51 protein-coding genes, 4 tRNA genes, 1 pseudogene and 1 riboswitch (2 of these 57 only partly in view) are annotated in these 57,047 nt (G+C 67.7%); of the genes and pseudogenes, 27 read left to right on the top strand and 29 right to left on the bottom strand.

Features of this window, described 5'->3' with window-relative positions; all coding sequences use genetic code 11:
• The 3 genes from ettA to ABIB25_RS06080 form a co-directional block, all read right to left on the bottom strand.
• On the bottom strand, positions 1 to 1,496 hold the 5' portion of the coding sequence (gene ettA / locus ABIB25_RS06090; RefSeq protein WP_354527511.1) for an energy-dependent translational throttle protein EttA. It extends 184 nt beyond the left edge of the window; 1,496 of the gene's 1,680 nt are visible here — the first part of the coding sequence; it begins with the start codon at positions 1,494 to 1,496; its stop codon lies off the left edge, out of view.
• Between the two features lie 169 nt (positions 1,497 to 1,665).
• The gene (locus ABIB25_RS06085) at positions 1,666 to 2,193 is read right to left on the bottom strand and encodes a single-stranded DNA-binding protein (protein ID WP_354527510.1); all 528 of its coding nucleotides are present in this window, start codon (positions 2,191 to 2,193) and stop codon (positions 1,666 to 1,668) included.
• Between the two features lie 179 nt (positions 2,194 to 2,372).
• A complete protein-coding gene (locus ABIB25_RS06080) occupies positions 2,373 to 4,571 on the bottom strand; it encodes a bifunctional copper resistance protein CopD/cytochrome c oxidase assembly protein (protein ID WP_354527509.1) in 2,199 nt (732 codons plus the stop codon).
• Positions 4,572 to 4,682: 111 nt separating this feature from the next.
• Between ABIB25_RS06080 and ABIB25_RS06075 the strand changes: the two genes are divergently transcribed.
• The 4 genes from ABIB25_RS06075 (at position 4,683) to panB (ending at position 7,762) form a co-directional block, all read left to right on the top strand.
• Positions 4,683 to 4,756: transfer RNA gene (locus ABIB25_RS06075), tRNA-Arg, on the top strand.
• Positions 4,757 to 4,790: 34 nt separating this feature from the next.
• Positions 4,791 to 5,039, top strand: coding sequence for a hypothetical protein (locus ABIB25_RS06070; protein WP_354527508.1), 249 nt, complete (start codon positions 4,791 to 4,793; stop codon positions 5,037 to 5,039).
• Positions 5,040 to 5,113: 74 nt separating this feature from the next.
• Positions 5,114 to 6,820: a pantoate--beta-alanine ligase gene (gene panC, locus ABIB25_RS06065; protein ID WP_354527507.1), complete on the top strand. Its 1,707-nt coding sequence runs from the start codon at positions 5,114 to 5,116 to the stop codon at positions 6,818 to 6,820.
• Positions 6,821 to 6,871: 51 nt separating this feature from the next.
• Positions 6,872 to 7,762, top strand: coding sequence for a 3-methyl-2-oxobutanoate hydroxymethyltransferase (panB, locus tag ABIB25_RS06060; protein ID WP_354527506.1), 891 nt, complete (start codon positions 6,872 to 6,874; stop codon positions 7,760 to 7,762).
• 119 nt (positions 7,763 to 7,881) lie between these two features.
• Here panB and ABIB25_RS06055 read toward each other — a convergent pair whose 3' ends face one another.
• Both ABIB25_RS06055 and ABIB25_RS06050 read right to left on the bottom strand, forming a co-directional pair.
• Positions 7,882 to 8,517 carry a hypothetical protein gene (locus tag ABIB25_RS06055; protein WP_354527505.1) on the bottom strand — a complete coding sequence of 212 codons (636 nt, stop codon included), beginning with the start codon at positions 8,515 to 8,517 and terminating at the stop codon, positions 7,882 to 7,884.
• 365 nt (positions 8,518 to 8,882) lie between these two features.
• Positions 8,883 to 9,530: a phosphatase PAP2 family protein gene (locus ABIB25_RS06050; RefSeq protein ID WP_354527504.1), complete on the bottom strand. Its 648-nt coding sequence runs from the start codon at positions 9,528 to 9,530 to the stop codon at positions 8,883 to 8,885.
• A gap of 132 nt (positions 9,531 to 9,662) precedes the next feature.
• Between ABIB25_RS06050 and ABIB25_RS06045 the strand changes: the two genes are divergently transcribed.
• Both ABIB25_RS06045 and ABIB25_RS06040 read left to right on the top strand, forming a co-directional pair.
• The gene (locus ABIB25_RS06045) at positions 9,663 to 9,947 is read left to right on the top strand and encodes a hypothetical protein (protein WP_354527503.1); all 285 of its coding nucleotides are present in this window, start codon (positions 9,663 to 9,665) and stop codon (positions 9,945 to 9,947) included.
• Between the two features lie 397 nt (positions 9,948 to 10,344).
• On the top strand, positions 10,345 to 11,538 hold the full coding sequence (locus tag ABIB25_RS06040) for a sensor domain-containing phosphodiesterase (RefSeq protein WP_502919750.1): 1,194 nt from the start codon (positions 10,345 to 10,347) through the stop codon (positions 11,536 to 11,538).
• Between the two features lie 71 nt (positions 11,539 to 11,609).
• Here the strand turns inward: ABIB25_RS06040 and ABIB25_RS06035 are convergent, their stop codons facing one another.
• Together ABIB25_RS06035 and ABIB25_RS06030 are read right to left on the bottom strand one after the other, a co-directional pair.
• The gene (locus ABIB25_RS06035; protein ID WP_354527502.1) at positions 11,610 to 12,053 is read right to left on the bottom strand and encodes a DUF6918 family protein; all 444 of its coding nucleotides are present in this window, start codon (positions 12,051 to 12,053) and stop codon (positions 11,610 to 11,612) included.
• Between the two features lie 514 nt (positions 12,054 to 12,567).
• A complete protein-coding gene (locus ABIB25_RS06030; RefSeq protein WP_354527501.1) occupies positions 12,568 to 13,944 on the bottom strand; it encodes an aminotransferase class I/II-fold pyridoxal phosphate-dependent enzyme in 1,377 nt (458 codons plus the stop codon).
• A gap of 427 nt (positions 13,945 to 14,371) precedes the next feature.
• On the opposite strand from ABIB25_RS06030, the pseudogene helR reads away from it, so the two are divergent.
• Positions 14,372 to 16,532, top strand: a pseudogene (gene helR, locus ABIB25_RS06025) (RNA polymerase recycling motor ATPase HelR).
• 370 nt (positions 16,533 to 16,902) lie between these two features.
• Positions 16,903 to 21,102 carry a bifunctional nitrate reductase/sulfite reductase flavoprotein subunit alpha gene (locus ABIB25_RS06020; protein ID WP_354527500.1) on the top strand — a complete coding sequence of 1,400 codons (4,200 nt, stop codon included), beginning with the start codon at positions 16,903 to 16,905 and terminating at the stop codon, positions 21,100 to 21,102.
• A 26-nt stretch (positions 21,103 to 21,128) separates the two neighbouring features.
• Here ABIB25_RS06020 and ABIB25_RS06015 read toward each other — a convergent pair whose 3' ends face one another.
• Positions 21,129 to 21,671: a TetR/AcrR family transcriptional regulator gene (locus ABIB25_RS06015; RefSeq protein WP_354527499.1), complete on the bottom strand. Its 543-nt coding sequence runs from the start codon at positions 21,669 to 21,671 to the stop codon at positions 21,129 to 21,131.
• A gap of 89 nt (positions 21,672 to 21,760) precedes the next feature.
• Between ABIB25_RS06015 and ABIB25_RS06010 the strand changes: the two genes are divergently transcribed.
• Positions 21,761 to 22,513 (top strand): potassium channel family protein, encoded by a 753-nt coding sequence (locus ABIB25_RS06010; protein WP_354527498.1) that lies wholly within the window; start codon positions 21,761 to 21,763, stop codon positions 22,511 to 22,513.
• Between the two features lie 6 nt (positions 22,514 to 22,519).
• Here ABIB25_RS06010 and ABIB25_RS06005 read toward each other — a convergent pair whose 3' ends face one another.
• Positions 22,520 to 24,013, bottom strand: a complete 1,494-nt coding sequence (locus ABIB25_RS06005; protein WP_354527497.1) for an MFS transporter — start codon at positions 24,011 to 24,013, stop codon at positions 22,520 to 22,522.
• A 61-nt stretch (positions 24,014 to 24,074) separates the two neighbouring features.
• Here ABIB25_RS06005 and ABIB25_RS06000 point away from each other — a divergent pair, with 61 nt between their 5' ends.
• From ABIB25_RS06000 to ABIB25_RS05985, 4 genes are all read left to right on the top strand, one after another.
• Complete coding sequence (locus ABIB25_RS06000; RefSeq protein WP_354527496.1) at positions 24,075 to 25,076, top strand: helix-turn-helix transcriptional regulator; 1,002 nt, start codon at positions 24,075 to 24,077, stop codon at positions 25,074 to 25,076.
• Between the two features lie 35 nt (positions 25,077 to 25,111).
• Positions 25,112 to 25,248, top strand: a riboswitch (cobalamin riboswitch).
• A gap of 88 nt (positions 25,249 to 25,336) precedes the next feature.
• Positions 25,337 to 26,440: an ABC transporter substrate-binding protein gene (locus ABIB25_RS05995; protein ID WP_354527495.1), complete on the top strand. Its 1,104-nt coding sequence runs from the start codon at positions 25,337 to 25,339 to the stop codon at positions 26,438 to 26,440.
• A 77-nt stretch (positions 26,441 to 26,517) separates the two neighbouring features.
• A complete protein-coding gene (locus ABIB25_RS05990; RefSeq protein ID WP_354527561.1) occupies positions 26,518 to 27,501 on the top strand; it encodes a FecCD family ABC transporter permease in 984 nt (327 codons plus the stop codon).
• Between the two features lie 14 nt (positions 27,502 to 27,515).
• Entirely contained in the window at positions 27,516 to 28,283 is a 768-nt protein-coding gene (locus tag ABIB25_RS05985; protein ID WP_354527494.1) for an ABC transporter ATP-binding protein, read from the top strand.
• A gap of 24 nt (positions 28,284 to 28,307) precedes the next feature.
• On the opposite strand, the gene ABIB25_RS05980 is transcribed toward ABIB25_RS05985, so the two are convergent.
• Positions 28,308 to 28,865, bottom strand: a complete 558-nt coding sequence (locus tag ABIB25_RS05980) for an adenylate kinase (protein ID WP_354527493.1) — start codon at positions 28,863 to 28,865, stop codon at positions 28,308 to 28,310.
• 319 nt (positions 28,866 to 29,184) lie between these two features.
• On the opposite strand from ABIB25_RS05980, the gene ABIB25_RS05975 reads away from it, so the two are divergent.
• Complete coding sequence (locus ABIB25_RS05975; RefSeq protein ID WP_354527492.1) at positions 29,185 to 29,883, top strand: FadR/GntR family transcriptional regulator; 699 nt, start codon at positions 29,185 to 29,187, stop codon at positions 29,881 to 29,883.
• A gap of 45 nt (positions 29,884 to 29,928) precedes the next feature.
• On the opposite strand, the gene ABIB25_RS05970 is transcribed toward ABIB25_RS05975, so the two are convergent.
• The 5 genes from ABIB25_RS05970 to ABIB25_RS05950 all read right to left on the bottom strand — a co-directional run bounded on the left by ABIB25_RS05970 (position 29,929) and on the right by ABIB25_RS05950 (position 36,065).
• Complete coding sequence (locus ABIB25_RS05970; RefSeq protein WP_354527491.1) at positions 29,929 to 30,960, bottom strand: ABC transporter permease; 1,032 nt, start codon at positions 30,958 to 30,960, stop codon at positions 29,929 to 29,931.
• Complete coding sequence (locus tag ABIB25_RS05965) at positions 30,957 to 32,489, bottom strand: sugar ABC transporter ATP-binding protein (protein WP_354527490.1); 1,533 nt, start codon at positions 32,487 to 32,489, stop codon at positions 30,957 to 30,959. Before ABIB25_RS05965 ends, ABIB25_RS05970 begins: the two co-directional genes overlap by 4 nt.
• A 44-nt stretch (positions 32,490 to 32,533) precedes the next feature.
• Positions 32,534 to 33,760 carry a sugar ABC transporter substrate-binding protein gene (locus ABIB25_RS05960; protein ID WP_354527489.1) on the bottom strand — a complete coding sequence of 409 codons (1,227 nt, stop codon included), beginning with the start codon at positions 33,758 to 33,760 and terminating at the stop codon, positions 32,534 to 32,536.
• Between the two features lie 128 nt (positions 33,761 to 33,888).
• Complete coding sequence (locus ABIB25_RS05955; RefSeq protein WP_354527488.1) at positions 33,889 to 34,659, bottom strand: SDR family NAD(P)-dependent oxidoreductase; 771 nt, start codon at positions 34,657 to 34,659, stop codon at positions 33,889 to 33,891.
• On the bottom strand, positions 34,656 to 36,065 hold the full coding sequence (locus ABIB25_RS05950; RefSeq protein WP_354527487.1) for an L-fuconate dehydratase: 1,410 nt from the start codon (positions 36,063 to 36,065) through the stop codon (positions 34,656 to 34,658). Before ABIB25_RS05950 ends, ABIB25_RS05955 begins: the two co-directional genes overlap by 4 nt.
• Positions 36,066 to 36,313: 248 nt before the next feature.
• Between ABIB25_RS05950 and ABIB25_RS05945 the strand changes: the two genes are divergently transcribed.
• Positions 36,314 to 36,943: an MBL fold metallo-hydrolase gene (locus ABIB25_RS05945; RefSeq protein WP_354527486.1), complete on the top strand. Its 630-nt coding sequence runs from the start codon at positions 36,314 to 36,316 to the stop codon at positions 36,941 to 36,943.
• Between the two features lie 13 nt (positions 36,944 to 36,956).
• Here ABIB25_RS05945 and ABIB25_RS05940 read toward each other — a convergent pair whose 3' ends face one another.
• Both ABIB25_RS05940 and ABIB25_RS05935 read right to left on the bottom strand, forming a co-directional pair.
• Positions 36,957 to 37,442 (bottom strand): ribosomal protein L7/L12, encoded by a 486-nt coding sequence (locus tag ABIB25_RS05940; protein WP_354527485.1) that lies wholly within the window; start codon positions 37,440 to 37,442, stop codon positions 36,957 to 36,959.
• 63 nt (positions 37,443 to 37,505) lie between these two features.
• Positions 37,506 to 38,663, bottom strand: coding sequence for a low temperature requirement protein A (locus ABIB25_RS05935; RefSeq protein ID WP_354527484.1), 1,158 nt, complete (start codon positions 38,661 to 38,663; stop codon positions 37,506 to 37,508).
• 197 nt (positions 38,664 to 38,860) lie between these two features.
• Between ABIB25_RS05935 and ABIB25_RS05930 the strand changes: the two genes are divergently transcribed.
• Positions 38,861 to 39,628: an SDR family NAD(P)-dependent oxidoreductase gene (locus tag ABIB25_RS05930; protein WP_354527483.1), complete on the top strand. Its 768-nt coding sequence runs from the start codon at positions 38,861 to 38,863 to the stop codon at positions 39,626 to 39,628.
• Between the two features lie 40 nt (positions 39,629 to 39,668).
• Positions 39,669 to 40,406 (top strand): SDR family oxidoreductase, encoded by a 738-nt coding sequence (locus ABIB25_RS05925; protein ID WP_354527482.1) that lies wholly within the window; start codon positions 39,669 to 39,671, stop codon positions 40,404 to 40,406.
• A gap of 26 nt (positions 40,407 to 40,432) precedes the next feature.
• Here ABIB25_RS05925 and ABIB25_RS05920 read toward each other — a convergent pair whose 3' ends face one another.
• Positions 40,433 to 42,145: a helicase HerA-like domain-containing protein gene (locus tag ABIB25_RS05920; protein WP_502919749.1), complete on the bottom strand. Its 1,713-nt coding sequence runs from the start codon at positions 42,143 to 42,145 to the stop codon at positions 40,433 to 40,435.
• A 154-nt stretch (positions 42,146 to 42,299) separates the two neighbouring features.
• Between ABIB25_RS05920 and orn the strand changes: the two genes are divergently transcribed.
• Positions 42,300 to 42,902, top strand: coding sequence for an oligoribonuclease (gene orn, locus ABIB25_RS05915; protein ID WP_354527481.1), 603 nt, complete (start codon positions 42,300 to 42,302; stop codon positions 42,900 to 42,902).
• A 10-nt stretch (positions 42,903 to 42,912) separates the two neighbouring features.
• Here the strand turns inward: orn and ABIB25_RS05910 are convergent, their stop codons facing one another.
• Together ABIB25_RS05910 and ABIB25_RS05905 are read right to left on the bottom strand one after the other, a co-directional pair.
• Positions 42,913 to 43,845 (bottom strand): LCP family protein, encoded by a 933-nt coding sequence (locus tag ABIB25_RS05910; protein ID WP_354527480.1) that lies wholly within the window; start codon positions 43,843 to 43,845, stop codon positions 42,913 to 42,915.
• Positions 43,846 to 43,919: 74 nt separating this feature from the next.
• Positions 43,920 to 44,891, bottom strand: coding sequence for a hypothetical protein (locus ABIB25_RS05905; protein ID WP_354527479.1), 972 nt, complete (start codon positions 44,889 to 44,891; stop codon positions 43,920 to 43,922).
• A gap of 257 nt (positions 44,892 to 45,148) precedes the next feature.
• On the opposite strand from ABIB25_RS05905, the gene ABIB25_RS05900 reads away from it, so the two are divergent.
• Positions 45,149 to 45,224 (top strand) — tRNA-His (locus ABIB25_RS05900).
• 626 nt (positions 45,225 to 45,850) lie between these two features.
• On the opposite strand, the gene trpS is transcribed toward ABIB25_RS05900, so the two are convergent.
• Entirely contained in the window at positions 45,851 to 46,948 is a 1,098-nt protein-coding gene (trpS, locus tag ABIB25_RS05895) for a tryptophan--tRNA ligase (protein WP_354527478.1), read from the bottom strand.
• A gap of 415 nt (positions 46,949 to 47,363) precedes the next feature.
• Here trpS and ABIB25_RS05890 point away from each other — a divergent pair.
• Positions 47,364 to 47,436: transfer RNA gene (locus ABIB25_RS05890), tRNA-Lys, on the top strand.
• Positions 47,437 to 47,613: 177 nt separating this feature from the next.
• Positions 47,614 to 48,456, top strand: a complete 843-nt coding sequence (locus ABIB25_RS05885; RefSeq protein WP_354527477.1) for a DUF1206 domain-containing protein — start codon at positions 47,614 to 47,616, stop codon at positions 48,454 to 48,456.
• A 12-nt stretch (positions 48,457 to 48,468) separates the two neighbouring features.
• Here the strand turns inward: ABIB25_RS05885 and ABIB25_RS05880 are convergent, their stop codons facing one another.
• Both ABIB25_RS05880 and ABIB25_RS05875 read right to left on the bottom strand, forming a co-directional pair.
• Positions 48,469 to 49,785 (bottom strand): amidohydrolase, encoded by a 1,317-nt coding sequence (locus tag ABIB25_RS05880; protein WP_354527476.1) that lies wholly within the window; start codon positions 49,783 to 49,785, stop codon positions 48,469 to 48,471.
• 12 nt (positions 49,786 to 49,797) lie between these two features.
• Positions 49,798 to 50,895, bottom strand: coding sequence for a L,D-transpeptidase (locus ABIB25_RS05875; RefSeq protein WP_354527475.1), 1,098 nt, complete (start codon positions 50,893 to 50,895; stop codon positions 49,798 to 49,800).
• Here ABIB25_RS05875 and ABIB25_RS05870 point away from each other — a divergent pair.
• Entirely contained in the window at positions 50,882 to 51,316 is a 435-nt protein-coding gene (locus ABIB25_RS05870) for a hypothetical protein (protein ID WP_354527474.1), read from the top strand. The two genes, ABIB25_RS05875 and ABIB25_RS05870, sit on opposite strands and share 14 nt — an antisense overlap.
• A 124-nt stretch (positions 51,317 to 51,440) precedes the next feature.
• Here ABIB25_RS05870 and ABIB25_RS05865 read toward each other — a convergent pair whose 3' ends face one another.
• Positions 51,441 to 51,662: a DUF3618 domain-containing protein gene (locus ABIB25_RS05865; protein ID WP_354527473.1), complete on the bottom strand. Its 222-nt coding sequence runs from the start codon at positions 51,660 to 51,662 to the stop codon at positions 51,441 to 51,443.
• A 60-nt stretch (positions 51,663 to 51,722) separates the two neighbouring features.
• Here ABIB25_RS05865 and bcp point away from each other — a divergent pair, with 60 nt between their 5' ends.
• The 4 genes from bcp (at position 51,723) to ABIB25_RS05845 (ending at position 53,047) form a co-directional block, all read left to right on the top strand.
• Positions 51,723 to 52,199, top strand: a complete 477-nt coding sequence (gene bcp, locus ABIB25_RS05860; RefSeq protein WP_354527472.1) for a thioredoxin-dependent thiol peroxidase — start codon at positions 51,723 to 51,725, stop codon at positions 52,197 to 52,199.
• Between the two features lie 34 nt (positions 52,200 to 52,233).
• A tRNA-Leu gene (locus tag ABIB25_RS05855) sits at positions 52,234 to 52,307 on the top strand.
• A 37-nt stretch (positions 52,308 to 52,344) separates the two neighbouring features.
• Entirely contained in the window at positions 52,345 to 52,473 is a 129-nt protein-coding gene (locus ABIB25_RS05850; RefSeq protein WP_502919748.1) for an excalibur calcium-binding domain-containing protein, read from the top strand.
• Positions 52,474 to 52,582: 109 nt separating this feature from the next.
• On the top strand, positions 52,583 to 53,047 hold the full coding sequence (locus tag ABIB25_RS05845) for an NUDIX domain-containing protein (protein ID WP_354527471.1): 465 nt from the start codon (positions 52,583 to 52,585) through the stop codon (positions 53,045 to 53,047).
• An 87-nt stretch (positions 53,048 to 53,134) separates the two neighbouring features.
• On the opposite strand, the gene ABIB25_RS05840 is transcribed toward ABIB25_RS05845, so the two are convergent.
• On the bottom strand, positions 53,135 to 53,503 hold the full coding sequence (locus ABIB25_RS05840; RefSeq protein WP_354527470.1) for a hypothetical protein: 369 nt from the start codon (positions 53,501 to 53,503) through the stop codon (positions 53,135 to 53,137).
• A 59-nt stretch (positions 53,504 to 53,562) separates the two neighbouring features.
• Positions 53,563 to 54,537, bottom strand: a complete 975-nt coding sequence (locus ABIB25_RS05835) for a ribose-phosphate diphosphokinase (protein ID WP_354527469.1) — start codon at positions 54,535 to 54,537, stop codon at positions 53,563 to 53,565.
• Positions 54,538 to 54,673: 136 nt separating this feature from the next.
• On the opposite strand from ABIB25_RS05835, the gene ABIB25_RS05830 reads away from it, so the two are divergent.
• Complete coding sequence (locus tag ABIB25_RS05830; protein ID WP_354527468.1) at positions 54,674 to 55,549, top strand: hypothetical protein; 876 nt, start codon at positions 54,674 to 54,676, stop codon at positions 55,547 to 55,549.
• A gap of 23 nt (positions 55,550 to 55,572) precedes the next feature.
• On the opposite strand, the gene ABIB25_RS05825 is transcribed toward ABIB25_RS05830, so the two are convergent.
• The 3 genes from ABIB25_RS05825 to murI form a co-directional block, all read right to left on the bottom strand.
• Entirely contained in the window at positions 55,573 to 56,187 is a 615-nt protein-coding gene (locus tag ABIB25_RS05825; protein WP_354527467.1) for a non-canonical purine NTP pyrophosphatase, read from the bottom strand.
• Complete coding sequence (gene rph / locus ABIB25_RS05820) at positions 56,184 to 56,936, bottom strand: ribonuclease PH (RefSeq protein WP_354527466.1); 753 nt, start codon at positions 56,934 to 56,936, stop codon at positions 56,184 to 56,186. Before rph ends, ABIB25_RS05825 begins: the two co-directional genes overlap by 4 nt.
• 71 nt (positions 56,937 to 57,007) lie before the next feature.
• Positions 57,008 to 57,047, bottom strand: the final stretch of a protein-coding gene (gene murI / locus ABIB25_RS05815) for a glutamate racemase (protein ID WP_354527465.1). The gene runs 767 nt beyond the window's last position; 40 of the gene's 807 nt are visible here — the last part of the coding sequence; the start codon falls outside the window, past its right edge; the stop codon is at positions 57,008 to 57,010.

The raw sequence follows: 57,047 nt of genomic DNA, 5'->3' as shown, positions 1-57,047 counted from the left end.
CGATCGTGCGAGATCACCACCGCGCAGCCCGGGAAGTTCTCCAGGGCGTTCTCCAGCGAGCTGAGCGTCTCGACGTCGAGGTCGTTGGTCGGTTCGTCGAGCAGGATCAGGTTGCCGCCCTCTTTCAGGGTCAGCGCCAGGTTGAGCCGGTTGCGCTCTCCACCGGACAGCACCCCCGCCGCCTTCTGCTGATCCGGCCCCTTGAAGCCGAACGCGGAAACGTAAGCCCGCGAGGGCATCTCGGTGTGGCCGACCTTGATGTAGTCGTTGCCCTCCGAGACCGTCTCCCAGACGTTCTTCTTCGGGTCGAGCCCGCCGCGGTTCTGATCGACGTAGGACAGCTTGACCGTCTCGCCGACCTTGACGTTCCCGGCGTCGACCTCCTCGAGCCCGACGATGGTCTTGAACAGGGTCGTCTTGCCCACGCCATTCGGGCCGATGACACCGACGATCCCGTTGCGCGGCAACGTGAACGACAGTCCGTCGATCAGCACGCGGTCGCCGAAACCCTTCTTGAGCTTGTCGACCTCCACCACGATGGAGCCCAGCCGGGGACCCATCGGGATCTGGATCTCCTCGAAGTCGAGCTTGCGGGTGCGGTCGGCTTCGGCCGCCATCTCCTCGTAGCGGTCGAGGCGGGCCTTGTTCTTGGCCTGGCGTGCCTTCGCGCCCGAGCGGACCCAGGCGAGCTCCTCGCGGAGCCGCTTGGCCAGCTTGGCGTCCTTGCGCCCCTCGACCGACATTCGGTCGGCCTTCTTCTCCAGGTAGGTGGAGTAGTTGCCCTCGTACGGGATGAGCCGCCCGCGGTCCACCTCGGCAATCCACTGCGCGACGTTGTCCAGGAAGTAGCGATCGTGGGTGACGGCCAGGACGGCGCCTGGGTAGCCGGACAGGAACTGCTCCAGCCAGAGCACGGATTCGGCGTCCAGATGGTTGGTGGGCTCGTCGAGCAGCAGCAGGTCCGGGGCGGACAGCAGCAACTTGCACAGTGCGACCCGGCGGCGCTCGCCACCGGAGAGGATCGTCACGTCTGCATCGCCCGGCGGGCAGCGGAGCGCGTCCATCGCCTGGTCGATCTGGGCCTCGAGGTCCCAGGCGCCGGCGTGGTCGAGTTCCTCCTGGAGCGTCCCCATCTCCTCCAGCAGTTCGTCGGTGTACTCGGTCTCCATCTCGGCGAGCACGGCGTTGTAGCGCGCGACCTTGGCGTTGAGCGGGCCGAAGGCCTCCTGGATGTTCTCCAGGACGTTCTTGGTCTCGTCCAGCACCGGCTCCTGCATCAAGATGCCCACCGAGTAGCCCGGCGTCAGGAAGGCCTCGCCGTTGCTCGGGGTGTCGAGCCCGGCCATGATCTTGAGGATCGTCGACTTACCGGCACCGTTCGGACCGACGACACCGATCTTGGCTCCCGGGTAGAACGACATCGTGACGTCATCGAGGATGACCTTGTCACCCAGGGCCTTGCGGGCCTTCTTCATCGTATAAATGAACTCTGGCAACGACTTTCCCTCTCACAAGCAGCAACGGACGCGTCCCGGGCATGGCCTTGGGGACCGGCGCTGCCCCTGATCGACACCCACGCCGACCACGGACAACAACCCAACCCACAGTCTGCCTCACCGCGCGACCCCACCGGGACGCACGCCCGCTGCTGCCCGACGGGGTCGCTCAGAACGCGGGCTCGAGTTCCGGATCCACCTTCATGCCCAGAACATCCTGGAACGGGTCACCGACCTCGGCCGCTTGCGTCGTACCGGCGACCTGCTGGTGTACCTCGTCGGTCACCGCGGATCCAGCCGGCTCGGTCGGGACGGTCTGCTCCGCCGACCCGGCCGCGTTGCGGACGATCCGCCCAGCGGCCCGGCCCACGTCGATCGCGACGTGGTCGGCCTTGCACTCGGTGAAGTATTCGACCGTGCCGTTGCCGTTGCGGTCGAACTTGCGGGTGCTGAGCCGACCGTCGATCACCACGGGATCGCCCTTGCGAACCAGTTGCAGGACGGAGGAACCCAGTTTGGCCCAGCAGACGACGGTGATGCCGAACTCGTCGCCGTCGATCCAGTCCGCCGCGGACTCGTCGTAACGGCGCTCGGTGGAGACCGCCCGGAACGAGACCCGGTCCCCGTTCGATCCCGAGATACTCGGATTGGTGGCCGCCCGGCCGAACATGCTCAGTACCGCTCCGTCGTTCCTCATCTGCTGCCCACCGCTGCCGAAGTCGTCCGTGTCATGGCTTTTCGTCCCCTTGTCCTCGCGGTCCGGCGGTGCCGGTCCATCGGTTCGTGATGGGGACAACCGTCTCAGCGACGACGTTCGAGGGGTAGCGGGACTTTCACAATGTGGATGGAAGAAGGGTATGGGGACAACTCTGTGATCTATGCAGAGGTCGGCGAGCCCTCGTCCGCCGTGGCTGGCGGCGCTGTCTTCGCCGGTAGGACCGCTGTCGCCCCACGCGGAGCCGACCTCGCGGCCATCCCGGCCAGCATGTTGTTGTAGGCGTCCAGCTCCTCGTCGCCGACGGCGTCCTTGTGCCGATCCGTGCGCTTGTTCTCCCGGTCGTCCGCCTTCGCCCACTGCGCGAGCAGGGCGATCAGCACGATGAGGATCGGCACCTCGGTGGCTCCCCAGGCGATGGCGCCGCCGAGCCGCTGGTCGCTGATCAGGTCACCGACCCACGGCAGCGCCAGCCCGCGGTAGTAGTCGGAGCCCATCAGCGTGTGCGAGTTCATCAGCGCGAGGCCGAAGAAGGCGTGGAACGGGAGGGCCGCGAGCAGCAGGCCCAGCTTGATCATCGGGTTCAGGCGGCGTGGGCCGGGATCGATGCCGATGATCACCCAGTAGTAGAGGTAGCCGACCACCAGGAAGTGGATGCTCATCAGCAGGTGGCCGAAGTGCGAGTCGATCATGATGTCGAACAGCCCGGTGAAGTAGATCGCGTAGAAAGAGCCGATGAACAGCGGCAGCACGACCAGTGGGTGGGTGACGAATTTCGCGACCCGCCCGTGCACCAGGGCCACGATCGCCTCCCGCACACCGGGCGGGTTGGTACGACCGGCCACCGGGAGCGCGCGCAGTGCCAGGGTGACCGGCGCGCCGAGCACGAGCAGGATCGGCGCCATCATGCCGAGCATCATGTGCGAGATCATGTGCAGCGAGAACTGGGTCTGCGAGTACCGCCCGAGACCCGACGAGGTGGCCAGCAGCACGATGAGGCATCCGAGCAGCCATGCCCACGTCCGGCCGGGCGGCCATTTGACGCCGCGCCTGCTGAGGCGGACGACGCCGACCAGGTAGACGCCGGCGGCGATCACCACAGCCGTGCCCAGCAGGTAGTCGAAACGCCAGTCGAACAGCAGCCGCCAGATGGTTGGCGGGCCGGAGAGCGGGAAGCCGAGAGTTTCCTCGATGCCCAGGTTGAGCCCGGTGGGCAGCACACCGGTCGGTGGCGGCGGAGCCGTCCGTCCGAGCGCGGCGGCCACCCCGACGGTGGCGCCCATGATGAGCAGCTCGACGGTGGCCAACCGCACCAGCGGACGCCGCCTGCCCTGAGCGATGGCCGGCAGCGTCCGCTTGCGGTGTGCGTAGCCGATGGCGCCCAGGGTGATCAGGGCGATGGCCTTGACCACGACGAGTCGCCCGTAGGCCGTCGTCCACAGATCGGACAGGTAGGTCAGGCGGATCCAGGCATTGGCGATGCCGGAGATACCGACCGCGATGAAGGCGATCAGTGCGAGGTTGGAGTAGCGCCGCGCGACGGTCGGCAGGTGGGTGACGTTCTGACGGACCATGCCGAGGAACGCGAGCAGCCCGCCGATCCACAGCGAGATGCCGACCAGGTGGAAGATCATCGTGTCGACGGCGACGTCGTGGTCGTTCGAACCCGACGCATGGCCGGAGAGCGCCTGCGGCAGCAGCCCGACGACACCGGCGATCAATACAATCGACGCCCAGCCCGGCCGCAGGATGATGCGGGACAACAGGGCGATCAGCACCGCGATCGCGGCGCAGATCAAGTACCCGCGGACCTGCGGGAACCGCTGGATGCCCTCGCTCAGGATCGTTGCCGGGATCGCCTGACCAACCGACTTGCCATTGAGGTCGGCCATGGTCAGCGGGATCATCGCGAGCGAGACCGCCGTCCAGACCCACGCCGACAGCGACGCAGCCCGCATCGCGCGGTAGCCACCGACATCGAAGATCCCGGACTTCTGGGGCGGCGCCAGGGCCACTGCGGCGATCAGCCATCCGATGGTCAGGGCGGCCGACAGGTCGAACATGCCCTTCATGGCGGCGAGCAACAGCTCGGTGAACTTGTCCGAATCGGGAATCCCCACGACCGAATTACGGGACGGCAGGAACGCGGAGATGACCACCGCCACACTGGCGCCGATGACGACCGTGGCCAGCGCGATCGCTGTCACCCGCCAGCGGTCGCGCGGGCTCGAGGTTCGCTCCACACTCTGCGGTTCCGGTGGCTGCAGCGAGCTGTTCGGCAGGTCAGGGGTCTCGACCGCGGCGCTCGGAGAGTCGTGTTTCACGAGGTCTCCGGCGTCGAGGGACGTCGCATCAGGCACGCTTCGAGGGTACTCAGCATTGCCCGGCCGCCAACCGGGACGAAGGTCCCGGTAGCGCGGATCGCGCCTTGCCCGCGACCCCCCGCGTGTTCGCTACGCTCTACCTCGCAAGCGCTCGTAGCTCAGCTGGATAGAGCAGCGGACTTCTAATCCGCCGGTCGCAGGTTCGAATCCTGCCGGGCGCGCTCTTCGCGGGCCGACGGACCAGGTGGCGAGCTCGTGCTGCCTGACGAGGTCCCGGCTTCCGCGGTCGCCCGGCGCGGGTGGCCCGGATCAACGGTCGCCCTCGTCGTCACCGTGCTCCCGGAAGGCACCTGGAGTCCCGGCCTGGTCAACTCCTACTTCCACGGAGAACGGGTCGCCTACCTGGTGCTCACCGTGCTGGTCGGAATGGTGGCCGTGCTCGGCGCCCTGACCATGGACGACTCCCGCACCGCTGACGAACACCACGAGGAGCAGTCGGCTTGAGCTCTTCACGTGAGAGCCGGTCGCTGAACTACGGATGGCGCCGCGGCCGCTCACCGTAGGGCACGATTCGGGGTGTGACGCAGGGGTCAGGTACTCAGCAGCCGGGCGACGCTGTCGTGGATCCGACGGCGCCTGAACCTGTGCCGGCCGTCGGGCATCGAACCGGAACGATCGCGGTCGTCGGACGGGGAAGGCTCGGTTCCGTCCTGGTCCCGGCCCTTGGCTCGGCCGGGTTCACGGTGAGTGGCCCGCACGGACGCGGCTACGCGGGGCAGGCCGAGGACACGGTCGTGCTGCTCTGCGTCCCCGACGCGGCGATCGCCTCCGCTTCGCGATTGATCACCGAAGGCCCGCTCGTCGGACACTGCTCCGGCGCCACCGCGCTCGCCTCGATCGCGCCCCACCGCGGCATCTCGATCCACCCGGTGATGACCTTCACGGCCGACACCGCACCGACTGGTCTGGTCGGCATCCCGGCCGCCGTCGCCGGGACGGATGCCGCGGCGCTCGACACCGCCCGCGACATTGCCACCGGGCTCGGAATGCGGCCCTTCACCGTCGCCGAGTCGGACCGACCCGCTTATCACGCGGCCACCGCCATCGCGGCCAACTTCCTGGTCACGCTGGAATCGGCAGCCGCAGAGCTCATCCGCACGGTCGGGGTCGATCCCGCAGTGCTCCTCCCGCTTGCGCGCGCAGCCCTGGAAAACTGGGGCCGGCAGGGCGCTGACGCCCTGACCGGGCCGATTGCCCGTGGCGATCAGGCCGTCGTGGATTCGCACCGGCAGGCCGTCGCCGCACGAACTCCCGACCTGCTCCCGATGTTCGACACCCTGGTCGGGGCGACGGAGCGACTGGTCCGATCGCAATCAGAGGTTCAGCCGCAAAACCCGACTCGGTCAGGGCCTGACGAAATACCCTCCAGCGCAGGAACACGCCCGATGCTCGTCGTCAACACCGTCAACGACCTGCGCCGGGCCCTGGCACCGCACCGCACCCGCTCGATCGGCTTCGTCCCCACCATGGGAGCGCTGCACCAGGGCCACCTGGAGTTGCTCCGGCGGGCCAAGCACGACAACGACCTCGTCGTGCTGTCGATCTTCGTGAACCCCGCCCAGTTCAATGATCCGGCCGACCTCGCCGCCTACCCCCGCACCGACGCGGCGGACCGTGCTCATGCCGAAACCGCAGGGGTGGACGTCTATTTCGCGCCGACCGCCGACGTGATCTACCCGCCCGCATTCACCGCAACGGTCGCCTTGGCCGGACCGATCGTCGAGACCTTCGAGGGAGCGCACCGCGGCTCGGGCCACTTCCACGGGGTGACGACGGTGGTCACCAAACTGCTCCTGATGATCCGGCCCGATCGGGCCTACTTCGGCCAGAAGGACGCCCAGCAGCTGCGTGTCGTCGAGGCGCTGGTCGCGGATCTCGACATCGAGGTCGAGATCGTTGCGGTACCGACGGTTCGGGAGCCGGACGGGCTGGCCATGTCAAGCCGCAATGTGCGGCTGACGCCCGAGAACCGTTCGAGGGCGCTGGGTCTGCACCAGGCTCTGAGTGCCGGCCGCGCCTCCTACGAACTCGGCGAGACCGCCGAATCCATCGTCGCCACGGCGAAAAGGATCCTAGACGAGTACTCCATCACCCCGGAGTATCTGGCCGTTGTGAATGAGGACGATTTTTGCGAGGCGGTCGGTACACCGTCCGGCCGGGCAGTCCTCATCGTCGCTGCGCTGTTCGGCAACACCCGGCTCATCGACAACATCGTGTTGCAGTAACGAATCGTGCGCCAGCAGCACATCCCATTCACGAAGGAGGTCCCCCGGAACATGTCCACCAAACCGGCGCCGGCTAGCGCGCAGACCAGTGCGCGACCGGTCGTGACCATCCCGCATCTGCTGTCGCTCATGCACTCTCGCGTGCCGATCGTGATGGTCACCGCCTACGACCATCCGAGCGCGAGGGCCGCCGAGGCCGCGGGCGTCGACATCGTGCTGGTCGGCGACTCCGGGGCGATGACGGTGCTGGGATACCCGAGCACCGTCGCGGTCAGCATCGAAGAGATGCTGATGCTGACCGCGGCGACCAGACGCGGGACCACCACTGCCCTACTCGTGGCCGATCTGCCGTTCGGGTCCTACGAGGTGAGCGACCAGCAGGCTGTGGCCACCGCGGTCCGCTTCGTCAAGGAGGCCGGAGCAGACGCCGTCAAGCTCGAAGGCGGCGGATCGATGTCCGTGCAGCGAGCGGCAGCGGTGGTCGCCGCCGGCGTGCCGGTGATGGGGCACGTCGGCCTGACTCCCCAGACCGCAACGGCTCTCGGCGGCTACAAGGCGCAGGGCCGCAGCGCCGACTCGGCGGGCTCCATCGCCCGAGGGGCCCTTGCTCTGCAGGAAGCCGGGTGCTTCAGCGTAGTCTTCGAGGCCTTGCCGAATGCAGTCACCTCGGTGCTGATGCCGCACCTGTCCATCCCCGTGATCGGTATCGGTGCCGGCCCGGACACCGACGGACAGGTGCTGGTGTTCCACGACCTGCTCGGCATCAGGGCCGGACAGGGCGCACGTTTCGTCAAGCGCTACGCGGATCTACAGGACGCGATGGATGCCGGAGTCGCCGCCTACGCGGCGGATGTCAGGTCCGGCACCTATCCGGCCGCCGAACATGGCTACTCAATCGATCCCGCTGAATTGTCGCGATTCATGGAGACCTTCCTGGAATAGGCGCGTGCCCGTCACCCCCTTCCGAAGCTCGACGTCGTTGGCCCACTCCCGACGACCAGCCGTGGGCATCGCTCCCCTTCATGTGGTCGAGCAAATGTCCCGCATCGATGAATGGTTCACTACCCCGCGCTGCTGAAAACTGCGGTGATGTCGGCGTTCTGGAGGGTGAGGGCCGTTGGGCTGACGGTGACGGTGAGGGCACCGACCAGTCCGGTCAGGACGTCGCCGCCGGCCACGTCACGAGAATCGACGATCGCGTAGCAGGACATGACGACGCTGACCTGGTCGGTGAACTCGATGCCCTGGGTGATCGGATGCCATCGGCCGGTCCAGTAGAAGCAGCCCCAACCGTCCATGCTGCTGGTGCCGTCGGCGTAGAGCTCCAGTTTGGCTACTTTGTCGGGCGCCAGCGCCACGTTCTGGCCCGATCGGCTGGCCGAGAACAGGTGCCAGTCGGGACTGGTCAGAGCTGCCACCTGCGGGTCGACCTGCGTCCCCACCCGCGGCCCAGGGTTGGTGGCAACCCATCCGACGGTTTTCAGCTTCATCGTCGTGGTGCTGCGCCGCAGCACGAGGCTATTCGGGGTGGCGGTAAATTCCATCGGACCGTCCAGGTTGAGCAATGCCGCGCGGGGTGCGGTGGAATTCATGCCGAGAGCGCAGGGGTGATCCAGCGTGTGCTGCCCGGTGAAGACCAGATCGGTCCCGCTCTGCTGCCACAGACCCTGGCGCGTGAAGCAGAAGCCGGTGGCCACACTCTTGCCGTCGGCTTACAGATACAGCGACTCCATTTCCTCCGGTCTGCCGCCGTGGTCGGGCGTGCCCGACACGGTGGCCGAGGTCAACTCCCAACTGGTCCCGCCCACGATCGATGCCGGCGGCGACGCAGCGGAGTCGCCGCCGAACGTGCGTGAACCACGGCAATCGCACCTGCCACCACCGCAACGACCAGGGTGGAGGCGGCGATCGCAAGCCGCCGTCGGAGGAAGACATCGTCATTGGCACGGCCTCGAGTTGGCCGGGTCCCGAGCCTGACCCACTCGCGGACCGCGGCCAGTTGCGCCTCGACGAACTCGTCGAACTCCACCCTGGCCTCCTTCGCGCGCTCGTCTGTCGACCTTCAATGACACGAACCGTGCCTCTTGTTGCAAGGTCGCCGTCCGCAGCTGCAGCGCCCGCCGCGCGTTCCCATTCCTGGACGGGCGGGGTCAAGACATCCGTTGCACGCGCGAGGCAAGTCCGGTGCGGACAGGTTCGCGCGGGAAGGAAAGATCCACCGCTGAACGCGGTAGCAGGCCCATGCGATGAGCGCGCCGACCAGCCAGCCTGCCAGCACATCGCTGGGCCAGTGCGCACCCAGATACACGAGGCACGCGCCGATCAGGAGGACGGCGGCGCCCAGGATGGCGGCGCCTACGCGCCTCGCATTCTGCGTCGGCCACGCAGTGACCAAGAACAGCGCCAGCGCCGCGGATGCGGTCAACGCGCCGTCCGTCGACGGCATGGAATACCCGACGGCCTCAACAATGGCCAGCCCGACAGGCGGGCGTGGACGACCGATCAGCATCTTCAGCAATCCCGTCAGAACCACCGAAGCGACCGCTGCCGATCCGACGACGAAGACAACGCCCCACCTGCGCCGAATCGCCAACAGGACCGCGGCCAGCAGAAGCAGGCCACCGATCACGCGCCGGTTCCCGCTCGCCGAAAACAGCAGGTTGGACACCCTCGTCGCCCAGAGCGTTCGGTGTTCGGCCACCCACGTCATCAGATCCACATCGGGTGCGAACATCAGCAGACCCTACCGAGGGTGCCGTCCTGCACGCTGAACCTCGTTGCTACCCCCCGATTGGAGGTGGTCTCGGCTCCCCACAGCCCCGCCGAGCTGCAGCGAACGCGCTTGCGCCTGATCGGTGTGATGGTCGAGTTGGGCATCACCGCGATCGGCCACGACGGGGACGGAGGAGGCTTCACCGTGCATTTCGCCAGCGCGGCGAGCGGCGAGCGGGCGCCCGCATCCCTTGCCGAATACGAGGACCGACTCGAGGCTGCCGTGGGCGGCCAAGGCGTCCAGGGCTATTCCGCTCACCAATCAGAATTTTTGGCCCTGTACTCGCCGCCCGGGTCTCCAATGGTCCGCATCAGCGATGAAGTCAGGCGGCCAACCACATTTCCGGAGAGCTGATCCGAGCCACGGCCACCCCGCGAACCTCGTGGACCCGCTCGTGATGTGGCTCCAGGTTGCTCTGCATCGCCGAATCGGTGCCTGGCAAACCAAACCGCCCTGCCGGGTGATCAACTCCCCGGATTCCGGACCGATCTACTCACCCGGAGCAAGGTGGCGCGACACTTTCGGGTATGCGCCATTATTTCCAGGGGAAAGACCGCTCTGGCGACGCCAAGTCGTTCGTGACACCGTAGCGTTGGATCATTGAGCTCAGAAACAGGATCGGCCGGACGCATTGGTCCGGGCATCGTTCTCGCGTAGGGGGGATCAACACCTTTTGACTGCTCAACTGGAACGCCCGACCGTGGACCCGGCGTCCACCGATCTCGTCGATGAGATACTCCAAGATCGACTGGTGCACAGCGTATTTCAACCGTTGGTGGACCTGGACACCGAGTCGATCGTCGGGTACGAGGCGCTGGCAAGAGGACCCCAGGGTCCACTGGCAACCCCTGACTCTCTGTTCGCAGCTGCCCGCCGATCAGGCCGTTTGCAGGAGCTGGACGAGCTGTGCCGTCACAGCGCTATCACCGGCGCCACCGCTGCCGGTATCAACGCTCCGCTGACATTGTTCGTGAACGTCGAACCCGAAGCCCTGGACCTGGAGTCCCTGGCAAAACTGCTGCCCCTGACCGACACCACCGGACGAGGCCCGCAACTGGTCCTGGAGATCACCGAACGGGCCCTGGCCTTCCAGCCGGCGGAACTGTTCCGCGCAGTGCAACGCCTTCGAGAGGCAGGCTGGCGCATCGCTCTCGATGACGTCGGTGCCGACGATCTGTCGTTGGCCTTCATGCCTCTGCTGCGGCCGGACGTCATCAAGCTGGACATGCAACTGGTCCAGTCTCGCCCAGATGCGGCGATCGCACAGATCATGAACGCGGTCAACGCCTATGCCGAGCAATCCGGCTGTCTGCTGCTGGCCGAGGGGATCGAGACCCGGCAGCACCTGGCCATCGCCAGATCCGTTGGTGCCCAGGTCGGTCAGGGTTGGCTCTTCGGGCGGCCGACCGGCACCGTCAGCCTAGATCAGGGCGGCACGCTCCTGCCGCTTCCGGAACCGGCGCCCACCACCACCCACCCGTCGCCCTTCTCCTACCTGCCCGCGGCAGCCAGGTTGCGGGAGTCGACCAAACCGTTGCTCGTCCAGGTCAGCAAGCACCTTGAACGGCAGGCGGAGCGGCTCGGCTCCAGCTGCCTGCTGCTCTCCACCTTCCAGCAGGGCCACCACTTCGGCCACGCGACCGCCGACCGGTACCGGAAGTTGGCCGGCACCGTCGGCTTCGTCGGCGCACTAGGTGCGGGGGTGACCCCCGATCCAGGATCACGGGTGCGAGGGGCTGATCTCCCACCCGGTGATCCGATCCTGCAGGAATGGGACGTGATAGTGCTCGCGCCACATTTCGCGGGCGCCCTGCTGGCCCGCGACCTGCACACCGAGGAGGTCGACGACCGGGAACGCACCTTCGCATTCGCCCTGACCTACGACCGCGATGTCGTCGAACACGCCGCCCGCACCCTGATGTCACGTATCCAGCCCACCCGGTAGCAGACATCCGAGCGTCCGCGGAGCCCGTCACCGGCGGGCCCGGGTGCGCCGACTGTCGTCCGGCGAACGCGTCAGCTGCTGGTGGCGTGCTTCTGGATGGCCGCACCGAGTCGCGGCAGCGCGGTGGTGACGTTGTCGATGGCCCGGGGCCGGAGCGCACCGTAGGCCTTGCGCAGCGGCGCTCTCGATGTATTGGCGGCCTTCTTGTCGGTGACCCCGACCAGGGCATTCGACGCTTCCTCACCGCGACCGGCGAGGTAGGTCCCGAAGTCGCCGTTGCCGGCGAAGTCGACCCAGAACGGCTCGAGCACCCGCGCGAATTCCGGAAGCATCCGGTCGATCGCGGACCCGATCACATTCGGGCTGACCTTGCGCACGGTGGCGACTGCCGACTTCACGGTCACGCCGGAGACGCCCTTCTTCTCGCGCACCTCCTCGTTGACGACGCCCACGAGGTCGCGGACGACAGCCGTTCGAGTGGATTCGGCCAGAAGAGTCTCGGTCAGTGTGTGCATCTGCGGAGAGTAACCGCTGGGGGCAGCCCGGCTCCCGGTGGTCTGGACCTCGGGCACCCGACGATCGAGGTCCGCCATAGGGCCAAGTGGGTGGGGTACCGGCCGACCGGCTGCGGTCCAGTGGCCCCCCTACATACGGTTCCCGATGGTCGATCAGCCTCGCCTGACCCTCGGCGCTGTTTGTCGGCGCCGTCGTGCTGGCGGGATGTTCGTCGGCTGTGGGTGGGACTGCCGTCGCAGCATCCGTTATCCCAGCGTCAGCGGTGGCGTTGACTGCCGCTGACCGGAGCCGCACGATCCCCAACGCTTCCACGCAGGCGAACGCCAACACCGCCGCACCGCGGCTTTCGGCGCCTGCCCGTCCGTGGGAGCAGCCGATTCGGCAGGCATCGTCGCGTGCCTGCGGACCTCGAGACGACTCCCGGTCACGCGAACCCGCTCGACACGGACCGGGGGGCAGTCAGACCTGATCGGCCGCGAGGACCCGCATCGTCGCGAGCGTGGGATCGGCCGCTTAGGCGATCCGGACTCCGACGGCCCGCGCCTCGAGCAGTGCGCCGAGTGCGCCCTCGGTGATCTCCTCACCCGGCGCCAGCACCGGGATCCCCGGCGGATAGGGGGCGATGATCTCGGCACTGACACGGCCAACGGCACGGTCGGATGGGACCGCTTCGTGGCGGGCGAAGTAGGCGTGGCGGGGACTCGTCACGGTGACCGGCTCCACGCCGTAGGCCGCCGAACCCACCACCCGCCGAGGCGTTCCGCGGTGTCGTTGCACCGAGGCGACGACGGCTTCGGTCAACGTCTCGAGGGTGCGCGAGGTGTCGGCCATGGTCACCACGGCGACGATCACGTCGCGTTCGGCGGCCTCGACCGCGATGCCGTTGGCCAGCAGATCCTGCTCCACTGCAATCCCGTCGGCGCCGGTGCCGTGCAGGACCAGGGTGAGCTTGAGCGGGTCCATCCCCGGACCGTCCAGGACGCCGAGACCATCGATCGCCCTCAGGCTTTCACGCGCGGCGCGGGCGGCGTCGATGGCCACCCCCAACAGTTTCTCGCCATCCTGCTCGAGCAGCGCCCGAGCGGCGTCGATGCTGGCCAGGATCACGCCGGCCGGGCTGGTCGTCGCGGTCGCCTCGACCCCCGCGTCCAGCCGGGCGAGGTCGATGCGTTCGCCCCGTGCGAGGACCAGCGCGGCCTGGCTCCAGGCCGGCAGGGTCTTGTGCGCGCTCACCACCATCACGTCGGCGCCGAGCGCGAGGGCGTGTGGCGGGAGTGCGGGGTGGAAGCCGAAGTGGGCGGCCCACGCGGCGTCGACCACCAGCGGAACACCGTGCCGGTGAGCCACCTCCGCCAGCGCCGGGACGTCGCCGATCGTCCCGACGTACGACGGGTCACCCACGAAAACCGCGCGGGCATCGGGATGCCTCGTGAGAGCGTCCTCCACCCGGGCGGCCGGGACCCCGAGCGGAAGTCCGGTGGCCGGGTCGACGTCGGGGCGCACCCACACCGGGGTCAGACCGGCGAGCACAAGACCGATCAGAAGTGACCGGTGCAGGGTCCGGCTGACCACGACCTCGTCACCCTGGCCGCCGATCGCCAGTGCGACGGCCTGATTGGCATGCGTCGCTCCGCCGGTGGAGAAACGGCAGAAGTCTGCGCCCCACAGCCGGGCGGCGCGCGCCTCCGCATCGGCGAGCACCCCGTCGGCCAGCTTCATCGTGTCCAGACCCGCGTACAGCGGCACATCACCGGCGATGACGTCGCCGACCAGATCGAGTCGGTGCTTGTGCCCGGGGATCGTGAACGGGGTGTGGTCCTGCTCGTGGAACGTGAGCCACGCGTCGAGGAGCGGGGCGTCGCGCCGGAGACCGCGTGGGTCAGTGGACATCAGCACACCGCCGGCCATCGGAACACCAGCGCCCCGTCCCGGCGTGCGCTGCGTGGTCAACGAGATCTCTCACGAGTTTCAACCTATCGGGCGGCCTCCGGGGCCGAAGAGCCCCACCGTTCCGCGGCGCTCGCTCGAGACGTCATCGCACTCCAATGTTCGCCATCCTTGTCTCTGCTCCGGAGGCTGACCTGACATCAGAAGCGCCATCTTCCTGGACGAGATCGACAACATGAACCTACGGATCGGCCGGCGTCTCGAGCCGCTGAGAAGGGGAAGGGGAGTCGGTTACGTCACGAGTGGCCCTTCCTCTTTCAACTTATAGCTCATCGGGGGGCTTGCGGCAAGACCCCCGTCGTGCCGCAGAATCGCCGGGCGCCATTGCCACACCCCGCTCAGGCAGGCGTTCCGGACTGGAGCTGACCACGTGAATCCCCTGACCACCAGTGCATTTGACCTCCCACCGACGCTGGCCGCCAAGGCCGACCCGGCGCTGATCGCACACGATGAACGGTATTTCGCGGCCATGGCAGCGAATGTGCAGGAGTCGATCGCCGACCTCTCCGAGCGACTGGACACCGAGCGCAGGGCACCAGGCCGAAAAGGACAGCAGGCGATCGAGCGGGATCTGGCCATCCACCGGCTGACCGCACGCCTTCGCACCCTGCGCCGCTTCGGTGTTGACCTCTGCCTTGGACACATGGTGACCGCGGAGAATCCGGAGCCGGTGTACGTCGGTCGACTCGGCCTGACGGACGGCACGGGCCGCCGCGTGCTGATCGACTGGCGCTCCCCCGCTGCCGAGCCGTTCTTCGGAGCGACCCACGCCGACCCGATGGGTCTGATCAGCCGCCGCCGGTACCGCTGGATGCGCGGCCGGATCACCGATTACTGGGACGAGGTGTTCACCGCGGACGGGCTGGCCGGCCCGGCGCTCGACGACCAATCGGCCTTCATCGCCAGTCTGGGCAGCAACCGGTCGGAGCGGATGCGGGACGTACTCGGCACCATCGCAGCCGACCAGGACGCGATCATCCGGGCGGGATCCGGCGGCGCCCTCGTCGTGGACGGCGGACCGGGGACCGGCAAAACCGTTGTCGCGCTGCACCGCACGGCGTACCTGCTCTACTCCGACCCCCGCCTCGGCCATCGGCGGGGCGGGGTGCTGTTCGTCGGTCCGCATCGGCCGTTCCTTGCCTACGTCGCCGACGTCCTGCCCAGCCTCGGCGAAGAGGGCGTGCAGATCTGCACGCTGCGGGATCTCGTCGCCCAAGGAGCAACCGCAGCCCCGGAGACGGATCCGCAGGTGGCCGAGCTGAAATCGTCGGCCCGCCTGGTGAAGGCGATCGAGGAGGCCGTCGGCTTCTACGAGGAACCGCCGGCCAGCGGAATGACGGTCGAGACGCCCTGGTCGGACGTGTGGTTGAGTACCCACGACTGGACGCGGGCATTCGACGCCGCAGGACCTGGAACCCCGCACAACGAGGCCTGTGAGGCGATCTGGGCGGAACTGCTCACGATCCTGACGGCGAAGCACGACGACGACATCCCACCGGACCAACTCCGGAAGTCGTTGCAGCAGAGCAGATCAGTGACCACGGCCTTCCACCGGTCATGGCCGATCGTGGAGGCGGACGATCTCGTCGGCGACCTGTGGTCGGTGCCGGCCTATCTCCGACGGAGTGCCCCCTGGCTCGACCGGAACGACATCGCGGCGCTGCAGCGCCCGGACGCCAAGGCCTGGACGCTGTCCGACCTGCCGTTCCTCGACGCGGCCCGACACCGGCTCGGCGACCCGGAGGCGTCAGATCGCCGACGCCGCAACGAGTCGGCGGTTGCTGCTGATCGCGAGTACATGTCCCGCGTGGTCGAGGATGCGATCGAGGCCGATGACGACGACCTGAAGCTGATGTCGATGCTGCGAGGTGCGGACCTACGGGAAGCGCTGGTGCACGACGACGCAGTACCGACAGCGGAACCGGACCCCTTGGCCGGCCCATTCGCGCACATCGTGGTGGACGAGGCGCAGGAGCTGACCGACGCTCAGTGGCAGATGTTGTTGCTGCGCTGCCCATCCCGGAGCTTGCACCATCGTCGGCGACCGGGCGCAGGCCCGGCATGGATTTACCGAAACGTGGACGGAACGACTCGAGCGGATCGGTCTCGATCGGATCAGGGTGGCCTCGTTGAGCATCAACTACCGGACACCGCAAGAGATCATGCACGAGGCCGAGCCGGGCATCCGCGCCGTCCTCCCCGACGCCAACGTGCCGACTTCTGTGCGCAGCAGCGGGTTGCCCGTCATCCACGGATCCGTGGCACAACTGAACCCAATCCTGGAGGACTGGCTCACTGCGCACACCGACGGCATAGCCTGCGTGATCGGTGTCGCCGACCCTGGGATCGGGACCCTGACGGACCAGCCACGGATCCGATACCTCACCCCCGAAACCTCCAAGGGCCTCGAGTTCGACCTGGTGGTCGTCGTCGACCCGCAGGACTTCGGCGTCGGTATCCAGGGAGCGGTCGATCGCTATGTCGCGGTGACCAGGGCGACCCAGCGGCTCGTCGTCCTCACGAGCCCCTGATCGGCTCAGGCGGTGGTCCAGATCCCCCGCCGTCGACGGGCAGCACGACCCCGGTGCAGCAGGCACCGCCGCGGGCAGCGAGAAACACCACCGCACCAGCGATGTCGTCGCTGCGACCAATGCGGCCCGCCGCCCTGCTGGACGAGTACGGTGCCTCGACTTCGACACGCCTCCCGGCCATTTGTCAACGGTGTTATTGACTGCATGGCGCCCATCGCGGTCCGCCACTGAGGATGATCACCTGCGCACAGCAGTGGACCTCAGAGCGTGAGAAGTTTGTGATCTGTGCGCAACTGACGGGCAACAGCGAGCGCCACTCGTCCCGGAACCATAGCGAACATGGACCAGGCGATGAACGTATCGGCCGATCATGGCTGGTGAAGGGGACACCGCAGCGCGCGAGCTCACCTGTACGGTCTGCTCCTACTGCGGGGTCGGCTGCGGCATCGTGGTCCAGACCTCGCGACCGGACGGCGGATCGCCCGTCATCGCCAAGGTCTCGGGGGACAAACTCCATCCGACCAATTTCGGACGGCTGTGCACGAAAGGCGCCACGCACGCCGAGATGATGCTGGGCACCGGTCGTCTCGAGTCCGCCCACCGACGGTCCCAGCGAAGCCGTGCTCTCGAACCGGTGCCGATCGACGAGGCGATCCGCGACGTCGCCGCTCGCCTGCGCGCGATCGTGGACGAGCACGGACCGGACGCCGTCGCGTTGTACGTGTCGGGCCAGATGTCGATCGAGGCCCAGTACCTGGCCACCAAGTTGGCCAAGGGCTACCTGCGCACACGACACATCGAGTCGAACTCACGGCTGTGCATGGCTAGCGCCGGTACCGGCTACAAGCAGTCTCTCGGGGCCGACGGACCGCCCGGCTCCTACACCGACTTCGACACCGCGGACCTGTTCTTCGTCATCGGGGCGAACATGGCGGACTGCCATCCGATCCTGTTCCTGCGGATGTCCGACCGGCTGAAGACCGGCGCGAAGCTGATCGTCGTCGACCCCCGCCGCAACACCACCGCCGACCGTGCGGACCTGTACCTGCCCATCAGACCGGGGACCGATCTTGCCCTGCTGAACGGCATCCTGCACCTGCTCATCGCCGACGGCCACATCGACGAGCAGTTCATCGCCGAGCACACCCAGGGCTGGGAGGCGATGCCGGAATTCCTCGCGGACTATCTCCCCGAGAACGTTGCCCGCATCACCGATCTGCCGGAGGAGGACATCCGCACTGCGGCACGGTGGATCGGCGAGGCCGGCAACTGGATGAGCTGCTGGACCATGGGGCTCAACCAGAGCACCCACGGAACCTGGAACACCAACGCGATCTGCAACCTCCATCTGGCGACCGGTGCGATCTGCCGGCCCGGCAGCGGACCGATGTCGCTGACCGGTCAGCCCAACGCCATGGGCGGACGCGAGATGGGTTACATGGGCGCAGGTCTGCCCGGGCAGCGCTCGGTGTTGTCGCCGGCGGACCGGGAGTTCGTGGAACAGCAGTGGGGCCTCGCACCGGGCACGATTCGCACCGATGTCGGGCCGGGGACCGTGGAGATGTTCCATCAGATGGTCGACGGCACGATCAAGGCCTGCTGGATCATCTGCACCAACCCGGTGGCGAGCATGGCGAACCGACGCACCGTCATCGACGGACTGGAGGCCGCCGAACTGGTGATCACCCAGGACACCTACCTGGAGACGGCCACGAACTCCTACGCCGACGTGGTCCTGCCCGCGACGCTGTGGGCGGAGTCCGACGCCGTGATGATCAATTCCGAGCGGAACCTGACGCTGCTGCAGCAGTCGATCCCGCCCGCCGGGGACGCTCGACCCGATTGGTGGTTGATCGCAGAGGTCGCCACCGAGATGGGGTTCGGCGAGGCCTTCACCTACGACAGCAGCGAGCAGATCTTCGACGAGATCTGCCAGTTCTGGAATCCGCTGACCGGCTGGGACTTCCGGGGGGCGAGCTACGAGCGGCTCCGGCAGACCCCGCTGCAGTGGCCCTGCCCGCCACTCGACGCACCGGGCGGCACCGACGACCGACACCCGTTGCGGTACCTCAACGACGGGGTCAGCCAGTCCCTGTACGTCGACGACGACGGACACCGGCCGCGGCTGGCCTTCCCCACTCCGACCAGGCGCGCGGTGTTCCATCCGCGGCCACACCTCGACCCGGCCGAGATGCCCGACGACGACTTCCCTTTCGTGCTCAACACCGGGCGCCTGCAGCACCAGTGGCACACGCTGACCAAGACCGGGAAGGTCGCCAAGCTCAACAAGCTCAACCCGGGCCCGTTCGTCGAAGTGCATCCCGATGACGCGGCGGTCCTGCAGATGGCGGACGGCGCCTCGGTGGAAATCGTGTCCCGCCGCGGCCGCGCCGTCCTCCCGGCAGTGGTCACCGACCGGGTTCGTCAGGGCACCTGCTTCGCGCCGTTCCACTGGAACGACGAACACGGCGAATACCTGACGATCAACGCCGTCACCAACGACGCCGTTGATCCGGTCTCCCTGCAGCCGGAATTCAAAGTCTGCGCGGTGACCCTGCGCCCGGTGGCCGCCCCCGTCACACCGGTCGACACCGCACGGACCTCGGCGCCGGTCATGGCCGAACCGGTGACACCACGATCAGGCGACACCACGTCAGGGGCCATCCCGGTGCACCCCCTCGCCGCCCTGCTGGATCTCGGCACCCTGGTACCGGCTGGACCGAAGGCCTCCGAGCAGGCCTACCTCGGCGGCTTCCTGGCGGCTCTGCAGGTTGCCCCGGTCACCAGCGTTCCGGTACTGCCTCGTTCCGCGCCGGTCGGGTACGGCACCAGGCTGTGGTTCGACGGCATGCTCGCCGGTCTGTACTCCCGCGAACCGGGGACCTCGGTGGTGGCACCGGCTGCACCTCCGATCGCTCCGGCAGCTCCCGGCCGGACAGTCCTCGTGCTCTGGGCCTCGCAGACCGGCAATGCCGAGTCCTTCGCCTCGAGCGCACTCGACGGGTTGACCGAAGCAGGTGTGGTGACCGAGCTCGTCGAGATGGACGAGTGCGGGCTCGACAGGTTGGCCGCAGCAACCGACATCCTTGTCATCACGAGCACTTTCGGGGACGGCGGGCCACCGGATGACGCGGGCGACTTCTGGGCCGAGCTGTCCGCGGTCGACGCCCCCGACCTGACCGGCACCCGATTCTCCGTCATCGGCTACGGCGACTCCTCCTACGACGAATTCTGCGGTTTCGCCGCCAAGGTGGACTCCCGCCTGGCCGAACTGGGAGCCACCAGGCTGCTCGAGCGGGTGTCGACCGAGCCCGACGACGCGGAGTCGCAGCCGAAATGGCTGACCACCATCACCTCGCTCCTGGGCTCCCCGGTCGGGCCGACCGGCCCTGTCACCACGATCCCCCGGCAGCAACAGGTGGACCGCAGGGTCGAGAGCCCGCCTGCCCCGGCCTTCACCCGTTCGAACCCGATCAACGCGGTGCTGGTCCGCAACGAGATCCTCACCGGTCCGGATTCGGCCAAGGAAGTCCGGCAGTTCGGCTTCGATCTCCTGGATGCACCGGTCACCTACCAGGTCGGTGACGCGCTCGGCATCTTCGCCGCCAACAGTCCGGAGACCGTGCAGCGTTGGCTGGAGATGACCGGACTCAACGGCGATGTCAACGCCACCGCCGGCGACGACCGCGGCCCCTTGAGGGAGTTGCTCCGCACGCACTACGACATCACGAAGGTCACCCCCGAACTGCTCAGGTTCGCGGCCGCCCGCAATCCTGACGAGACACTGGTGAAGTTGCTGCGCCAGGACAACGAGGTCGAGCTGAACGGATGGCTGTGGGGCCGCCATGCCATCGATCTGCTCGAGGCCCACGCGGTGACCGCGGACCTGTTCGAGTGGCAGGCCGTGCTCAAGAAGCTTCAACCGCGGCAGTACTCGATCTCCTCCAGCCCGAAGGTCGACCCGCGCGAGATCCAGCTGACCGTCTCCGTACTCCGGTACGACTCGCCCCGCGGCCAGGTCCGCGGCGGGTTGTGCTCGACGTTCCTCGCCGACCGCGCGTCAACGGCACCGATCCCGATCTACCTCCAGGCATCACCGCATTTCCGGCCGCCGAAGGATCCGTCCACCCCGATGATGATGATCGGTCCCGGTACCGGTGTCGCGCCCTTCCGAGCCTTCCTGCACGACCGGCGGGCGGCCGGTGCGACCGGCCGCAACTGGCTGTTCTTCGGCGACCAGCACGCCACCGAGAACTTCTACTACAGAAGCGAACTCGAGCAGTTCTTCGGCGAAGGTTTGCTGACGCGCCTCGATCTCGCCTTCTCGCGGGATCAGCGCCAACGGATCTACGTCCAGGACCGCATGCTCGAGCACGGCGCCGAACTCTGGCGCTGGATCCAGGACGGCGCAGCGGTCTACGTCTGCGGCGATGCCACCAGGATGGCCAAGGACGTCGACGCGACGCTGCTGACCGTCGCCAGAACGCACGGCCATCTGTCGGAGGTCCAGGCGGCCGAATTCCGCAAACAATTGATCAAAGACGGGCGCTACCACCGCGACGTGTACTGAGCTGCGGCGCGAAATGGAAGCCGAACTCACCGACGAGGCCTACCCAGCACTGTGGACGACTCATCCGCGCGTTCTGCAAGATTGTGGACATCTGCGGCAGCCGACCCGGTCAATGAGCTACGGAGGGGTCGATACCGAGGCACGCATGGGACATCGCACCCCAGAGCTCGGCAGGCCGTTCGTCGGAGAGGCCGCTCCGGAAGAACGATGTCGACTGGGTAGACGGCCAGCACTGCACGATCACCGATCGCCACCTGGATGTGATCCGCGATCAACGCCGACAACGTGGTGGCGGCGTCGCCCGACCCCTCGACGATGCGGGCGGCGCTGCTGCCGACTCGGTCCATCAAGGAGTCCAGCAGAGCGACCAGGATCGCGTCCTCGCTCTCGAAGTGCCGGTAGACCCCGGAACCGACAATGCCTGCCTCTGCTCCGATATCGGCCATCGAGATGGTGCCGAAGTCGCGATCGGCGGCCAGCTCGGCGGCGGCGGCGAGGATGCGTCGCGACAGTTCTGAGAGCCCGCCCATCAAGCGCAACGCGATCCGGTCGACACCGACGACGGGCACGCCGCATTGGAAGCATCCGCAGCACTGCCCCCGACTGCACCTGAGTGTCCGTGTGCCACCTGGATACGTTTGCGTGCGATCCTCCACCGATGGATCAGAAACGATGGGCGACGATCTCCGACGGGCCCTTGATGACGGCGGCGATCGTCTTCCTGGCCGCGTACTCCTGGCAGGTGCTGGGGCGGCCCCATCCGGATGTCGACGACTGGCTGGAGATCGTCGAATGGATCACCTGGGCCGCATTCCTCATCGACTACGTCATGCGGCTCAAGCTGGCTGACCCCCGGGCCCAGTGGTTCTGGCGGCATCTGCTCGACCTGGCCGCCGTCGCGCTACCGATTCTTCGACCACTGCGGCTGCTTCGCCTGATAGCGCTGCTCTCGGTCTTCCAACGTGCCGCCGGCAACGGCCTGCGAGGTCGGGTGGTCACCTACGCCATCGGTTCGACGGTGGTGCTCGTCTACATTGCGGCCCTGTCGGTCCTGGAAGCCGAACGCGCCGATCCGGGGGCGACCATCAGGAGTTTCGGCGATGCGGTGTGGTGGGCCTCAGCGACGATCACCACAGTCGGCTATGGAGACCTGACGCCGCACACCACCACCGGCCGCATGATCGCCGTAGCCCTGATGATCGGGGGCATCGCCCTTCTGGGAACGATCACCGCGACCATCGCCTCCTGGCTGGTCCAGCAGGTGGCCGACAAGGACGAGGCGAGCCAGATCGCCAGTCGGGCCCAGGTCGCCGAACTCGCCGACCGCATCCAGGAGCTCACCGACCTGCTGGCGGTCGACGGCCGGGGTGCCGGTCTCGCTCCGAGCGGGACCGGCCCACCCCCAGGCTGACCGGCCCTACCCGTGCTCGTTCGTCGAAGCGGCGCGGGCCGGGAGCAGCAGCATGAGCGCCGCCGCGAGGACGTAGAAGCCGATCTGCCACGGCACGATGGCGGCAAAAGCGTTGCTGTAGGCGGAGAGTGGTGTTCCGCCGCCTTGAAGGTCCAGATCGAGTCGCGCGAAGAACAGCACGCCGAGCAGGGCCACGCCCACCGCTCCGCCGATCTGGTTGATCATCGTCAGGAGGCCGCCGGCGGCGCCCGCGTGGCGCCGCGGCACGCCGGCCAGCACGACGTTCACCAACGACGGCGCAGTCAGGCCGAGACCGAGACCACCGAGGAACAGGGGCAGCGCCAGCAGCCAGTAGCCGGGGTTGCCGTTACCGTCGACGACCAGCAGGAGGACGACCTGGGACACCGCCATCACCAGCGCTCCGGAGATCAGAAGTGGCCGCCCGGCCCGGGCGGCCAGTTGCACACCGATCCCGGAGGTGACCATCGATCCGATCGCGTACGGAAAAATGACGAGTCCGGTTTCCCAGGCGCTGCGACCGGTTCCGAGTTGCAGGTAGAGGGAGAGCAGGAGGAAGAACGAGCCGATCGCGCCGAAGAACAGCAGGGAGACGGCCAGCCCGCCCGCGAAGGCACGGATGCGGAGGAGCGCGGGATCGAGGATCGGCTGCCCGCCGTTTCGCACCAGACGCTGTTCACGCCAGAGAAACAGTCCGCCAACGGGTATGGCCGCTACCAGCATTGCCCAACCCCACCAAGGCCAACCCCACTCCCGGCCCTGCACCAGCGGCAGCAGGACGAGGACAGCGGCCACGGCCACCAGCACTGCGCCGACCAGGTCGAGCCGCGTCCGGCAGGTCGAACTGGATTCCGGCAGGTACCGGACACCCAGGACCAGCCCGACCACCGCGATCGGCACGTTGACCCCGAAAATCGTCCGCCACCCCAGTCCGAACAGATCGGCATCCACCAACAGGCCGCCGAGCAGCGGCCCGGCCACCGACGCCAGTCCGAGGACTGCCCCGTAGGCGCCGAAGGCCTTGGCCGTGAATGCCGGCGCGAAGGTCGACCGGATGATGCCGAAGACCTGCGGCACCATCATTCCGCCGGCGAGGCCCTGCACGACCCGGGTGGTGATCAGCAGTCCGGCCGTCGGCGCCAGGGCGCACAACGCCGAGGCGATCGCGAAGGCAGCCAGGCCGACCAGGAAGATCCGCCGTCGACCGAACTGGTCGCCGATGCGGCCCCCGGTGATCAACCCCGCGCCGAGCGCGAGCGTGTAACCGGCGAGGGTCCACTGCAGGGCAGCCTCGCCGACACCGAGATCCAGCGCGATCGCCGGGGCGGCGACGCTGACGATCGTGGCGTCGAGCAGTTCCATGAACGAGGCCATCAACACCACGGCCAGCGCGATGGTGGCCGATCGGCCCGATAGTGCTGGCCTCGGCGCGGTTTCGGTGCGGACATCCTGTTCGCCCTCGGGGGCGTTCGTTTTGGTCATGGGCCGACCGTGCTCGGAGAAGCGGCCTGGTACTGGCCGCTATTTCTGCCACACTCCAGAAATGCGAGAAACTTCCGCCCGGTTACTGCTGTTGCTGTCGCTGCTGCAGGCACGGCGCGAATGGGCCGGATCGACGCTCGCCGACCGGCTCGCGGTCAGCATGCGGACCGTGCGGCGCGACGTCGACCGACTCCGTGCTCTCGGCTACCCCGTCTCCGTCACCAAAGGACCGGGCAGTAGCTACCGCCTCGATGCGGGCGCCGACCTGCCTCCCCTGCTGTTCGACGACGAGCAGGCCGTGGCGGTGGCCCTTGCCCTGCAGACGGCACCGACCACGGTCGCCGGTATCGACGACGCCGCGGCCCGAGCACTCACCACCATCCGCCAGGTGATGCCGGCACGTCTGCGCCACCAGATCGACGCCGTGGAGATCACGGCCGTCGGCAGCACACGAGATCCGATGCGGCCGCAAGTCGATCCGAAGGTCCTCGTCGCCGTCGGCACCGCCATGCGCAATCGCGAGGTGCTCCGGTTCGACTACGCCTCCGCTCCCGACCATGCCGACGCACGGCACGACGTGACCGCCTTCTTCCCACCCCGGCGGGTCGAGCCACACCACCTCGTCATGTGGAGTGCGCGGTGGTACCTGGTGGCCTGGGACCTGGACCGGGCCGACTGGCGCACCTTCCGCGTCGATCGCCTCACTCCGCGTTTCGGAACAGGCCCGCGGTTCGACCGCCGCGAACTACCCGCGGATGATGTCGGTCACTACGTGACACGGCAATTCGATCGCGGCTCGACCCGGCGGCGCTGGCCCTGCCAGGGCTTCGTGGAGCTCGACGCGCCCGCCACTCTTGTCGCACGGTGGGCACCGGAGGGCGCCACTGTGGAGGAAACCTCCGAGAACACCTGCACCCTCGGCCTCGGCGCGTGGTCATGGGTCGGCCTGGCCGCCCTCGTCAGCACCTTCGCTGCGGACTTCGAGGTGATGGGCCCGCCCGAGCTTGCCGCGGCCTGCGTCGAACTCGCCGAACGCTATGCCGCGGCCGGGCATCGCGGCTGACATCCCCGTCGCTCCGCTCGCCCCGGTTGACGGTGTTCCGTCGCCGACCGTAGGGTCGCGAGGACTGCTCCCCGTCAGCGAAGTCCGGTGCGAAACCGGCGCTGTCCCGCAACTGTGGTCCTCCGTGCTCCGGCCCGGGGGCTAGCCAGGTCGCCTGACGGGTGGGCGTGATCAACCGGCCTCGAGGAATGGGCCCCGGTTGGCGGCAGCTCTCCTGCCGTCGAGCGAGGCTTCCCTCGACAATCTGCAAGAGGGACACCATGCGTTTCGAGTCAGGGCGTTTCGAGTCAGGGCGTTTCAAGTCAGGGCGTTTCAAGTCAGGAACCGCCGCCGCAATCGTGGCCGTGTGCGCGCTGCTCTCCGGGTGCGGCACCTCGAGCGGGACGACCGCCTCCTCCGCAACCACCATTCCCACCGCGGTGGGGTCGTCCCCCACAGTCGCGTCCGCGCCGGCGTCGTCGATTCCATCGTCGTCGGTTCCGGCGTCGTCGGCCCCGGCTGCAACATCCAGCGCCCCCGCAAGCTCGGCTGCGACGTCCAGCGCCCCCGCAAGCTCGAGCGAACCGGCACAGTCAACGCCCGCCGACTCGGCCCCGAAGCGGATCGTCTCGCTATCCGCGAGCGCCACCGAGGACCTGTACGCGATCGGCGCCGGCGCCCAGGTGGTGGCGGTGGACAGCAACTCCAACTACCCGGCCGGCGTGCCGACCACCAAGCTGTCCGCCTACGAGCCGAACGTGGAATCGATCGCGAAGTACAGCCCGGACCTGGTTGTGCTCTCGGACGACATCAACAACATCAAGGCCCAGCTGACCAAGCTGAAGATCCCGGTCCTGGTGGAACCGGCCGCGACGTCGCTGGACGACACCTACCGGCAGATCCAGTCGCTGGGAACGGCCACCGGCCACACCGCCGCGGCGATCAGGACGGTCAACGACATGCGCGCGAAGATCACCGCTCTGATCGCTACCGTGCCGAAGCGCACCAGCCCGCTGACCTACTTCCACGAACTCGACAACACCCTCTACACGGCATCCTCGAAGACCTTCGTGGGCCAGCTCTACACGCTGGCAGGTCTGAAGAACATCGCCGACGCCGACAACCCGAAAGCGACCCCGTACCCGCAGCTGTCGGCCGAGTACCTGGTGAAGGCCGACCCCGACCTCGTCTTCCTGGCCGACACCAAGTGCTGCCAGCAGAGCGCAACGACATTCGCTGCTCGGCCTGGCTTCTCGGTCCTGTCCGCGGTGGGCGCCAAGCAGGTGGTCTCCCTGGACGACGACGTGGCCAGCCGCTGGGGGCCGCGTGTCGTCAACCTGCTGGCGGCCATCATCAAGGCCGTGAAGTCCGTCCGGACGTCCTGACCTTGTTCGGCGACGGGTTGCGGGAGGTGTCACTGCCCGCGACCCTGCAGCGCTCCCGCCTCGGCCCGTTCTGGGTGATGGCCGGTGTTGTCGCCGTCGTGGTCGCCGCCGTCGCCGGCATCGTCATCGGCCCGGTGACCATCCCGCCATTCGCCGCGCTCGGGCACCTACTGGGCCGAAGCACCGGGCTGAGCCCAACCGAGATCGCCATCATCGACGAGATCAGGCTCCCCCGGGTCGTTCTCGGCCTGCTGGTCGGCGGAACCCTGGCCATTTCCGGAGCCAGCTATCAGGGGGTCTTCCGCAATCCGCTGGCCGATCCCTACCTGCTCGGCGCAGCGGCCGGGGCCGGCCTCGCAGTCACCCTCGTGTTCGTCGGCGGCGTGGACGGCGGGTCGACGGTCGGTGGTGCGCCACTGGCAGCATTCCTGGGAGCCCTGGGCGCCGTCGGCCTGACCTACGCGCTCGGCGTGTCCGGTGGCGGTCGGCCGTCGACGGCCTCGCTGATCCTGGCCGGGGTCGCGGTGGGCAGCTTCCTGACGGCGATCCAGACCTATGTGCAGCAACGCAACCAGGACACCATCCGTCAGGTGTACTCGTGGATCCTCGGCCGGCTCTCCACCGCCGGCTGGAACGACGTCCTGCTCCTGCTCCCCTACGCCGCGGTCTCGTGGATCGTGCTGCTCACCCAGCGGCGGGTCCTGGACGTGCTAGCCGTCGGCGACGACGAGGCGGCAACCCTGGGGATCAACGTCCGCCGGACGCGACTGGTCGTCATCGTTGCGGCATCACTGGGAACCGCTGCGGCAGTGTCGGTTTCGGGCCTGATCGGATTCGTCGGCATCATCGTGCCGCACGCCGTCCGACTGCTGGCCGGCCGCAGCCACCGCGTCGTCCTGCCGCTCTCGCTGTTGTTCGGCGCAGCGTTCCTCTGCGCCGCGGACCTGTTGGCACGCACGGTCGCGGCTCCGGACGAGATCCCGATCGGTGTCATCACCGCCTTCTTCGGCGCCCCCTTCTTCGTGCTTGTGCTGCGGCATTCCAGACGGGACACGTCGTGATCTCGGCTCATGGGGTGAGCGTGACACTGGGCTCCCGAACGGTCCTGTCGGACATCGAATTGAACGTCGACCGTGGTGACTGGCTCTGCGTGATCGGCCCCAACGGGGCCGGGAAGTCAACCCTGCTACGGTATCTCGCGGGGATCGTGACCGGCCGGGGTTCCCTGGATCTCTCCGGGAAGTCATCGACCTCGCTGAACCGACGGCAACGGGCGCAGGCGGTCGCACTGGTGCCGCAGACACCGGTGATCCCGGACGGGATCACCGTCACCGACTACGTGCTGCTCGGCCGCGCCCCGCACATCCACGCCATGGCCGTGGAGAGCCGGCGGGATCTGCACTCGGTCCACGAGGCGCTCGTCCAACTCGACCTGATGGACATGGCCGATCGGGTGGTGGGCACCCTGTCCGGCGGCGAACGCCAACGGGTCCTCCTGGCCAGGGCTCTGGCCCAGGATGCCCCCATCCTGCTGCTGGACGAACCGACCACCGCCCTCGACGTCGGGCATCAGCAACAGGTGCTCGAACTGATCGAGACACTCCGCCGGGAAAGGCATCTCGCGGTTATCAGCACCATGCACGACCTGACCCTCGCCGGCCAGTACGCCGATCGCCTGATGCTGCTGAACCATGGTCTGATCGTGGCGCAGGGCACGGCGGAAGAGGTGCTCACCGAAGCCACGGTGGCACGCTTCTACGGCGCCAGGGTGCGCATCGTGCTGGACGAGGACGGCCGGCCCGCGGTGTTGCCGGTCCGCGGCGTCCTTGACGAGTCGCAATGACAGCAACGCCCATCGACAGCAAACTCAGTGCACGGCGGTGCGGTCGCCGATCCGGCCGATGATGTTCTGGTGCACCAGTTCGACCGAGCGATTGCCGTCGATCGATTCGACCAGGTCGCCGTAGAAGCGAAGAAGCGGCTCGGTGAACTGGTGGTAGAGCGCGAGGCGCCGTTCGATGGCCTCGATCTCGTCGTCGAACCGGCCGCGTGCCACGGCCCGCCCGATGAGGACGTCGTTCGGCGCCGTGAGCAGCACGACCGCGTCCAGACCCGGTGTCCCGGCGATCATCTGCTCGAGCCACTCGGCCTGCTCGGGCGTCCGTGGGAAACCGTCCAGCAGGAACCCCGAGCGCGCATCGGGCTCGTTCAGGCGCTCGGCCAGCATGCCCTGCGTGATCGAATCGGGCACCAGTTCGCCGGCCGCCAGCGCGTCCTTGGCCTGCTTGCCGAGGAACGTGTCGGCACTGATGTTGGCGCGGAACAGGTCACCCGTCGAGATGTGCGGGATGCCCCAGTGCGGAGCCAACATCGCCGCCTGCGTGCCCTTGCCCACACCCTGCGGGCCGAATATGAGAAGCCTCATCGTGGTCGGTTCCTTCCAGAGGGTATGGCGCTCCACCGGAGTGGAACATGTGGACTCCGCGGTGAGCTCCAGCTTTGGGCCCTGGGTCGTCCGCAGATGTCCGACCGTACCGAGGATCTGACCCCGCGCCGCGTCGTCGTCCTGTCACCTTGGCCACTGGATCGTGAAAGCCTGCGCCGGCACCCTGCGCCCTGTACCTGCACCCCAACGGCCGAAGCCGGCGACGGGATGGGCGGTGATCGTGGCACGGGGTACGTTGCTGGCATACCCCACGGTCCCGATGGTCCAGGAGCTCCCGTGCCGGCGCGAAAGGTTCGACGTGGCTGTCACTGACGAGGCGATCGACAAGATCAAGACGATGATCCTCTCGGGCGAGCTGACGCCCGGGGCCCGGCTGCCCAGGGAGGCCGACCTCGCCGCCGACCTTGGCGTATCGCGCAATTCCCTGCGAGAAGCGGTGAAAGCCCTTTCCCTGGTGCGGATCCTGGATGTCCGTCAAGGAGATGGGACCTATGTCACCAGTCTCGACGCACCGCTGCTGATCGATGCGCTCGGCTTCCTGCTGGACTTCCACCAGGACGATTCGGTGCTGGACTTCCTGGCCGTCCGGCGGATCCTGGAACCCGCCGCCACTGCCCTGGCCGCGAGAAACCTGACCACGGAGGCGATCGCGACGATCAAGCAGGTGATCGCAGCCGATTCCCTGCAGACCCCGGGCCATACCCTGGTCGAACACGATCTCAAGTTCCACGCCCTGATCGCCGCCGGCTCCGGCAATCCGGTGCTGACCGCGATGCTGGAGTCCATCTCCCTGCCGACCTCGCGGGCACGGATCTGGCGTGGCCTGACGCAGGAGGGCGCCTACGCACGCACCCTGCAGGAACACGCAGACATCCTGCGCGCCATCGAGAATCGCGAACCCGAACTGGCCGCCGCCCGGGCGGTCGTGCACATCGCCGGCGTGGAGGACTGGTTGCGTCGGGTGAAGGATGCGACCAGCGCTGCCGACTCCGTCTGACGGCGCGGCGCTCCGGCGGACCTGACGCCCCCGGCGTCCGACGCGTCATTCCTGCCGCTTTCCACCGGCCAGCCTGGTGATGATCAGCGCCAACAGGATCAGGGCACCACTGATGAACTTGATCGAGTCGGCCGGGACCTCCGCGTAGGACAGGAGTTTCTGGATCAGGATGAGCAGTAGGATGCCGAGGAAGGCACCGATCACCGAGCCGCGGCCCCCGCTGAGCGAGACACCACCGATCACGCAGGCGGCGAAGACCTGGAAGATGTAGCCGTCTCCCTGGCTCACCTGCACGCTGGCGAACTGGCCGGTGTAGATCAGTCCACCGAGGGCGGCCAGCACGGACGCGAGAATCAGTACCCCCCAGACGATCCGGTCCGCCCGGATGCCGGCTGCCCTGGCTGCGGCCACGTTTCCCCCGACCGCATACAGGGCTCGACCGAGCCGGGTGTAGGTCAGGACGAAGAACGAGACCGCGAACAGCACCACCACGATCACCACGTTGACCGGCATGCCAAGGAAGTCCGAACCGCCGAGATAGGTGACGGCATCGGGAACCTTGCGCAGCGTCTGCCCGCCGGTGAGGAAGGTCAGCAGGCCGCGGAGCGCGGTGAGCATCGCGAGGGTCACGATGAACCCGTTGAGCCCGAACTTCACGATCAGAAGTCCGTTGATCAGTCCGACGGCGACCCCCACCAGCAGGGCCACCGGGATGGCCATCCACTCCGAGGCCCAGCCGAACGCACCGACGTCTGCGGTGCCCATGCACGCCCAGATGGCGATCCCGGGGGCCAGGCCGAAGGTGGACTCCAGGGACAGGTCCATCTTCCCGACGATCAACACGAAGGCCTGTGCGAGCACGATCAGGCTGATGGCACTCATCGTCGTCAGGATGTTGATCAGATTGGCGCCGGAGAGGAACTTGTGGTCGACGAAATATCCGACCACCAGGACGGCGATCACCGCCGGCAGCAGCAACAGGTCGCGCAGCGATGACCACCGGAATGGTCGCGGACCCTCCACCGGAACGAATGCGGGCGCCTGACCGGGCGCACGGCCTTTGGCGAGATCTGTCATGGTGCAAGTCCTTCCATGGCGGCGACGAGCTCGTTGTCGGCCCAGCCCCTGTTCAATTCATGGCTGATGGTGCCCTGGAACATGACCAGCACCCGGTCGCAGTCCCGCAGGTCGTCCAGTTCGTCGGAGACGATCAATACCCCGGCGCCATCGTCACCGATCCGCCGGACCACGTCCAGCAGGGTCTGTTTGGATCGCACGTCGACTCCGGCGGTCGGTGAGATCAGCACCAGCAGCGAAGGGTCGTTGGCGAGCGCCCTGGCCATCACCACCTTCTGCTGGTTGCCGCCGGAGAGTCCGTCGACATCCTGTTCCGGGCCGGAGGTCTTGATGTCGAGGTCGGCGATCATGCTGCGGGCCCTGGTATCCCGGACCCTGGGCGCAAGCAGACCCACCGGACCCAGCTGGGCAGGAATCGTCAGGGTGACGTTGTCGGCCACGCTCATGGTCATTACCAGCCCCTGGTGGTGGCGGTCCTGCGGAACGAAGCCGATACCCGCATCGAGGCCGGCTCTGACGCTCCCCCGGCGGGGCACCACCCCGCCAACGGTGATCGAGCCGTCGTGTGCTTTCCGCAACCCGACGATCGTCTCCCCGACCGCTGCCTTACCGCTGGCGCCCCCACCGGCGAGACCGACGATCTCGCCGCGGCGGACGCTGAAGCTGATGTCCTGGAACTCCGGCGGGCGGCCCAGACCGACGACCTCGAGTGCCTTCTCGGTGGACGGGACGTCCCGTTTCGCGAGATCGGCGGACAGGTTCGCCTCGCCGGTCATCGCCTCGACCAGCTGATCATGGCTGAGATCCTCTGCGGCGGCGGTGATCACGTACCGGGCGTCCCGGTAGACGGTGATGTCCTGGCAGATCTCGTAGGTCTCGGCGAGGTGGTGGGAGATGAACAGGAACGTGACACCCTGGGTCTGGAGGTCACGGATCCGGATGAACAACCGTTTGATCGCCGCCCCGTCGAGTTTCGCGGTCGGCTCGTCGAGAATGATGAAACGTGCTCCGTAGGAAAGGGATCGGGCGATCTCGACCATCTGGCGCTGTTCGACGTCCAGGTCGCGGGCCTCCATCCGCTCGTCGACGGGCACCGACCAGAGATCCAGGATCTCTCGGGCCCGACGGCGCAGCGACTTCCAACGGATCAGACCGTGACCGTCGGTCTGCCGATTGATGAACAGATTCTCGGCGACGGACAGATCGGGAATGATCGTCGAATGTTGGTACACGCAGGCCACTTTCGTCTGCCAGGCCTCGCGATTGCCCATCGCTGGCGCTGACTCTCCGCCGAACAGCACCTGCCCGTCATCCGGTGCCAGCAGACCGGTGAGCACCGACACCAGGGTGGACTTGCCCGCACCGTTCCGGCCGACCAGGGCGTGGGTGCGCCCCTGCGTGATCGACAGCCGGACGTCATCCAGTGCGACGGTCGGGCCGAAGCGTTTCGTGATACCGATGGCCTCGACGAGCGCGGGACCGGTCGAGGTCCGCGGGTCGAATTCTGCGGAACGGGCGGGCGAGGCCATGCGGATGCTCTTTCCTGCGGAGTGGGCGGGTGCGGTGCCGGTGGTCAGCTGCCGTTGCCCCAGAGGTCCTTGGAGTCGAACTTGACCGTCGTCAGGGAACCCACCGCAGCGCCGTCCTTGGTCACCACCGGGGCAGGTAGCTGATCCTCCAGGAGTCCGTTGGGGGTGCTGATGATGGTGGAGTCGTGGTCGGTCCGGCCGGGCGCGAGGGTCTTGCCCTCCACCGCCGCCTTCGCGTAGAAAAGTGCCCACTTGGCGTACGAATCGGCCGGCTGGGAGACGGTGGCGTCGATTTCGCCGTTGCCGATGGCCTTGAGTTCGGAGGCGATGCCGTCGTTGGAGACGATGGTGACGTGCCCTGGCTGGCCTGCCGGGACCAGCTTGTTCTCCCGCTTCAGCAGAGCGAGCGTTGGCTCGAGGAACACCCCGCCCGCCTGCATGTAGATGCCGTTGATCGTGCCCTCCTTGACCAAGGCGTCCTGCAAGCCGGAAGCAGCCTTGTCCCCGGACCATTCGGTGGGGATCGCGATCACCTTGATGCCGGCGTACTTCTCCTTCATGCAGGATGCGAAGGCTTCGGACCGGTCACGTCCGTTGATCGAGGCCAACGCCCCCTGGAACTCCACGACGGTGCCCTTGTTGCCGAGCTTCTCGCCCAGGAAGATGCAGGCATTGGTGCCGTAGGCGCGGTTGTCGGCCCGCACCACCATGTAGACCTTGCCGGCGTCCGGCCGGGTGTCGACCGAGACGACCGGGATGTTCGCCTTTGCGGCCGCGGCCAGCGCCGGAGCCACCGCTGCCGTGTCCTGCGGAGCGATGACCAGACTCTTGACGCCCTTGGCGATCAGCGTGTCGACGTTGGACTTGAGCTTGTTCGCGTCATTGTCCGACGCGGTGTTCTGCAGCGTGACCCCGACCGTCGTGGCCATCTGCGGGACGAACTTGGCGTAGGCACTCCAGAAGTCCGAGTCCGAGCGAGGCTGGTCGACACCGACCAGTGGACTGCCGCCGGCGGAGGGCCCGGCTGAGGACGAGGGCGACGAGGCCGAGGCCGACGACGCCGGGACAGAGGACCTGCCGACGGACGCCGACGACACCGGCGCGACGCTGCCGGCGGTCGAGGATGAGGAGGAGGTGGCCGGGGGCGCCACCGCCGACGAGGGAACACTGGAAGTGGTTGCGGCCGTGGTGCTGTCCCGGCCGCAACCGACCAGCGATGCGGTGAGCACCGCGACTCCGGTCAGGGCAACGATGACCTTGCTGAGCTTCATGGCTGAACGTCTCCTTGTGCGGGGTGAGCGCTGCCGTCCGGCTGGGCGCGTCGAACCAGGGGCACCGTTGCCCCTGGGCTGGTGTATCGATCTCTGTTCAGACCTGCACTCACGTCACGGGTGTCGGATCACCGCGCCACCGGACGCAGACGCAGGCCCTGCATGCCACCGTCGACGGCCAAGGCGGTTCCGGTCGTCGAGCCTGCCGCCGGTGACGCCAGGTAGAGCACCGCGGCAGCCACCTCCTCGGGCCTGACGAGTCGACCGTGCGGTTGGCGGGCCTCCAGCGCCGCACGCTCGGCGTCAGGATGCTCGGAGGCCCCGAGAAGCCTGCCCACCCAGGGGGTGTCGGCTGTTCCGGGGTTCACGCAGTTGACCCGGATTCCCTCCCGGATGTGGTCGGCGGCCATCGCGAGGGTCAGCGAGTAGATGGCCCCCTTCGACGCCGAGTACAACGCGCGCTGGGGAAGTCCGGCGCTGGCCGCGACGGAACCCATGTTGACCACCGATGCGTGTTCGGAGGACCGCAGGTAGGGCAGCGCCGCCCGCGTCACCCGGACCACGCCGAGCAGGTTGACGTCGAGCACCCGGCGCCACTCATCCAGGTCGTTGTCGGCGACGGTGCCCTGGGCCCCGATGCCCGCGTTGTTGACCACCACGTCGATCCCGCCGAGGGCCTTAGCAGCCTGGTCGATGGCCGACACCACGGCTTCGTCGTCCCTGACATCCGCCGCGAGTCCCAGGAGACCCGCGGGTACCCCGGCGTCGATCGATCGCGGGACGTCCAGCACGGCCACCGCCGCGCCCTGCTCGGCGAAGGCCCGTGCCGTGGCAAGTCCGATACCGGACGCGCCGCCGGTCACCACGACCCGAAGGCCGGCGAGGGGGTTGACAGTCATGAGTGCACACCTGACTCCTGCTCGATCGATCGTCCGGAACGGACCCGATCATCTTCTGCCGCTGCGTCGCCCGCCGTGTCACCGGCGGCGGCGGCGGCGTCCAGGGTCGCGAGTTCCCTCCACACGGCACCATCCGGGAACAGGTGGTCGACCCGCGAAGCCGGCTTGATCTCGGCGGAGAAACCCGGATCCGTCGGCGGCAGGTAGCGGGCCCGGCGGATCACCGTCGGCGTCACGAAGTGTTCGTGAAGATGATCGACGAATTCGATGGCGCGGTCGTCCATGGACGTCGAGATGGCGACGTAGTCGGCCATGGCCAGGTGCTGGACGAGTTCGCAGAGTCCGACGCCGCCGGCGTGTGGGTACACCGGGACGCCGAACTTGGCCGCCAGCAACAGGATCGCCAGGTTTTCGTTGACCCCGCCGACCCTGGCCGCGTCGATCTGGATCAGGTCGACCGACCCGGCCTGGAGCAGTTGTTTGAACACCACCCGGTTCTGGGTGTGTTCCCCGGTCGAGACCGGGATGGGCGTGATGCCGGCCCGGATGGCCGCATGGCCCAGGACGTCGTCCGGACTGGTCGGCTCCTCGATCCAGGCGATGTCGAACTGCCCCAACGCATTCATCCACTCGATGGCCTCGTCGACGCCCCACCGCTGGTTGGCGTCGACGGCGATCCTGACTCCGGGATCCACTGCTGCCCTTGCCAATCCGAGCCGTCGGCGGTCGTCCTCCAGATGCAGGCCGACCTTCATCTTGATGATGCGGTACCCGTCCTCGACCGCCTGCTGCAGCAGGCCGACCATCTTCTCGTCCGAGTACCCGAGCCAACCCGGTGACGTCGTGTACGCGGGGTACCCGCGCTCCAACAGGTCATCGATCCGGGTCTGCCTGGTCGGCTCGGCCCGTTGCAGGATCTCCAGTGCCTCGGCCGGCGTGAGCGCATCGGTGAGGTACCGGAAGTCGATCAGGTCCACGATCTGCTGGGGCGTCATGTCGGAGATCAGGCGCCACACCGGTTTTCCCGCGATCCTGGCGGCGAGGTCCCAGGCGGCGTTCACCACGGCCCCGATCGCCATGTGGATGACGCCCTTCTCCGGCCCCAGCCACCGGAGTTGCGAGTCGGAGGTCAGCGAACGAGAAAAACCGCCGAGATCGTCGACGACGTCCTGTACGTCACGGCCGACGACGAGATAGGACAGGGCGGCGATGGCCGCCGTCTGCACGTCGTTGCCGCGACCGATGGTGAAGACGAAGCCGTGGCCGGTCAACTGAGGATCGGAGGTCACCAGGCGCACATACGCGGCGGAATAGTCCGGATCCGGATTCATCGCGTCTGACCCGTCGAGATCTCTCGAGGTGGGAAAGCGCACATCGAAGGTGTCCAGGGCGAGAATCGTGGGCATTGGGCGGGAAACTCCAGTCGGCGATGACGATGGTCCGCTTCAGACATCCGATGTTTGAAGACCTCCGATGTGTATATCACCTGAGCTAGTAGGTGTCCAGCGTCACAAGCCGCGAACATCACGCTCCAGCGATCCGATCTCTGTCGAACCGCTGAAGCTGCTCGGTCCCGCGTCGGCGACGGTCGTAGGGTGAGAACGGTCCATCACGCCGCACCGCACACACCCGACCCAGCGATCGAGGAACACCCATGCAGATCACCAAGCTCGGCCACTCCTGCCTGCACGTCGTCGACGGCACGGCGAACATCCTCATCGACCCCGGCACATTCTCGGCCGGCTTCGAAATCCTGACCGACCTGACGGCGATCCTGGTGACGCACGAGCACGCCGACCATCTCGATCTCGACCGGTTGCCCGGCGTGGTCGCCGCGAACCCGCAGGCCGCTGTCTACGCCGACGGCGGATCAGCCCCGAGGATCGAGGCGGCCGGCATCACGGTCACTGCGGTGAAGGCGGGCGACAGCTTCGACGTCGGCACCCCGGTGGTGGTGTTCGGGGTGAATCACGCCGTCATCCATGCCGACCTACCGTCCGTCGCGAACGCCTCGTACCTGATCGGCGGACGCCTCCTGCACCCCGGGGACTCGCTGTCCGTACCCGCGGTGGCCGTGGAGATCCTGGCGGTCCCGGCGGCCGCGCCGTGGATGGCGCTCAAGGAAGGCGTCGACTTCTACCGGGCGGTCGCGCCCAAGGTCGCCTTCCCGATCCACGAGCGGATCCTGGCGAACCCGGCGATGGCCTACGGCCTCCTGGAGAAGCTGGGGCCGCAGACCTCGACCTGGCTGGCGCCGGCCGACGGAGCCCCGTTCGACGTCTGATCGAACGGTCGGGTCACAGCTGTTCGACGAAGTCCTTGGCCTCACGCAGGCCCCAGCCGGTGTGCTCCCTGACCAGCTTGATGGCGGAGATCTTCTGGTCCGCCGATTTCAGGGAGCGCACCTGCAGTTCGACTTCCAACGGCAGGGCGGAGGCACTGGGGGTCAACCCGGCGCCGGCCACCGGCTCACTCTTGCCCAGGTCGGGTCGCGCCGTCCGGTGGTCCGCAGTCTGGGTCTGGACCGGCGACGCGGGCGGGGCGGCCATGCGATCGACCATTACCTTGGCGGCGGCGAGCCCGAGGCCGGGGTTGCTCTCCCGCAGCAGCCTGATTGCGGCGATCTTCTGGTTTGCCTGCGCCAGTTTCCGCACGCGCCCGACCAGTTCGGGGTCCAGCAGCAGCTGGGTCGGATCGACTCCCCCAGCGGCCCGGCGGCCGATGACGGTTCCGAGCAGCAGGAGAACGAGTATCGCAACGATGATCCAGACCCAGGCATCCACACCACGGATGGTAGTGACCCGGCGACTTGGCGGAACAGCCCGTCGTCCGGTCGGCGGCCTCGCTCAGCGCCGGGGCGCGGGCGCCCGGCGGGGAACGGCGCGGCCGCTCGAAGTCACCACGGTCAGGATCACGAGACCGACCAGGAGCACTGCACCGAGGTAGACCGGCGCACCGCTGAAGGTGGAGGCCAGCACCAGCACGGCGACGACGGGGAACCCGGCGGAGGCGACCGGCCCATGGTGATGACGCAGGTGCAGCGCCCAGACGACGACCAGGAACAGCGCGACCGGCACCGTCACCACGAGGCCGGCAAGGGTGTCGGACACCTCGATCTCGCCGAGGTCGTGACCGATGACGATGTTCAGCCCGGCACCGACCGCCGCGATCGACCCGAAGATCAGGTAGTGCCCGTATCCCCAGACCAGCGATGACCTGATGTTGTCGAGCATCTGCGCCGCGGACTTGTCGAAGTACACCCACCACATCGAGAACAGGATCACCAGACCGGCGGCGGCCAGACCGATCAGCTGCGCCCGGTGCTCCACCTCGTGGATGGCAGCCTCCACGCTGACGACCACGGCCACCACCGATTCGCCCAGCACGATCACCGTGAACAGCCCGTACCGCTCGGCGATGTGCGACGGGTGGTAGGGCGTGACGCCGGCACGCTCCGAGAAGATGGGCACCGAGATCTCCAGCAGCACCAGCACCACGAAGCTGATGATCGACACGCTCTCCGGCAACCACAGGCGTGCGACCCAGCCGAGCTGGATCACGATGACGCCGGCGGCATACCGGTAGGCGGACGCACGGTGGACCGGATCGGCCCGTCCGGCACGGATCCAGTTGCCAACGGTCCCGAGCCGCATGACGACATAGCCGATCACCAGCACCGAGTAGTCGCCGTGCTCGGGGTCGAAGGCCGGGCTGACTCCCGCGGCCAGGATCAGGCTGCCGGCGATCTGCACCATCACCGTCAGGCGGTAGAGCACGTCGTCGTTGTCGTACGCCGACGCGAACCAGGTGAAGTTCATCCACGCCCACCAGATGGCGAAGAAGATCATCGCGTAGCTGATGACCCCGGCGGCCACGTGTCCGTGTCCGAGCTGCCCCTCGACAGCGACGCCCGCCCGGGCCACCGCCACCACGAAACACAGGTCGAACAGGCACTCCAGCGGCGTCGACGCGCGATGCTTCTCGTCGGGGCTGCGCGCTGACATCGGCCTGTACCAAGGAGTTCGGGGAACGGTACGCATCGACATTATGGACTCCTCCAGCACTACGGGGCAGGCGGCTCGACAGGGCCCGGACGGCCGGCGCGAGTCCGGGCGGCACTATTGTCGCGAGCGGGAACCACCATTCCGAACACCACCCCCGCGGCGTCGACGAAGCCGCCACCGCAGAACAGGAGCTGGACGTGTACGAGGACCTGAGGGGCAAGATCGCGGTCGTCACCGGAGGTGCACGCGGACTTGGCTACCAGATGGCCACCGCGCTCGCCGCCCACGGTGTCGAGATCGCTCTCGTCGACCTGCTGCCCGAGGTCTCCGACAGCGCCGCACGCCTGGCTCAGGCGAAGTCGGTGCGCACCGTCGGCATCGCCGCGGACGTGACGGACCCAACGTCCATCGGCGGGGCGATCACGGCGATCGCGGGAGCGTTGGGCACACCGTCGATCCTGGTCAACGCGGCCGGGATCACGGCATGGGGAGACTCCGTCGACGTCACGGCCGAGTCCTGGCGAAAGGTGATCGACGTCAACCTCAACGGCACGTTCTTCAGCTGCCAGGCCTTCGCCAGGACGGTCTTCGCCGCGGGCGGCCAGGGCGCCATCGTGAACGTCTCGTCGATGTCGGCCTTCGTGGTGAACATCCCGCAGCGCCAGGTGTCCTACAACGCCTCGAAGGCCGCTGTCGACCAGATCACCAAATCCCTTGCAGTGGAGTGGATCACCAAGGGCATCCGGGTCAATGCCGTTGCGCCGGGCTATTTCCTCTCCGATATGACCAAGCAATTCCTGGACTCCAACGAGGATCTCGGCAAGTACTGGAACTCGTTGATCCCCGCGGGACGGATGGGACAGCCGGCCGATCTCGACGGTCTGGTGACCTTCCTGTCCTCGGACGTCTCGCAGTACATCGTCGGCGAATCGATCGTCATCGACGGCGGCTACTCGATTGTCTGAGCAGCCCACTGCTGCAACGCAGCACCCAGCCCTGTCAGCGATGGTGACGCCGTTGTCGTTGGGCGGCAAGGTGGTTGCGATCACGGGAGCCGGTTCGGGGATCGGACTGGCCACGGCGCTGGCGGCCTCCCGGGCCGGTGCCTCGGTGCTGCTCAGCGGCCGCAACCTCGACAAGCTGACCGCCGCGGCCGCCACGATGCCCGGCCCGACCTCGGTGCTGGCCCTCGATGTTTCGGTCGCCGACGCCGGACCGACGCTCGCGCAGGCATCGGTCGCGGCGTTCGGCCGTCTCGACGTCCTGATCGCCAACGCCGGCGTCTACGTCCCCGGCGACGTGTGGGACGGCAGGACGGCGGACTTCGACAACCTGATCTCCACCAACGTCTCCGGCGTGATCAACGCCGTCCAGGCCGCGATCATCGCCATGCGTGACGCTGGGTCGGTCGGTGACATCGTGGTGACCAGTTCGGTTTCCGGGCACCAGGCGATTCCTTGGGAGCCGGTGTACTCCGCCTCCAAACACGCCGTCCAGGCCTTCGTCCACGGCGTCCGCCGTCAATTGGTCGGCACCGGGATCCGGATCGGTTCGGTGGCACCGGGAATGGTGCTGAACGATCTCTGGCAGGTCACCAGCCAGACCGAGATCGACGCCAGAGTCGCTGCCGGAGAGGGCCTCCGGTCCGAGGACGTGGCCGACGCCATCCTCTACATGCTGACCAGACCGCGGCACGTCGGGATCCGCGACCTGGTCATCCTGCCGGTGAACCAGGACATCTGAGCCTTTGGCTTCGCGGCCGGCGGTCGTCAGCGGCGCCGACTCCGGGTGCGGGTGCCGAACACCGACCGGCCGAGGGCGCCCCCGAGCGAGGTGCCCAACGACCTCATGAACGACTTGACCACCGGGCTGCCCATCACGTCGCCGAGAAACCCTCCGCCAGCAGGGGATCCAGATGATTGCGGCGCCGAAGCGGTGCCGGTGATGGTGGCGGAATCGTCGTCTTGGTTCGAGGGCGGAGGATCGTACGGCTGCGGGACCTCGAAGCCGCCGGACACCGGCGGCAGCGACTCGTACTGGGCCGGCGGCGCCGGGACGGTCGCCGCCGGAGCGTTCGCCGGGGCCGGACTGCCGGCGGGCGCCGCGGGACCGGCCAGCCGACCGGTGAGCAGTTCGTAGGCGGACTCCCGGTCGATCGCCTGGCCGTACTTCGCCTGCAGCGACGACCCGGCAACAGCGGCGGTGACCGCCGCCGGATCGGCCGGGCCCATCAGCGAGCGTGGCGCGCGCACCCTGGTCCAGGCCACCGGAGTGGGGGCTCCGGTCTCGCTCAGGACGGTGACGATCGCCTCGCCGGTGGCCAGGCTGGTCAGTGCCGATTCGAGGTCGTAGATCTTGCTCGTCGGGTACGTCCGAACGGTCTGCGAGAGCGCCTTCTGGTCGTCAGGGGTGAACGCCCGCAGCGCGTGCTGGATCCGCGCCCCGAGCTGCGAGAGCACCGGACCCGGCAGGTCGGTGGGCAACTGGCTGCAGAAGAACACCCCGACACCCTTGGAGCGGATCAGCTTCACCGTCTGCTGGACGGCCTGTCCGAAGGCCTTCGACGCGTCGGCGAACAGCAGGTGGGCCTCGTCGAAGAGGAAGACAAGCTTCGGCTTGTCCAGGTCGCCGACCTCCGGCAGATCCTCGAAAAGCTCGGCCAGCAGCCACATCAGGAACGTCGAGAACAGTTCCGGCCGGGACTGCAGGTCGGCCGTCTCGAGCAGCGAGATGACGCCGCGCCCGTCCGGCGCGGTGCGCAGCAGATCGCTGACGTCCAGCTGGGGCTCGCCGAAGAAGACGTCGCCGCCCTGCGCCTCGAGATTGGTGACGGCGCGGAGGATCACCCCGGCGGTGGAGGAGGACACGCCGCCGAGCTCTTTCAGATCGGCCTTGCCCTCGGCGCTGGTGAGGTGTCCGATCACCGACCGCAGGTCCTTGATGTCCAGCAGTGGGAGGTTCTTCTGGTCCGCGAAGTGGAAGATCAGCCCCAGGGTGGACTCCTGGGTGTCGTTGAGCCCCAACACCTTCGACAGCAGAATCGGACCGAACGAATCGATGGTCGCCCGGATCGGAACGCCGGTCCCCTGCCCGGCCAGTGTCAGGTACTCGACCGGGAATCCGGTCGCCGTCCAGTGGTCGCCGGTGTCGGCGGCGCGCTGGGTGATCCGATCGTTGGGGGCACCCGGCGTGACCATGCCGGTCAGGTCGCCTTTGATGTCCGGTATCAGGACCGGTACGCCGGCAGCCGACAGTTGCTCGGCGATCACCTGGAGCGTCTTGGTCTTGCCGGTGCCGGTCGCACCGGCGACAAGCCCGTGGCGGTTGAACATGGCCAGCGGGATCTGGACCTGGGCGTCCGGGTGGACCGCTCCGTCGACCACAATCGTGCCGAGCACGACGCACGGCGAAGTGGTGGCGTAGCCGTGGGCGATCTGGGTCGCGGCGTCGTCCGGTGCCGCAGGCGGGGTCGATGTCGTCACTGACTTCCCTTTCGTGGCAGCCGGCCCGTTGGCTGGTCACGGAGATGTTATCCGGCGGGATCGAGCACGGCCGGGTGGCCTCGGCCGCGGCTTCGTCCCTGGCCCTCGGCCAAGTGGGCGTCTCGCCCGCGGAGTCGGGCTAGTGTCAGTTCTTGTGAACGACAGACTGGTATGGGTCGACTGCGAGATGACGGGACTCGATCTGCACAACGATGCACTGATCGAGATCGCCGCCCTGGTCACCGACGGCGAGCTCAACATCCTCGGCGACGGCGTCGACGTGGTGATCCACGCGACCGACGAACAGCTGGCCGCGATGCCGGAGGTCGTCGAGCAGATGCACGCCAAGTCCGGGCTGACCGAGCAGGTCCGGGCCTCGACGGTGAGCATCGAAGAGGCCCAGCAGATCGTGCTGGACTACGTCAAGCAGTACGTGCCGGAGCCGAGAACCGCTCCGCTGGCGGGTAACTCGATCGGCACCGACCGCGGCTTCATCGCCCGCGACATGGCGGAGCTGGACGGACATCTGCACTACCGGATGATCGATGTGTCCAGCATCAAAGAACTCTCGCGTCGGTGGTACCCCCGGGTCTACTACGCGCAGCCGGCGAAGGGCATGGCCCATCGGGCGCTCGCCGACATCATCGAGTCCGTCCGAGAACTGGCCTACTACCGGCAGACCGTCTTCGTCGCCGCCCCCGGGCCCAGTTCGGAACAGGCCCAGGCCGTCGCCGCGAAGCTGCTGGCGCAGTCCTAGCTCACGAGTTTCAGTGGCAGTTCCGGTCGAAGCCTGCGGCAGCCAATGTCGTGAAGGTCTCGGCAGATGCCGTCACCGCAAGACCGCCCCTGGTGGATCCTGACGGCACGTCTACCACCTCTCCGATCTCGGTTGCCATCTCAGCGAGATCCGCGGCCGAGGTCGACTGATCGGCGACGGTCGAGCCGGTCGCAGTCCAGGCCAGTCGTTGCAGGAGTACTGGGTTAGTCGACGACGAGGCGCGTTGCGCGACGATGCGGAAGATCCGGCCGGCCCAGGACGTCCGCTGCGCTGCACCGTCGGCTACCGCGACCCACGTGCCGCCGACCAGTTCCTCGGTGTGACGCGAACGGACCAGCGCCAGCGCCTGGTCACCGTCCAGCCGTTGTGTGCCTGCCTGCTGGAGAGCCAAGCCGGAGTAGCTGTCCCGCAACGGGTTCGGGATGTCAACGGTGATCCCACCGAGCACATCGATGATCGAGGTGAACACCGCGAAATCAACGACGACCAGGTGATCGACGGGGATCCCGAGCGTCGCGCACAGGCTGTCGACGAAGTTCTGCGGACCGACCTGGTAGGCCAGCGTCAGGCGATTGATCTGGCCCTTCCTGTTGTGCATCAGCAGATCTCGGGGTAGCGACAGGGTGGAGACGCGGCCGTCTGGACTGCGATGGACGACCAGCACCACATCGGCTCTGGCGCCGGCCACCTGATCGGTGGTGCCGAACGCCGCCTGCGGTGTGCCGGCCGGCAGGTCGGCGCGGGAGTCGGATCCCACCACCACCCAGGTCTCGCCGGGCGCCCCACTCGTGTGGTCGATGGTGAAATGGCTGATACGTGCTCCGACCACCAGCACGTCGATCGCTCCGAGCACGATCAGAACGGACAGTGCGCCGGCAATGATGCGGCCCGCCATCAACCAGCGGCGAGCCAGCTGCCGCACTTGCCGACGACCGGGTCCCCCGGCCGACCGAGCCGCGGGATCCTCAGCGGGGTCTGCTGCATCAACGGCTTCGTTCAGTGGGAGCGTCTCCGCCGTGCGGGGAACGACGTGGACAGGATCAGTCCGGATCCGAGCAGGGCCAGGGTCGCGCCGACCGTCGCCAACCCGGCCACCGGAGTACCGGTGGCCGCCAGCACCGGACCAGACACCGACGTCGTGCTGGTCAGCGTCACAGTGGTCCCCGCCGTGACGGTGGTTCCGTCAGAGGAGGCGGTCGTCGTCCCCGACGTCGAGAAGGACGACACCGCGGTGGACGACGGCGCGGTGGACGGCGCGGAAACCGGAGGCGATGTGGTGGTCAGCAGGGGCGAGACGATGACCGGCAAGGATGCCGTGACCTCACTGGTGGAACCTGTCAACTGCAACTCGTGGTGCCCTGCCGCCGTGCCGGCGGGAAGGGTGAACCTGCTGACCAGCTCGCCGCGGTCGTCGACGACGTAGGTGCCCAACCGGACCGCGTCACTGTGCAACTCGAGGGCGACCTCCTCGCCGGGCAGGAACCCGAACGCGTCGAACTCGTACGACCTGCTCGCCTGCAAGACCGCCGGGCGGTTCCAGTCGTCCACGAAGGCCGGGAGAAACAGGTACGCCCCGTCCGAGCTGCCGTGGATCATGAGGGTGACCGGTGCATACGCGAACGAGGACGTGTAGCCGTCGCAGACCGCGTCGAAGGTGGTCCGTTGGGTCGAGATCGCCTCGGGCAGCGCGACCGCGTACGACCAGGATCCATCCGGTTCGGGGGTGATCGCGTCGGAGAACCCCTCGTCGGCGCCTTGGACAGCGAGGTAGACCAGTGGCCCCTGGTCGCTCGGATCGGACGACGTGGGCAGGCACTGGGTGCCGCTGAACGTGACCGTGTCCCCTCCGGTGGCCGGGTCCGGGGTGATGGTGAAGACCGGCTGGGCCGCCGAGGCCGAGGCGTTCGAGAGGACCAACGGCGCGAGGGTCAGCATCAGGACGAGAAGCAGACGAATCGAGCGATACATCGATCCCCTCCGATTTCACCGATCTCGCCGCGCGCGGCGGTTTCGCCGGATCGCGCGACGGTCCACCTGCAGTCCGCCGGGCATCCCCCACGTGACCCTTGAATGGCGCCACGGTAGGTGGCCGCGCCACGTCGTGTCAAAGGTGTGAGGAGCCTGGAAAAGGAGTCTGAAGCACCCTGCAGCGTCGGTTAGACTATGGCGTCCCGCTGGCCAGCCGGTGGGACGGGCAGGTGGAAGGTTCACCGGTCCGGCACATGGTGGGCGTAGCTCAGCTGGTAGAGCACTGGCTTGTGGTGCCGGTGGTCGCGGGTTCGAGTCCCGTCGCTCACCCCAGATCAGCAGGGCCCCGACGTTCGCGTCGGGGCCCTGCTGCATCTCCGGGTTCCCATCTGGGGGTTCCCATCTGAGCGAACAGCCCCGGTCATCTGCCGCGGTCATCTGCCGGAAACGCCCGAATCCCCTGCACGAAATACCTGGATGCCGTCGTCGGACGCCCGATGCCCGTCTGCGGAACAGGTGCCCTCCAGATGACCACCGCGAGTTGCTCCGTCACTGTCGTCTCCGGTTGCGCGGTCGCGACCCGTGGACGCTGCTGCACACGAGCATTGGTCGGGGCACCTGTGCTGGACGGCGCCCGGATTGCCGCAGTCGGGCCCGGGCCCGCGCCGGCGGAATGGATTGTCCGGGCCGACCGGACCATCGACGGCACCGGGATGCTCGCCACCCCGGGCCTGGTCAGCACCCACCATCTCTACCAGTGGATCACCCGCGGTTACTCCCAGAACGCAACCCTTTTCGGCTGGTTCACCGATCTGTACCCGGTGTGGGCCGGGCCTCCAGAGCCGCCGGCCGCTGAAGCCGCTAGCGTCCTGCAGAGTGCTCGCTATAGCGATCGGGTTGCAGGACGCAAGCGGCGGGTGCAGGACGCAAGCGGCGGGTGCAGCGGGCAAGCGGCGACGTCAGCTCAAGTAGTCCATCCCCATCGCGGATCTCACCCGGTGGAGGGTGTCGTTGGCCGTCGCGTTCGCCTCGGCGATGCCGGCCAGCAGCACTCCGTCCAGGTAGCCGGGATCGGCCAGCAATTCCCGCCTTCTGGCCCGGAGCGGTCGCAGGGAGTCGTTCACCACATCGACGGCGAGCGCCTTGAGCGCACCTGAACCTGCGTCCCCGATCTCCGCCGCCACGTCGACGGGAGACCGGCCGCTCAGCGAGGCGATGATCTGCAGGAGGGACGCCACCTCCGGCCGCGCATCCGGCTCGAAGGTGATCTGCCGCAGCCAATCCGTCTTCGCGGAGCGGATCAGACGAGCGGTGCTCGTCTCGTCGGCGCCGAGCGCGATGGCGTTGCCCCGGGACTTCGACATCTTCTCCCCGTCGGTACCCAGCAGCAGCGGAACCGGCGACAGCAGGGCGTCCGGCAGGTCGAACAGCGGGCCGTAGCGCTCGTTGAATCGCCGGGCGATCGCCCTGGTCAGCTCGAGATGCGGAAGCTGGTCACGTCCGACCGGCACCAGCGTCCCGCCGCAGAACAGGATGTCCGCGGCCTGGTGGACCGGGTAGGTCAGGAGCAGTCCGCCCAGAGGCCGCCCGGCCGCCTGGGTCTCGGCCTTGACCGTCGGGTTTCGACGGAGTTCCGCATCGGTCACCAGCGACAGGAACGGCAGCATGAGCTGGTTGAGGGCAGGCACCGCCGAATGCGGGAAGATCGTCGTCCGATCGGGATCGACGCCGGCAGCGAGGTAGTCGGCGACCAACGTCCTGACGCGGTTGCGCAGCGGCCCGGCATGGTCACGATCGGTGATCACCTGATAGTCGGCGATCACCAACGTCATCGGGACGCCAAGTCGTTGCAGCCGAACACGATTGGCCAGCGTCCCGAGAAGGTGCCCCAGGTGGAGATCGCCGGTCGGGCGGTCGCCGGTCAGCACCCGATGGGCGGCCGGACATCGAACGATCTCCGATTCCAGTCCTGCGGAACGCATCTCCGCACGACGGAAGGTGGCGTCGTTCTTCTGGGCATCGTCGTGCGGGGTGGAGTCGAGCTGGATGGTGGTCATGGTGTGCTCCGGTTTTGTCCTGGGAGCCGCCGCCGGACGATCTCTGACCGAAAGTGCTTGACGCACAACGACCACAGGCCGCCCGAAGGCGGCCTGGGGTGGAAGGGATGTGACGTCGCGGCCGCCGTCAGGCAGGCAGCCACCAGCTCGTCGGGCGGAGTTGGTGCGTCAACGTCATGGCTGGGAAGCTACCACGGGTGGGGATCGACGACACACCAGAACCGCACGGCCCACTGCGAACACGCGATCGCGATCTCCGCCAACGGAGTCGGGTCCTGACCGTGTCGGGGCGGGCACACTCCAGAGGGCGCCGTGATCGCAAGACTCAGCCCCGACGAGCCTGTGACCTGCTGGTTTTATGTGCCTGGCTCCGAGCCTGTAGAGTCCTGATTCGCACGCTGGACACGGCGAGCATGCGCCATTAGCTCAATTGGCAGAGCAGCTGACTCTTAATCAGCGGGTTCGGGGTTCGAGTCCCTGATGGCGCACAGTGCACGACTTCCAGGCCCCGGTTCAGCCGGGGCCTGAGCTGTTTCCGGGGTTCGATAGGGCCCGACCGATGTCCGTGCGGCCGGGCTGACCGGGGTTTCCCACGGCTGCCAGTGGGCACTGTTGTCGAGCATCCGACAGCCACCTCACACGATCGACCAGGATGGGAACCTCGCATGGACGCGACGAGCAACGTCAGGAACAAGGCTGCCAAGGGCGCCGACGCGGCCGAGAACGAGGGCCAACAGATCGAACAGAGCAGGTGGTTCGGTCTGCTCGTGATGATCGGCCTGGCCTCCTACGGCGTCGTGCACCTGCTGATCGCCTGGATTGCGTTGCAGATCGCATGGACGGGCGGCGGCGGGGAGGCCTCGCAGCAGGGCGCGCTGGCTCAGATGGCGGGCTCCAGCGTCGGTGACGTGATCCTGTGGATCACGGCCGTCGGACTGTTCGCCCTGACCCTCTGGCAGTTGTTCACCGCCCTCTGGGGGCATGGCGGCGAACAGGACCTGAAGAAGAAGGTCACCAAGCGGCTCGGGTCCGCCGGCAAGGCCGTCGTCTACCTGGCGCTGGGGATCAGCGCGCTGACCACCGCGGCCGGCGGCAGGAAGTCCGGCAACAGCAGCGAGAAGACTCTCACCGCCAAGCTGCTCGGCGTGCCGTTCGGCAAGGTGCTGGTCATCGCGGTCGGCATCGTCGTCATCGTCGTGGGCGGGCGGCTGGCCTACCGGGGCCTCAAGAAGAAGTTCACCGACGACCTCGACGGAGCGGTCGGTCCCGGTGCGGTCCGATTAGGGCAGATCGGCTACTGCGCCAAGGGAATCGCGTTCGGCATCGTCGGCGTGCTGTTCGTGGTCGCCGCTGTGACCTACGACCCGGCGAAGGCCGGCGGACTCGACGCGGCCCTGCGGACGTTGCGTAACCAGCCCTTCGGCGCGGTCCTGCTCACCCTGATGGCGCTCGGGATCGCGGCCTTCGGGATCTACTGCTTCTTCTGGTCCCGGCACGCCAAGCGTTGATGGTCTGGGCCGTCAGCCTGACGACAGCTCCCGGCGGATCCGCAGGGACCGCTCGGCAACATCGGCCCGCGCCGCCGCCTCGTCGATCGTGGTCACCACACCATCCGCGACCACCTGCCGACCGGCGATGAAAACATCGATGACGTCGGTTCCACGGGCCGCATAGACCAGGAACGAGCCCGGATCGGTGAACGGCAGCGCCGTGGTGCCGGTGACGTCCAGCAGCACCAGATCTGCAGGCTCCCCCACCGCCAGCACGCCCGACAGCGATGGGTCGACTGCGGGCGCGCCGCCGGCGGTGGCCATGTGCAGCAGTTGGGCACCCGCGATCACCGACGGGTCGGCGGCCAGTCCGCGCTGCACCAGCGTGCCCGTCTTGATCTCCTCGAACATGTCCAGGGTGTTGTTGGAGGCGACCGAGTCGGTCCCCAGCCCCAGCCTGACCCCGGCCGCCAGGTAACTCGGGACGGGGGCGATGCCCGCGCCGAGCTTGAGGTTGGAGACCGGGTTGTGAGAGACCGTCACCCCCGGCCGGCACAGCAGTTCGATGTCACCATCGAGGGGGTGAACGGCATGCGCCACATGCGTTCTGCCATCCAGGAGACCCAGATCGGCGACCAGACGGATCGGAGTCACGCCATGTACCCGCAAGGATTCCTCGACCTCGAACCGGGTCTCCGACAGGTGGATGTGCACCCCGATGCCGTCGTCGGCGCGTCGGCTTGCGACGTCGGCGATCATCTCCGGCGGGCAGGTGTACGGGGCGTGCAGGCCGTAGGCGAGGCCGATCAGCGGGTCGCCGGCGAACTCGGCCGCCAGCGTCGCGGTACGGGTCAGGATGTCGGCCCCCGGGGTGGGGTCGGCCATCGGGAACGCCACCGCGTCGTACCCGAAGACGGCCGGGGCGGCCGACACCCGAAGACCGGACTCCGACACCAGGGCGAGCAGAGAGCTGTCCCACTGGAACATGTCCACGAATCCGGTCGTCCCCGACCGGAGCATCTCGGCCAGCGCCAGCCGTAGGCCAGCACGGATGTCCGACGCCGTCAGGCGGAGTTCGAACGCCCGGACATGCGTGAGCCACGTCTGCAGCGGGACGTCGTCGGAATACCCGCGGAGCAACGTCATGGCGGAGTGGGTGTGGGCGTTGACCAGACCCGGGATCGCCACGCGGCCGGTGCCGTCGATGTCGCCGTCACCCATCGGTCCGCGAACCGGCCCGAGGTAGGTGATCCGTCCCGAGGCCGGGGAGAACGCGAGCTCGGCGTCGGTCAGGACGTGGGCGGTACTGGGAACTATCGTCAGTCCGACGATCCTGGTGTCAGTCACGCGGGGCGCGGGTCAGAGTGCCGACAGCGTCAGCCACTTGCTCCACGGGATCGTCCAGTCGTACAGGTCTCCATCGGCGTCCGACAGCTGCACGCTGGTCCCGGTGACCTCGACCGGATCGCCGACGAGCGCAGAGTCGAAGTACGCCTTGGCGCTTTCCGGGGACAGGTTGATGCAGCCGTGGCTGACGTTGTCCACACCCTGCACGTCGACCGTATAAGGGTTCTCGTGGATGAACTCGCCGTTGTCGCTGATGCGGACGTCCCAGTACTCGGTGGAGCGGTAGGTGAACGGAGGCGAGCCGATCATCAGGTGCACCGGCAGCTTCTCGATCACCACATGCACACCGGACCGGGTGACCAGGTTGGGGTCGTTGACCTCGTCGCCCCGGCCATAGGAGGCTTTGTAGGTGGCCACCGTCTTCGCGCACGACGACTCGTCGTTGATGGCGGTGCAGCCCTGCTTCACGACGATCTGGTAGCTCTTCGCGTTGGCGTAGACGACCTGGTTGCGGCCGATGCTGAAGTCGCTGGTCACACTGTCGGCACCGTACTCCCCCTCCCCGAACTTGAGCCCGTAGACGTTGGCCTCGACGTGCACCTTGGTGTTGGCGGGCCAGTAGCCCTTGGGACGCCAGTCGAGCGCCCAGAGGCCGTCGTCGTGCTGGATCCAGGCCCAGGCGCCGACCACCGCAGGGGTGGTGGTGATCTTGACGTTCTTCTCGATGGAGGCGCGGTCGGCGGGTTCGGTGCCGAACCGGACGATCACCGGCGCTGCCACTCCGACCACGTCACCGTCACCGGGCGAGACATTGACCCGCACCCGGGTATCCGGTGTCACGGTGGTGTAGGTGCCCTTGATCGCGACGGCCTTGCCGTTGGCTCCGAGCGCGGAACCTGTTGCGGTGTAGGTCTTCCCGTAGCCGAGAACCTCCCCGCTGGTCCATGAGGTATTGTCCGCGGACAGGGCGCCCTTGACGACCTTGCCCTCGGGGTTCGTCAGCGCGAACTGGGTGATCCTCCCGCCGGCCACCTTCACGACGACCGGCTGGGCCGGCGACAGGTCCTCGGTGCCGAACGCGGGCGAGGCGTTGATCTTGGCGGCCGGCATTGCCACGACCCTCGATGTCGTGGTCGGTGTGGTCGGGATCGTGCTCACGGGCGACGACGCGACCGTGGGCGCACTGGACGGCTCGGACGTCGCCGAGGCACTGGATCCCGTCGGAGCGACGGTGATCGGAGGAAGCGAGACCGCTGTGCCGGAAGACGCCGGCGCGGGCGACGCACCCGTGGCAGAGGACGACCCGGAACTGGTGCTCGGGCCGGAATTGGCAGTGGTGGTACCGGAGGTGCAGGCGGTGACCAGCACCATCAGTCCGACGATCGCCGAAACCGGCGCCAGACGACGTGCAGAGAACATGGAACTTCGCCCCTCACAAGACCCTACGAACCCCAGGCAGAACTCGAGGAGTCCGCCGTCACCGACCGACGTCGATGGATCGAAGGATACCGTCTGCGCACCCGTGGAATAGGCAGATTCGACAGTGACGTCGCCGATCGATGAGGCCGACCGGGTAACGACACCCGAACGGCCGAAAGTGGTTTGTTCAGGTTCCGTTCAACGCCACCGGCGCTGAGGCCGGTGGCAGGGCCGGGCTAGCGGAACAGGCGGCGAACGATCAGCACTCCGATCAAAGCTCCGGCACCGATCAGGGCGTACTTGATCTTCGGGTCGCCCAGCCTCGCACGCACCGTCTGCTTGCCCTGTTCGACCAGCCGCTTGGGGTTGGCCCTGGTCGTCAACTCGTCGACGGTGACCGCCAGTGCATCTCGGGCGCGTTCGATGTCCGCCTGAATGGTGTCCGCGTCGCGGGCCACGGGGCCTCCCTGGGTGCAGGGCCGCTCGGAGTGCGGCTTACAGCTGATTACCCTAGCGTCATGACGACCAACCTCCCCGACGTGGGCGACGCAGCACCGTCCTTCTCCCTGCCCGACGCCGACGGCTCGACGGTCAGCCTCGCGGACTTCACCGGCAAGCGGGTGATCCTCTACTTCTATCCGGCTGCGATGACCCCCGGCTGCACCACGGAGGCCTGCGATTTCAGCGCGGCGAAGCCCGAGCTCGACACCGCGGGCTACACCGTCCTCGGCGTCTCCCCCGACATCCCGAGCAAGCTCGCCGCCTTCACCGAGAAGAGCGGCCTCGATGTCGTGCTGCTCAGCGACCCCGAGCGCGAGGTGCTCAAGGCCTACGGTGCCTACGGCGAGAAGCAGAACTACGGCCGGACCGTGATGGGCGTCATCCGGTCGACCTTCGTCATCGGGCCGGACGGGACCATCGAGAAGGCCTGGCGCAACGTCAAGGCCACCGGCCACGTGGCACGCGTGCTCAAGGAGATCGGCCTCGCGGCCTGAGCTGTAGTCTGGTCTCCGCCGCTCACGCGGCGGTGGGGCCGTAGCCCAATTGGCAGAGGCACACGGTTTAGGTCCGTGCCAGTGAGGGTTCGACTCCCTTCGGCCCCACAGCACTGATGCCCGGAACCCATTCGCGACACCGGCTGTGACCTACGCGAACTGCACCGATGTGTGGAACAAGTTGGGACGCTCCATCTATCGGTCCGATCCAGGCTTCCAAGCCAAGTTCGACGGGAATCGAGATGGGGTTGGCTGCGAAGTCGACCCTCGCTGACCCTCGAACGCTGGACGGACGACGATCGGTGAACGCACAGCGAGCCGTTCTCGGGGTACAAAGTCCATGTGAGGATGAACCCGTTCCGCAAGCCTGGGTCTGCCGCGGCATGACGTCCGGCGACGGATGGACGAGCTGCAGTCAGGGGCACCGTCACTGGGGGCTGTTCGGCGCCGCCGGTCTGATGCTGTGCCGCGACGGCGAGGTGCTCCTGCAACTACGTTCCCCCACGGTGCACCGAGGGGGAACCTGGAGCATCCCGGGCGGTGCCAGGAACGCCGACGAGGCCGCCCCGACCGCCGCCCTTCGCGAGGCGTACGAGGAGATGGGCCTACCTGCCGGTGACGTCGAGATCCTTGCGCCGAGCTTCACGGACGATCATGGCGGCTGGAGCTACACCACCGTCCTCGGCCGCCTACGCAGCTCACGCTCGCCAGAGCTGAGGAACAACCACGAGTCCAAGGAAACCAGGTGGGTCCGCAGCGACGACGTCCAGACTCTTCCGCTGCACCCCGGGTTTGCCGCGTCCTGGCCGGCCGTGCTCACCGTGGTGAACATGAGCTCATCGTGGTGAACATCTGCTCACCGTGGTGAACATCTGCCCACCGTGGTGAGCACGGTGAATCAACTCGGGACCGGCCAGAGCGCGGCACACCCGAGATCAGCACCGGACCCCCGTGGTCGTGATGGCGTAGTTCAGTGCACTGGACTGCGACGACCTCCCGCGGATCGAGCCGTTCGCGCACTGCCACGCCACCCGCACCGCTCCGTACTTCCCCCACATCTCGGCGGTGATTCTCTCGTAGTCGGAGCCCTCCAACCCATCGTTCGTCGTGATCGTCACCGACCTCACTGCGTTCCCCGCCCGATGCACGGCTGGCTGCACCCGGTAGTTGGGGCCGGAGGAAAGGCTGATCACCCACCAGATCACTCCGCTGAAGACCGCGAGGATCACGACGGCGATCACGGTGACCACGGCGTTGTTCTTGCCCTTGGACCACTGGTGGACCCCAGCGACCTGCTCGGTCATCGATCTGCCTCCCTGGAACCAACGTCTACGGACCGACCGGCCGCCGGCCGGTCGGCAGGTCAGAACAGCGGCTGACCGATGGCCACCGGCGGCGGACCGTCGAACAGGGCGCTGACCGACTCGCCGTTGTGGATGTTCCGCACGGCCTCGGCCAGAGCGGGCGCGATGGAGAGCACTGTGAGCTTCGCGGTGCGTTCCTCGTCTCGGATGGGAACTGTGTTCGTACAGACGATCTCGAGCACATCGGGCTGATCGCCGATCCGCTTCAGCGCTCCCCCGGCGAAGAGTCCGTGGGTGCAGGCCACCCGGATCGACCGGCACTGCAGTTCGCGCAATCGGTCGACCAGCTCCAGAATCGTGCTGCCCTTGGCGATCTCGTCGTCCAGCACGATGATGTCGCGCCCTGTCACGTCTCCGATGACGGCGCTGATGCTGACCCGGTCGTCGGCGAACCGCTGCTTCGCTCCGGCCGCAACGGGCACCCCGAGGAGCCGGGCGAAGGCCGCCGCCTCTTTGGCGTTGCCGAGGTCCGGCGACACCACCGTGGTGTTCGTCAGGTCGTATCCACGGAAGTGCCCGGCCAGCTCGCGGAGGGCGTGCAGGTGATCGACCGGCACGCTGAAGAACCCGTGGACCTGCGGCGAGTGCAGCGTCATGGCCAAGACCCGGGAGGCCCCGGCCGTGACCAGGAGGTCGGCAACAAGCCGGCCGCCGATCGAGATGCGCGGACTCTCCTTCTTGTCCGACCGGGCGTAGGCGTAGTGCGGCATCACCACCGTCGTCCGGGCGGCGGAGGCTCCACGGGCGGCATCCAGCATGAGCAGCAGCTCGACCAGGTGCTCCTGGACCGGCGTCACCAATGGCTGGATCAGGAAGACGTCACGCTCGCGACAGTTGGCCTGCAACTGCACTTCCAGGCAATCGTTGGCGAACCGCTGCACCCGGACCGGGAGCAGCGGAACCTCGAGTTGGGCGCAGACCTCACTCGCCAGTTGAGGGTGCGCACTCCCACTGAAGACCGCGATATCCCGCAAGACCAGCCCCTGTCTGCTGTCGTCGACGACAACCCTACCGAGAGCCCTCGGGCATTTGCACGCGCCTCCCGCCGTTCCCCGCGTCTGGTGCAACAATTGCCGCGGCGTGACAAATCGCAGGTAGAAAGAGGTCCCGATGAGCCATCCCCACGGCAGCGACGATCACGCGGACAGCCCGACCACCGCCTGGGGCGACGGCGCGTCCGACGCCACCCAGATAGTGCGCCAGCCGGCCGGGGGCTACGACCACGCGCCTTCCTCGGCCGCGACGCCGGCGACCGATCTGGAACGGCCGGCCGAACGCAGCGATCCGTTCTCCCACCCGATGCCGGCGGTGTCGGCGCCTCCGGTCGGTTCGCCGATCACTGGCGGCCAGGGATCTGCAGACCCGGGTGGTTGGTCCCCGTCGTACTCGGATCAGCCCGTCTATCCACCCCAGGCTCCGATGACGTCGGTGTATCCACCGTCGACCCCGGGTTACGCGCCCGCCGGTTACCCGGCCGCGTACGCCCCGCCGGTTGCTGTCCCGCCGCCGGCCTCCGCAGTGGTGCTGGCGCAGCCGTCATCCCGGGTCGGGCCTGGCTTCCTCGGCGCGCTGATCGGCCTGATCCTCGCGGCGGGCGGGGTGTTTCTGGCCGTCAAGTTCGGTCCTGCCGCGGCTGCCGATATCCAACTGGGCAAGGTCGGGCTCAAGGACTCGTTGCTGACGACCCTGGGTGCCCTGATGCTGTTCGCGGCGATCGCTCTGGACGGCTGGTCGCCCTGGGCCACGGTGATCCCCGGCGTTGCGTTGACCGGACTCGGGGGCTGGGCCCTGTTCAGCACCTCCGGGCTGGCCCACATCAACGACTGGACCAAATCCGTCTTCGCCGACCAGCAGTTCGGCGGGTGGAGCATCCTGGGCTTCACCCTGATCCTCGGCCTGGTGATGCTCGGAGCCAGCGGCGCCGCGACTGTGGCGAGATCCTCGGGCAAGCGCGACGGCGCGATCCTCGGGCGTCGCGAGCCCTGACCCCTCAGCCCGAGCCCTGATCCTCAGCCCAGGCCAAGGGCCAGGCGCAGGTCGGGCAGCATGACGGCGAGAGCCAGCCCTCGGTGTGACAGAACATCCTTCTCGGCCGGGTCGAGCTGAGCAGAAGTGCGACCGTCCCCGGCCAGGTCGCTCTCCGCCGGCACGAACAGCGGGTCGTAGCCGAAGCCGTTGCCCCCGAATGCTTCCCGCACGATCCGGCCGCGCCACTCACCGCGCCTGACGACAGGCTCCGCACCCGGGACGGCCAACGCCAGAGCACAGACGAAGGCGGCGCCGCGACGCTCCTCGGGCACATCGCCCAACTGGGCCAGCAGCAGCGCATTGTTCGCCGGATCGTCCCCGTGCTTCCCGGCCCATCGGGCGGACAGCACTCCGGGCATGCCGTTGAGAGCGTCGACCGCCAGTCCGGAGTCGTCGGCCAGCGAGATCTCGCCGGTCGCCGCGGCAGCCTGCGCTGCTTTGGCCACGGCGTTCTCCTCGAAGGTCGCACCTGTCTCGGGTTCCTCGGGAAACTCAGGCACATCCGCCAAGCCGAGCACGGTGACCTGGTCGCCCAGGATCCGGCGGAGTTCGGCCAGCTTCTTGCCGTTGCGGGTGGCCAGCAGCACCTGGGTCACGCCTTGGCCTCCAACACCTTCGGGTACGGAGCAGCCAGCGCCTCCCGCTGCAGATTCGTCAGGGTCTTGATGCCGGCCAGCGCCGAATCCAGCATCGCGTCCAGCGTCGACCGGGAGTAGGTCGCGCCCTCGGCGGTGCCCTGCACCTCGACGAACGTCCCGGTGTCGGTGGCGACGATGTTCATGTCGACCTCGGCACGGGAGTCCTCCTCGTAGGGCAGATCCAGCCGCACCCGGCCGCCGACGACGCCGACCGAGACGGCGGCGATCTGGCAGGACAGCGGCTGCGGGTCGGACAGCGCCCCGACCGAACGCAGGTACGTCACCGCGTCGGCGAGCGCGACGTAGGCCCCGGTGATCGCGGCCGTTCTGGTGCCGCCGTCGGCCTGCAGCACGTCGCAGTCGACGGCGATGGTGTTCTCCCCCAACGCGGCGAGGTCGACACAGGCGCGTAGTGAACGGCCGATCAGCCGGGAGATCTCGTGGGTGCGCCCGCCGACCCGTCCCTTGACCGACTCGCGGTCGCTGCGCTCGTGCGTGGCGGACGGCAGCATCGCGTACTCGGCCGTCAACCAACCGAGACCGGAACCCTTGCGCCAGCGCGGAACCCCGCGCGTCACCGACGCTGCACACAGCACCTTGGTGGCGCCGAATTCGACCAGCACGGACCCCGCAGGATGCTGCTGGAACCCCCGGGTGAAACGGATCGGACGGAGTTCGTCGTCGGCTCTTCCATCAAGTCTGACCATGGCTCCAACCTAGCGGCTGGCGGCGGGGCGACCGAACTGCCTCCGGCGCTGCAGAGAACCGACGGCGCGACTCAGACGGCGAGCGTGACGGAGCTGATCTCGGGCCCGAGG

The sequence above is a fragment of the Nakamurella sp. UYEF19 genome, assembly GCF_040546275.1.
In the GTDB taxonomy this organism is placed as follows: Bacteria; Actinomycetota; Actinomycetes; order Mycobacteriales; family Nakamurellaceae; genus Nakamurella.
Note: the sequence above shows the minus strand (reverse complement) of the source record. Positions and strands in the feature narration are given on the sequence as shown.

Coding starts and splice junctions, on each gene's coding strand:
- ABIB25_RS06005 (WP_354527497.1), bottom strand. CDS start 24,013: ATGACCAAAACGAACGCCCCCGAGGGCGAACAGGATGTCCGCACCGAA.
- ABIB25_RS06020 (WP_354527500.1), top strand. CDS start 16,903: ATGGCTGGTGAAGGGGACACCGCAGCGCGCGAGCTCACCTGTACGGTC.
- ABIB25_RS05995 (WP_354527495.1), top strand. CDS start 25,337: ATGCGTTTCGAGTCAGGGCGTTTCGAGTCAGGGCGTTTCAAGTCAGGG.
- panB (WP_354527506.1), top strand. CDS start 6,872: ATGTCCACCAAACCGGCGCCGGCTAGCGCGCAGACCAGTGCGCGACCG.
- ABIB25_RS05970 (WP_354527491.1), bottom strand. CDS start 30,960: ATGACAGATCTCGCCAAAGGCCGTGCGCCCGGTCAGGCGCCCGCATTC.
- trpS (WP_354527478.1), bottom strand. CDS start 46,948: ATGACCACCATCCAGCTCGACTCCACCCCGCACGACGATGCCCAGAAG.
- ABIB25_RS06050 (WP_354527504.1), bottom strand. CDS start 9,530: ATGACGTGGGTGGCCGAACACCGAACGCTCTGGGCGACGAGGGTGTCC.
- ABIB25_RS05875 (WP_354527475.1), bottom strand. CDS start 50,895: ATGCCGGCCGCCAAGATCAACGCCTCGCCCGCGTTCGGCACCGAGGAC.
- ABIB25_RS06035 (WP_354527502.1), bottom strand. CDS start 12,053: ATGCACACACTGACCGAGACTCTTCTGGCCGAATCCACTCGAACGGCT.
- bcp (WP_354527472.1), top strand. CDS start 51,723: ATGACGACCAACCTCCCCGACGTGGGCGACGCAGCACCGTCCTTCTCC.
- ABIB25_RS05955 (WP_354527488.1), bottom strand. CDS start 34,659: ATGACTGTCAACCCCCTCGCCGGCCTTCGGGTCGTGGTGACCGGCGGC.
- ABIB25_RS06010 (WP_354527498.1), top strand. CDS start 21,761: ATGGATCAGAAACGATGGGCGACGATCTCCGACGGGCCCTTGATGACG.
- ABIB25_RS06085 (WP_354527510.1), bottom strand. CDS start 2,193: ATGAGGAACGACGGAGCGGTACTGAGCATGTTCGGCCGGGCGGCCACC.
- ABIB25_RS05965 (WP_354527490.1), bottom strand. CDS start 32,489: ATGGCCTCGCCCGCCCGTTCCGCAGAATTCGACCCGCGGACCTCGACC.
- ABIB25_RS06000 (WP_354527496.1), top strand. CDS start 24,075: ATGCGAGAAACTTCCGCCCGGTTACTGCTGTTGCTGTCGCTGCTGCAG.
- ABIB25_RS05980 (WP_354527493.1), bottom strand. CDS start 28,865: ATGAGGCTTCTCATATTCGGCCCGCAGGGTGTGGGCAAGGGCACGCAG.
- rph (WP_354527466.1), bottom strand. CDS start 56,936: ATGGTCAGACTTGATGGAAGAGCCGACGACGAACTCCGTCCGATCCGT.
- ABIB25_RS05925 (WP_354527482.1), top strand. CDS start 39,669: ATGGTGACGCCGTTGTCGTTGGGCGGCAAGGTGGTTGCGATCACGGGA.
- ABIB25_RS05830 (WP_354527468.1), top strand. CDS start 54,674: ATGAGCCATCCCCACGGCAGCGACGATCACGCGGACAGCCCGACCACC.
- ABIB25_RS05945 (WP_354527486.1), top strand. CDS start 36,314: ATGCAGATCACCAAGCTCGGCCACTCCTGCCTGCACGTCGTCGACGGC.
- ABIB25_RS05845 (WP_354527471.1), top strand. CDS start 52,583: ATGACGTCCGGCGACGGATGGACGAGCTGCAGTCAGGGGCACCGTCAC.
- ABIB25_RS05960 (WP_354527489.1), bottom strand. CDS start 33,760: ATGAAGCTCAGCAAGGTCATCGTTGCCCTGACCGGAGTCGCGGTGCTC.
- ABIB25_RS05950 (WP_354527487.1), bottom strand. CDS start 36,065: ATGCCCACGATTCTCGCCCTGGACACCTTCGATGTGCGCTTTCCCACC.
- ABIB25_RS05935 (WP_354527484.1), bottom strand. CDS start 38,663: ATGTCAGCGCGCAGCCCCGACGAGAAGCATCGCGCGTCGACGCCGCTG.
- ABIB25_RS06030 (WP_354527501.1), bottom strand. CDS start 13,944: ATGTCCACTGACCCACGCGGTCTCCGGCGCGACGCCCCGCTCCTCGAC.
- ABIB25_RS05990 (WP_354527561.1), top strand. CDS start 26,518: ATGGCCGGTGTTGTCGCCGTCGTGGTCGCCGCCGTCGCCGGCATCGTC.
- ABIB25_RS05885 (WP_354527477.1), top strand. CDS start 47,614: ATGGACGCGACGAGCAACGTCAGGAACAAGGCTGCCAAGGGCGCCGAC.
- ABIB25_RS05905 (WP_354527479.1), bottom strand. CDS start 44,891: ATGTATCGCTCGATTCGTCTGCTTCTCGTCCTGATGCTGACCCTCGCG.
- ABIB25_RS05840 (WP_354527470.1), bottom strand. CDS start 53,503: ATGACCGAGCAGGTCGCTGGGGTCCACCAGTGGTCCAAGGGCAAGAAC.